This is a genomic window from Roseovarius pelagicus, assembly GCF_025639885.1.
GTDB lineage: Bacteria > Pseudomonadota > Alphaproteobacteria > Rhodobacterales > Rhodobacteraceae > Roseovarius > Roseovarius pelagicus.
The window spans coordinates 1994172-2051842 of record NZ_CP106738.1; the positions used below are offsets into that span (position 1 = coordinate 1994172).

Sequence of the window (57671 nt, forward strand, 5' to 3'; positions counted from 1 at the left end):
CCTTTGAATGACCTGACCCATTCCTCTGCTGCGGATGCCCGCCGGTCGGGTGGCCGTGTTGTGATCATTGGCGTGATCGCCATCGTGGTGATTCTGACGCTGGCCGCCGTGCTGCTGTTTCTATCGCTGCCGGACGCCAATGCGTTCAACGCACGCGTCGAACGCATTTTTGTCGAGAACGACGCGCTGACCAGCGACGCCGAGATCAAGCTGCTGGAAATCCTCGCCCTGTCTGGTACCGCATTTTCCGAGACATTGGTTAGTTACCGCATGGTGATATTCGTATTGCTGATCTTTGCCACGTCATTGCTGGTGGCAGCACTGGTATTTCTGGTCATGCTGATCGCCATGAACCGTCGTATGGCCCAGATCGAACGCTCTGGCATTCAGGTAAGTTCGTTGCTGATCAGCCGGGCCGAGAAGTCTGTTTACCTGAACAACATGGGATTCAAACTGACCGATGCGGCGATGGAAACGTTATCGATACTGGCCGAGGCCCGGATGGATGGCGACGTCCTGACAGGAGCCGAGATCGAGGGCATGATTTCGGGCCGCAACGCCAGCGATTGCGAAGAGGCAGCGGGCGCCACACGGATCAAACGCCTGCGCGATACGTTGGGCAATCAGATGGTCAGTGAACTGCTGGTCAAGAACATCGCGCGCAAGGGGTATGTGCTGGCGATCGACAAGGATGTGATCCGGGTGATCTGAGCAGACGTTGCCCGAAATTTTCATACCCCCGGCAGGGATATTTTCGGCCGGAGGATATATGGGGTGCTATAGGACATGAAAATCTGCCTCAGTCCGGCGTCAGCATGTAGCCCTCGCCACGTACTGTTTGCAGATAGCGGGGCTGCTTCGGGTCGGCCTCTATCTTGCGCCGCAGGCGGGTGATCTGGACATCCACCGCGCGTTCCTGTGCTTGTCCCTTGTCGCGCCCCAGATCTTCGACCAGTTTGGTGCGGCTGACCGGCTTGCGAAGATGTTCGGAAAAGATGCGCATCAGCTGCGTCTCGGTCGCAGTCAGACGAATCGTCTCTTCGCCACTCATCAGTTCGGACCGCTCGATGTCATACCGTACGGGACCAAGCTGGAGGATCTTTGGCACTGTGGTTTCCGGCTCAGGCTCGGGCATACGACGCAGGATCGCATTGATCCGCAGTAACAGTTCCTTTGGCTCGAATGGTTTGGGCAGATAATCGTCGGCCCCAGCTTCTAGTCCGGCGATGCGGTCTTCGGTTTCGCCCTTGGCCGTCAGCAACAGGATCGGTGTTGACAGGTCGGCGCGCAACGCGCGGGTAAGCTCCACGCCGTCCTCTCCGGGCATCATCACGTCGAGCACGATCAGGTCGAATTCCAACCCTGCCAGTACCCGCCGGGCATGGGCCGCGTCCCGCGCGACCGAAACCAGAAATCCGTTGCGCGCCAGAAATTTGCGGAGAAGGCCGCGTATTCGTTCGTCATCATCGACAATCAGGAGGTGGGGTGCCGGGTCGCTCACGATGCAACCTCTCTCAGCGCGTGGTAACGATGGCGCATATCTGGATCCATCATCGCCTCTAGCACCTGACGAAAGCCGCTGACCGCCTCTGGTCCCGCGGAACGGAACGCCGCGCGCATCCGCGCACGTTGTGCATCGCTGAGTTTACGTTCCAACGCCGCCCCTTTATCGGTCAGGTACAAGTTGCGCTCGCGCTTGTCTGAGGTGCCAACCTGACTGTCTACCAGACCGTCCTCGACCAATGTTCGCAACACACGATTGAGTGATTGTTTGGTTACGCCAAGAATGCTGAGCAGATTGTTTACCGTCGTGCCCGGACTGCGCGCGATGAAATGGACCGCCCGGTGATGGGCGCGGCCATAGGCCATTGTCGCCAGAATACGGTCCGGATCAGAGGTAAAGCCCCGATAGGCAAAGAACATCGCCTCGATCCCTTGGCGAAGTTGTTCGTCGGTGAGAAAGAGCAGCGTCTCGCCGCCTTGGGCGTCTCGCATGGGTTTCTCCAATCCTTGACTATGTCATTCCGCATTTTAAGTCAGCTTTGTTGACATTCCAAGATCAAACTGTTAGCGAATCGCAGTTTCCGCGCAACTTTATGTCCGCTTCGGACCAAGTTGGCGCAATAAATGCAAAGGCCCATTGAGGAGATGAATGATATGGCTGGCTATGATGACCGCGACGGCAAGATCTGGATGGACGGGAAGCTCATCGATTGGCGCGAGGCGAACGTTCATATTCTGACGCATGCCATGCATTACGCCAGTTCAGTGTTTGAAGGCGAGCGCGCGTATAACGGCAAGATTTTCAAGAGCCGCGAACATTCGGAACGTCTGCACTTCTCTGCCGGTGAGTTGGACTTCCAGATCCCATGGACCGTGGACGAGATCGAAGCGGCCAAGCAGGAAGTGCTTGCGGCAAATGGCCTGACAGACAGCTATGTGCGCGCTGTCGCGTGGCGTGGCGCGGGTGAGGACATGGGCGTGGCCTCTGCGCGTAATCCTGTCCATCTGTGCATCGCGGCGTGGGAATGGGGTGCCTACTATGGTGACGCCAAGATGAAGGGGGCCAAGCTGGACATCTCCAAGTGGAAACGCCCCAGCCCCGAAACGATCCCGGTCCATGCCAAGGCAGCCGGTCTCTATATGATCTGCACCACATCCAAGCACGCAGCAGAAGCGAAAGGATGCTCTGACGCGCTGTTCATGGATTACCGCGGCTATGTGGCCGAGGCGACAGGTGCAAATATCTTCTTTGTCAAGGATGGCGAGGTGCATACGCCTGATCCTGATTGTTTTCTCAATGGTCTGACTCGGCAAACCGTGATCGGGATGCTGAAGGACCGCCAGATCAAGGTGCATGAGCGCCACATCATGCCCGAAGAGATGGAAGGGTTCGAGCAATGCTGGCTGACCGGGACCGCCGCCGAGGTGACGCCGGTGGGGCAGATCGGTGACTACCGTTTCGAGGTTGGTGCGATGGCCCGCGAGATTGCGGAAGGGTACGAGAAGCTGGTGCGGAGCTAGGTTGTAGCGCGCAAAAGCGAACAGCGCGGTGCAACCCACCGCGCTGTTTGAAAGACTTCTGATTTCTGTAGAGTTCGGACGTTAGCCGGGGCTAAGCCCACGCAGCCGCTCTGACCGACGGCGCAGTAACTCAACTGTTGCCAGCAGCAAGATCGACAGCGCCACAAGGATCGTCGCCACGGCGAGGATTGTCGGGCTGATCTGTTCGCGCAGGCCGGTGAACATCTGCCACGGCAGTGTCTTTTGTCCGGCGGAGCCGACAAAGAGTACCACCACAACTTCGTCAAACGAGGTGATAAAGGCAAACAGCCCGCCCGAGATTACCCCCGGCAGGATCAGTGGCATCTGCACGCGAAAGAATGTCGTGACCGGGTTCGCGCCCATATTGGCCGCCGCGCGGGTCAGGGACCGATCAAAGCCCACCAGTGTCGCGGTGACGGTGATGATCACGAACGGAATGCCCAGAACCGCGTGGGCCAGCACAACACCCCAATAGGTGCCTTGCAGACCCAGCCGCGAGTAAAAGAAGTACATCCCTGCCGCCGAGATGATCAGCGGCACGATCATCGGTGAAATCAGGATCGCCATGATCGCACGGCGGAACGGCACATGCGGCTGGCTGAGCCCAATGGCGGCGAGCGTGCCGAAACTGACCGACAGAAGCGTTGCCACCGGCGCGATACGCACCGAATTCCACAGGGCCTGCTGCCAGTCGGCATTGGTAAAGAAGTCGCGATAGTGTTTCAGGCTGTAGCCCTCAGGATCAAACCGCAGCATTTCGGGCGTGAAGGTAAAGAAATCCTCGGCGTTGAAACTGAGCGGCATCACCACCACAATCGGCGTGATCAGAAAGAAGAAGATCAGCCCGCAGATCACCCGGAATGTGTAGTGCCACAGCACTTGTCCGGGTGTCAGATACGGCACCAGCTTGGCCCGGTAGCGATTGAACCCGATCCAATAGGCGAACCACCCAAAAAACCAGCCAAAGAGGGCCCCGACAACTGCCCCCGGCAACCCGCCAACGGCAAATCCGCCCGCTGCAAACAGGACAACAATGGCCCAACGGACCATCTTTTCCTGTGCTCGTCCCAACACTTCGACTGCCAGAAAACCTATGACAGCCAAAAGCGCCGCGCCGACGACAACGCCGAGCAGGGTAGACCCCTGCGCGGTCCCGATGAACACCCCGGCAAAGGCCCCGGCTGCGGCAATGACCGGGACATAAAAGCTGACTGGTTTCTTGCCGGTCTCGGTGATGACGATATCGCTTGTTGTCATGTGCCTTACCCCAACTTCACGTTGTCGATGCCGACGATCTTGTCATATGCCCAGTAAAGGATCAGCACGACAGCCAGCAGAATGGTGCCCAGAGCAGCCGCGAGGCCCCAGTTGAGCGAGGATGAGATGTGATAGGCGATCCGGTTCGAGATGAACGTCCCGGTGGTGCCGCCGACAATCTCTGGGGTGATGTAGTAACCGATGGATAGGATGAACACGAGGATGGACCCCGCGCCGATCCCCGGCACTGATTGCGGAAAATAGACCCGCCAGAATGCTGTCCAGTTGGTCGCGCCCAGCGATTTGGCAGCGCGCAGATAACTGGGCGGGATGGTCTGCATCACCGAGTACATTGGCAGGATCATAAACGGCAGCAGGATATGCGTCATCGCCACGATCGTGCCGAACTGGTTGTTGATCATAATCAGCCGATCTGCATCGCCGACGATACCCAGCCAGACCAGAACATCGTTGATGACGCCCTGCTGTTGCAGCATCACCTTCCACGCCGACGTTCGCACCAGCAGGGATGTCCAGAACGGCAGCAACACGAGGATCATCAGCAGGTTTGCCGTGCGCATTGGCAGGTTTGCCAGAATCCATGCCACCGGATAGGCCAGCAGGATACAGCTGGCGGTGATCATCAGACTCATAAACAGCGTGCGTTTGAATAGCAGGCCATAGATGCGTTCGTTATCGTCGCGGAATTCTGCACCGTCGGGTGATTTCTGCATATCGACGGCATTTAAGAAATAGCCGTTAGTATAGGATGGGCTATAGGTCTGGATCGTTTGCCAGTTGTCCAAATCCCCCCAATCCTTGTCGATATCGACAAAGGTATCGCGGAAATTTAAGGGTTCCATGTCGGCAACAGCAGCTTGCGCCGCGCTCAGCTCTGCCGCGCCGGGGCCAGAATATCCCGCAAGCGCACTGATGGTGTCGGCACTGCGAAGATCCTCTGTCAGTGCAACCTTGACGGATTCCCATGGCTCTTCTTCAGCCACCACATCGCCATCCTCGACGGCGGTAAAGAATGCAAAGGCGGTGTATTCTGCGGCGGTGCGCGGTAACAGCGCACTGATTTCGGCCGACGGGACAAAGCCAATATCGCCGCCGTGGCCATTATCCGTCAGATCGGTCAGCCGTTTGCGCTGTGCGTTGAGCAGATCGGTGTCCTTGGCGGCACCACTCGGGCCGCTCATCAGAGCGTACCAGAACGCTTCGCTCTCCCACGCTTCGTTAAGATCCTCGAGCGCGTCGATACGATCCTCTCCGATGTCATCCAGTTTGCGGCCCGAAGAGCGGAACAGCGACGAAATGCCGGTTTCCTCGTAGTTCAGGCGCGTGCCCAACTTGGTATGTTCCTTGGCCTCGGCGGCGAGAAACATGTCATAATAGAGCGCCTCGAAGACCGGCTCGGCCGGTGGCTCGCCCGCACTGGCATCCCACGTGTCCAAGCTTTGCGTGGTGCGCGGCAGTGTCGTCGAAACGATCTGGTTCTCGACTGAACGGAACAACATGTCCGCGATCGGCGCGATAAAGGTCAGGAGAACAAAGAGCAGCAGAGGCGCGATCAACATCAGCGCCCGCATCTTTTGTAGTCGCAGGGCGCGGTTCAGGCTGCGCTTCAGCGGTGTGCCGTCAGCTGCAAGAACCTTGGCCGGCTTGCCGGCGGAATTGGTGCTATCGCTCATGTCAGACGCCCTCGACCAGAATGATTGTGCTTGTCGCCGTGCGCCGCCTGATATCAGCTACCTTTTGGTAGTCGGGATCGTTGTAGGCGGCCTTTGCGGCCTCGAAAGTAGGAAATTCTATAACCACATGGCGGCTTTCCGCGGCACCTTCGGCAACCTCGGCCTGTCCACCGCGGACGATGAACGTCCCGCCGAGGCCCAACAGGATCGGCGTATCCTTTTCGACATATTCGCGATACGCGTCGGCATCGTTCACCGTGATATGGCCGATGATATAGCCCTTGGGCATATGGTCGTGTCCCCCCGTTTGGGTCGTGCGGCCCGTTCATGCGGGCCGCACTTTAATTAGTGGCAGAGGCGCGGTGTCCGCGCCCCTGCGGGTTCGTTTACTTCGCGAGCCACGCTTGGAATTTGGCGTCGATGTCATCGCGATAGTCGGCCCAGAACTCGTAGTTGTAGAGGAACGTGTTCTTGGCGTTGTTAGGATCGGTCGGCATGTGTGGTGCCATGTCGATACCCAGATCGGCGTGCTGACCCACCAGCGGTGCGGACGACGCGCGCGCCGGACCGTAGCTGATGTATTTGGCCTGATCTGCCAGACGCTGGGTGTCGGTCGCGAACATGATGTAGTCCAGTGCGCGTGCTTTGCGCTCGTCGCTCAGACCGGCGGGGATGATCCAGCCGTCAAGGTCGAACACCTGCGCGTCCCACATCATCGCAACAGGCTGATCCTGCTCTTCGATCACGCTGAACAAACGGCCATTGTAGGTCGAGCCCATGAAGACTTCGCCATCCGCCAGCAACTGGGGCGTATCCGCGCCAGCCGACCACCAGATCACGTCATCCTTGATGGTGCCGAGCTTGGCCAGGGCTTGCTCTTGACCTTCTTCGGTGCCCAGAACGTCATAGACTTCGTCCTTGGCAACGCCATCGCAGAGCAGCGCCCATTCCATGTTGTTGATCGGGCGCTTTTCCAGCGAACGCTTGCCGGGGTATGTTTCCGTGTCGAACACGTCACAGATGTCGTCAGGCGCGTCTGCACCTTCTGGCACCATATCCGTGCGATAACCGAACGTGGTCGAATAAACGATCTGCGGGATGAAGCAGTCGGAAACCAGCAGGTCACCGAAATCGTCCGACGCCTTGCTGCCGTCGTCGCCATCGGCAAGCTGTTCGTCCGCGTCGATTTCCATCGCCAGACCTTCGTCGCACAGGCGAATCGCATCAGCGGCAACCACGTCGACCACGTCCCAAGTGACGTTGCCCGCTTCGTTCATCGCGCGCAGCTTGGCCACGGCCTCGGCCGAGCTTTCGTCGTTCACAATCGTGACGCCGGTCTTTTCCATGTAGGGCTCGTGATAAGCAAGCTGCTGCGACTTAGAATAGGCGCCGCCCCAGCTGACGATGGTCATTTCGTTCGCCATATGCGCTTCGGCCGAGACCATACCCGCAGCAACAGTCAGTGCCGTGGTGGTCATCAGTGTCTTAGTGAGTTTCATGTATATTTCTCCCTAGTGATACCCGTTGTTTACGAGGGAAGGCCATGCCACGGGTGAGGCAACGCGGCCCTCTGATCATCGAACCCCGGAGGGCCACGATATTTTCTAACCTATTACGCATCCAGCGCGCGGCAATCCTCTGGAAGCCAGCCGATCTCGATCTGCTCGCCGGGCTGCATGCGCCGCTGGTCGGGTGCGTTACGGGTCTTGACGATAAACTCATCATTGCCGGCGACGCGCAGGCGCGTGCGGAAAATGTCACCCATATAGATGAATTCCAGCACTTCCGCTTTTAGGGTGTGTGCGCCAGGCTTTAGCCGTTTCTTGTCTATTTCAACACGTTCCGGCCGGATGGATACGCGGGTGCGCGCACCGACTTCGCTGACATTCACCGGTTTGGCATCGATCAGTGCGCCGCCGTCCAGTTCAACCAACGCCGTGCCGTCTTTGATCTCTTTGAGCGTGCCCAGCATCGTGTTGTTTTCGCCGATGAATTGCGCGACGAAACTGTTGTCCGGCTCTTCATAAAGCTTGTCCGGCGGGTCGATCTGCTGAATCCGGCCATCGTCGAACACTGCGACACGATCGGACATGGTCAACGCCTCTGTCTGGTCGTGGGTCACATAGACCGTGGTAATTCCCAGATTGTGTGCCAGATCGGTAATCTCGAACTGCATCTTTTCGCGCAGTTGTTTGTCCAGCGCGCCGAGCGGCTCGTCCATCAGGACCAGTTCAGGTTCAAACACAAGCGCGCGCGCCAAGGCGACCCGTTGTTGCTGACCACCCGAGAGCTGTGCCGGGCGGCGACCGCCAAAGGCGCCCATCTCGACCATTTCCAGCGCACGTTTGACTTTGGCCTCGCGGTCCGACTTACCCATTTTGCGTACCTCAAGCGGGAAGCTGAGGTTCTCTGCAATCGTCATGTGCGGGAACAGAGCGTAGTTCTGGAACACCATGCCGATGCCGCGCTTGTGTGGCGGGATGTTGTTGATCGACGTGCCGCCGAGACGAATATCGCCATGTGTTGCGGTTTCGAACCCGGCGAGCATCATCAGGCATGTGGTCTTGCCCGATCCCGAGGGGCCCAACATCGTCAGGAATTCGCCGCGCGGTACCGTCAGGTTCAGATCTTTGACAACGAGAATTTCGCCATCATAACTCTTTTGCACGCGTTCAAATTCGACGAACGCATCATCGTTGTTTTTATCCGCCAAGTCCGGCTCCCTGATATTTTTATTCGCAGTTTTCCCTGCGTGCGTCGTGTACTAAATCCAGATCACTGTCGCGATGCAAGCACTAAGCGGTCGTTTTTGGGCAGTTTGCGACTATCATTGACAAATTTTCGACCTCTTGCCTCGAAATTAGCCGAGGCAGTGTCAGTCCAAAATGCGCGAAACAGCTTGAACTGTTTTTGTCACGACCTCGTCGGCCTCGGCACGATTGAGGCAGAAGGGCGGCGCGAAACCCAGAATATCGCCCTGAGGCATGGCGCGCCCGATGACACCCAGATCCGCCAGCGCACCCGCAATTTGCGGACCGACCTTGTCCGCCGCATCAAAGTATACGCGGTCGCTGCGATCCTTGACAAATTCGACGGCGCACAGCATCCCCTCGCCCCGAATATCGCCGACATTGGGGTGATCGCCCAGCGCGTCGTGCATCGCGGAATTGAGGTAGCCGCCGGTTTCGCGGTTGTTGGTGATCAGGTCCAGATCGTCCAACAGCTTGAGGTTAGCTACGCCCGCCGCGGCACCGATGGGATGCGCCGAATAGGTCCAGCCGTGGCCGATCGGACCGTTCTCGTCGGTGCCTTGCTCCAGCACTTTCCACATCTTGTCAGACACGATGGACCCCGACAGCGGCGCATAGGCCGACGTCAGACCTTTGGCGATGGTGATCAGGTCAGGTTTGATCCCGTAGTGATCGGACCCCATCATGGTGCCCAGACGGCCAAATCCGGTCACAACCTCGTCGGCGACCAGCAGGATGTCATGTTTGTCCAGCACGGCCTGAATCGCGGGCCAGTAGCCAGCGGGGGGCGGCACGATGCCACCGGTACCCAGCACCGGTTCGCCGATAAAGGCAGCGATGGTGTCTGCCCCTTCGCGCGCGATCAGCTCTTCCAGCTTGGTCACGCAATGAGCGACGAACTGTTCTTCGGTCTGATCCAGATCGTCGCGACGGTAGTAATAGGGCGCTTCGGTATGCACGACCTGCGCCAGCGGCAGGTCGAATTTCTTGTGGAACAACTCCAGCCCCGTCAGCGAGCCTGTCATCAGGCCAGAGCCGTGATAGCCGCGCCATCGGCTGATGATCTTCTTCTTCTCCGGCCGGCCGAGGATGTTGTTGTAGTACCAGATCAGCTTGATGTTGGTCTCGTTCGCATCAGAGCCGGACAGACCGAAATAGACCTTGCTCATGTGATCAGGCGCGCGGTCCAGCACCATCTTGGCCAGTGTGATGCTGGCCTCAGTGCCGTGACCGACATAGGCGTGATAATAGGCCAGTTCATGCGCTTGTTTGGAAATCGCCTCGGCAATCTCGGGACGGCCATAGCCCACGTTGACGCAGTATAGCCCGGCAAAGGCATCCAGATGTTTGTTGCCGTTGCGGTCCTCGATATGGCAGCCTGACGCGCCGCTGATGATACGGCTCTGCACTTCGCCACGGGCAAATTGTGCCAGATGGGTCGAAGGGTGGAAAAATGTCTCGCGGTCCCATTCGGCCAGTTGATCATTGCGCAGCATCGTCAGACTCCTAAATCAGCCACCCTGGGCACACCCCAGGATTCTAGTGCGAAACATGCCCCAAACACGTCAGCCTGTGTTTCTGAAAAAACAGCCCTCCGCAGAAGAATCTTCTGTCACTCACCGCCCAGCACAGCAGCAAACGGCGGCACCGGGCTGTCCTTGACCGTCTTGGTCACGATATAGGTGAAATAACGTGCCAGCCCTATGCGGGCCTCCAGCATCGCGTCGATGAGGCGCTGATAACTGTCGATATCGCGCGTCACCACATGCAACAGGTAGTCATAGCCACCACCCAGCGCCCAGCAGCCGGTGACTTCGGCATAACGTTCCATCGCGGCCTCGAACACACGGAACGCGGCGGCGGTATGATCGCTCAGCTCTGCGGTCACGAATACCTCGACATGCGGCCCCAGCTTGCGCAGGCTGATATGCGCATGGATGCCATCGATCACGCCCGCTTCTTGCAATTTGCGCACCCGTTCCCAGCAGGGGCTGGCAGAAAGGCCAACCGCGTCAGCCAGTGCCGCGTTGGTCATTCGGCCGTCCCGCGCCAATGCGCGCAGGATGTCGATATCGCGGGGATCAAGCCGGATCATGTCAGGTTCGGACCACGGTGCCGACATCACCGCCACTCAGGAGATCCATTACATGCGTTGCGATGGCCGTGTCGTGCGCGCCGGTACCAGTCAGGTCGCAGATCGTGATTTCGTCATCTTCGGTGCGCCCTTCCCGTTCACCGATGATCACCTGCCCCAGTTCAGGGGGATCGGGTCGGTCCCACAGACCCGCCTCGATTGCGCCGCGCAACTCGCCCAAGCTGCGGCATTGGCTGACCCGGTCACAATAATAGGTGTCGGCCGCGATCAACGCCTTTGGCGCGACTTCAGTCTTGCCCTCTGCGTCCGATCCCATCGCCGTGATGTGCAGACAAGGGTGCAGCATGTCGGCAGTGATCAACGGTGTGCGCGACGGAGTGGTGGTGATTACCAGCTGGCTCTGCGCAACCAGATCGGCGGGATCGGTGACGGCGCGCACCGGAACGCCCAGCGTCTCGGCCATCTCGCGGGCACAGGCCTCGGCCTTGGCCGGATCACGACCCCAGACCAGCGCATCCTCGAACGGGCGCACCAGTTGCGCGGCACGCAGTTGCAGGCGCGCCTGTAGGCCGGTGCCCAGCACGCCCGCAGTGCGCACACCAACCGGGGCCAGATGCATCGCGGCCACGGCACCCGCCGCCGCCGTGCGGATGTCTGTCAGATAGCCGTTATCCAGCAGCACCGCCTCGACCTGTCCGGTTTTGGCCGAAAAGACCATCATCAGCCCGCCAAGACTGGGCAAGCCCAGTGCGGCATTGCCGAAGAACCCGGTGCTGGCCTTTAGTGCGAAACGCTCCAGCCCGTCGATATATGCGGTTTTCACGTCAAACTCGCCGCCGATCTTTTCCAAATCCATCGACAAGATGGGCGGCATGATCACCTCGCCCCGTGCGAGCGCGGCAAAGGCGCGTTCGATCACCTGCACCGTTGCCATATCAAGGCCGACAGCACCGCGCAGTTGCGTTTCGGTCAGCACACGGATGTCGTGGGGCATGGGGCAGATATTCCTTTAGCTGGGGTTGGTCTGTGCAGTGTGACGGGCAGCGTGGATGAGCGAGCGGCTAGTCATTCGAATCATGGCGCGCCCTCGTAAGGTGCGCCAGGCAAATGCAGATCGCCCAATGTCACGTCCTGACCGGCCATGATCCGGGCGTGCAGCTGCATGTCCAGATTGCGCCCTGTAATGATGGTCGCGGCGGGGCCATCCAGTGCGACCTTGCCATTCAGCAGTGCCGCGATCCCAACAACGCAAGCGCCCTCTGCCACGATGCGATCCTCATAATATAGCACCTGCATCGCGTGATAAATCTCTGCCTCGGAAATCAGAATGACGTCATCCAGCAGATCGCGGCACATCGCAAAGCTGAGCTTGTTATCCATACCGATCCCACCACCGAGGCTGTCGGCAAGCGATGCGCGTTCGATCACTTCGACCGGATGGCCCGCCTTCAGGCTGTCATGCATCGCGGCGCCGGTCTCCATCGTCAGGCCGATGATGCGGATATCGGGGTGAATCTGGCGCGCCGCCAGCGCAATGCCCGCCGCCAGCCCGCCACCGGACAGCGGGATCAGCAGTGTGCGCAAGTCGGGCCGTGCTGCCAGCAATTCCAATCCGATGGTTCCCTGCCCTGCGATCACATGCGGATCGTCAAAGGGCGATATGTCTGTCAGTCCCTCATCCGCGACCATCCGCTGCGCTTCGGCCAATGCCTCGTCCTGACTGGTGCCGCAGATGCGAACCTCTGCGCCCAGTGCCTTGATACCGTTCACCTTTGCTTCGGGTACCAGATTGGACATGCAGATCACGGCGCGCAGCCCGCGTTCCCGTGCGGCATAGGCCACGCCGCGCCCGTGATTGCCGGTCGAACAACAGGTCACGCCCTTGGCCATGTCACCCAGTGCCGCCACAGCATTAAGCGCGCCGCGCAGCTTGAACGCGCCGATGGGCTGCATGTTTTCCAGCTTTAGCAAAACCTCGTGCCCGGTCTTTGCCGTCAGAAAGGGCGAGGGCACCAGTGGCGTGTGATCGGCCACACCCGCGATCACCCGCGCGGCAGCGTGAATATCGGCTAGGGTGAGTTGCATGATCTGGGCGCTCCGCTTGGGTCGGTTCAGTCTTTGGCGCGCAGCGACCAAAGGTCAAGCACAGGGCAGTGCAAAAAAGAGACGTGCAAGCGCGCGCGTCCTGATGCAGGCTGCGCACATCAGACGAAGGGAGAGAGCCATGATCCACAAAGACCTGCCATTTTCGAGCGCCGAGTTTCAGCGTCGCCTGACCAAGACCCGCACCGCAATGGAGGCCGCCGGGATCGACGTCCTCTTTGTCACGGACCCCAGCAACCAGAACTGGCTGACCGGCTATGACGGCTGGTCGTTCTATGTGCATCAGGGGGTTTTGGTTTTTCTGGACGAAGACCCAATCTGGTGGGGTCGCAGGCAGGATGCCAATGGCGGGGTGCGCACGGTCTGGATGAGTGATGACCGGGTTCTGGGATACCTCGATCATTTCGTGCAATCAACGGTGCGTCACCCGATGCAGGATCTGGCGACACGGCTAAAAGACATGGGCCGGGGCAGTGCGCGTATCGGCGTCGAGATGGACAACTACTATTTCTCGGCCAAGGCCTATGCCGTTCTGACTGCCGAGATGGGCGATGCCAAGTTCAGCGACGCCACGGCGCTGGTGAACTGGCAGCGCGGAGTGAAATCAGCGGAAGAGGTCGCGTATATCCGCAAGGCGGCCGCGATCACCGAAAAGATTGTCGATGGGCTGCTGGAGCGCGTCGAACCGGGCGTGCCAAAGAACGAAGTGGTCGCCGAGATTTACCGCGACGCGCTACGCGGTGTCGACGGGGCGTGGGGCGACTATCCGGCCATCGTGCCGCTGCTGCCCTCTGGCAGTGATGCCGCAGCACCGCACCTGACGTGGGACGGTCGGCCCTTCGCCAATGGCGAGGCGACATTCTTTGAGGTTTCAGGATGTTACCGGCGCTATCACGCGCCGCTCTGCCGGACTTTGTTTTTGGGCAAGCCCGATGATTTCCTGCTGCGCGCAGAGGCGGCGCTGACCGAGGGGCTGGAGGCAGGGCTGGAAGTGGCACGGGCCGGCAACCGGGCGTGCGACATCGCCAATGCGCTGGCCGCCCCGCTGGAACGGGCCGGGATCGAGCGCGGCGCGCGCTGCGGGTATCCCATCGGCCTCAGCTATCCGCCCGACTGGGGCGAACGCACAATCAGCCTGCGCGCCGATGATGAGAGCGTGCTGGAACCGGGGATGACCTTCCACTTTATGCCGGGATTATGGATGGATGATTGGGGGCTGGAGATCACCGAAAGCATCCTGATCACCGAGGATGGCCCGTGCGAGACATTCTGCAACCGGCCCCGCAAGATGTTCGTTAAGGACTAGTCGGGGTGCGGCGCGCGATCACCAGACCGGGGGGCGGTCTGGTGATCGCGCGGCGGCCTTACGGCCTTTATTCCGCACGTGGTTACACCTCTTCCACGCCGCACCATTCGGCAATAAAGAGCGCCATTGCGCCGGTGATCCGCTTGAGCGAACTCAGGCTGACGCTTTCATCATAGCCGTGGATATTGCGTGAAATCGGACCGTAGCAAAGCGCCGGGATCTGATTGTAGAGCGCATAAACCCGCGTATCGAGATAAGCGGTCGCGGTGAACGATTGCAGCGGCGCACCGATAGCCGCCTCATGCGCCCGGCCCAATACGGCCTCTGCCTCGCTGCCCGGTTCCAGCACGTAGCCCTCGGCGGTAAAGCCGTTGAAGGTGACCGTCGGCGGCGAGTTCGACATGTACGGGTCGCTATGGGCATAGGCCGCGACATGATCGGAAATGATCTGCATCGCCTCGGCTGCATTCTGACCGGGATAGAGCGATACACGGCAATCAATCGTGGCCCATGCGGGCACGGACGAGGCCCAGTCACCGCCTGCGATCTTGCCAATGTTGAGGTTGATCGGATGGTCGTAGTCGGCAAAGTGAGGATGCGCATCCTTTTGCGCGTTCCACGCCGTCTCAAGCTCCCTTAACGATCCAACCACGCGGTAGACCGCGTCAATGGCATTGGCACCTTCGCCCATATGGGCCACATGGACGGGCGTGCCCTGCACAGTGACCTGAAACCAGACCACGCCGACATTGGCGCGCACCAGCATCTCGGCCTCTGGCTCGGGGATCAGGACCGCGTCGGCGGTATAACCGCGCAGATATGTCATCAGCGCGCCGTTGCCGGTCGATTCCTCCTCGACCACGGATTGGACATAAACCGTTGCGGCAGGTCGCAGACCCACGCGGCGCAACGCATCAAGTGCGGCGAGGTTCGCGCCCGAACCGGCCTTCATGTCGCCTGCGCCGCGCCCGTACATCCAATCGCCCTCGATATGGGCCGAATACGGATCGGCCTGCCACATCTCACGTGGACCTTCGGGCACCACGTCGAGATGCGCGTTCAGGATCAGTGAACGACCCACCTCATCGCGCGGATGGTGGATGCCGACGACAATCGGCGCGTCCGAATGGGTATCCGAGAAGGGCGAGCCGCCGGGATGAGCCGCAATCGCGTCACGATCCATGTCAAAGCGATCCACCTTGAGGCCGCGCGTCTGAAACTCGCGAAACACTACATCCTGAATGGCGTGTTCCTGCCCCCGCACCGATGGCAGGCGGACAAGTTTCTGCAGGTAGGCAACCTGATCGTCAAAGCCGTCTTCGACAGCTTGCAGTATGCGGGATTTCAGGTCTGGGGTGAGGGACATGATCGGGGTGCTTTCTGTGGGGGTGCGTGATGCAGACTATTACGCGACCCGGTGCATCGCAATGACGGGCGCGGTAATGCGAGCGGTAGGGGCCGGGCTGAAGCCCGGCCTACAGGGTCTCTATTCTATGGTCTCGTCAAACGCCTCGGGTGGTAGTTGCCCGCGTTTACGCTCCAGCACCAAACGGCGCTCTTCCCAGCCATAGCGGCTGTCCTCGCGCACCGGCATCCATGTCAGGATGCCGCCCTTGCGCCATGGATCGACAACAATACCGTCGTCGAATCTATCCCCTCTGGCAGAAATGATCGCCGTGCTGTGTTCGATCCGCCAGTTGCGCGAATTCGCGATGGCGCGGTGCAGATCAAGCGTAACAAAGCGTTCTTGCTTTAGCCGTTTTTCCAGATCATGCGCCCAGTGCCAGCATAGGCCACGGGGTTTTGACCCCATGTTGACCTTGGTGTTGTGGATGAGTGGCGGATCGGTAATCTGATACTGCACGGCAAGCGTATGGGTGTAGTCGTAGGACACTTGCGCCGCGCGTTGCGCCTCCTCCGGGTCGACCTCGGGGCCAAGCGCAAGGATGGCGGTGGCTAATGCCGCTATGTCGGAAGGTTTGCCGCGCGGCGGGGCACGATCGACGGATGGCGGCGCGCCGCAGGCGGTCACGAGTGTCAGGGCCAGAAGCGCCAGAAAGGTTTTGGCGAGGTGCATCATGGTCACATCCAGAAGGGTCGGTTGTCCTCACCGCTATCGCGGACCACGCAATTTTGTCGAGCGGAGCGCAATCAATAGAGTGTGAGTGTGGCAGCGATCTCACATTGCCGGTTGCCAAGCATCGCGGTTCAGCCTGTAACAGCGCCAGGGAACCGTGCCGCCGCCCATATCCAGCGTGGCGTCATAGACATGCCGCGCGCCCAGCTTCATCGTCGCCTTTTGCGAGCGGATGTTGTCCGGGCCGATATGAAACCAGACCGCATCGAAATCAGCAAAGGCATGGGCCAGCATCAGCCCCTTTACCGCGCGATTGGCCGCCCCGCCCCAATAGGCCCGCGCGAGGAAGGTGAACCCAATCGAGATCGTGCCGGGCATGTCGGGCGCAGTATAGTACCGCGAACAGCCGATGATGCGATCCTGCGCCACGTCCCGCATGGCCAAAGTCGCGCGACTGGCCAGCAAGCTATCGAAATAGGGGCGATAGACCTCGGGCTTCCATCGATCGGGCGATGGGTGCTGGGCCCAGATTTCCGGATCACTGGCCGCCGCGTGGAGGCCGCCATAATCAGCTGCCACCAACGGGCGCAGCGCATAGTCCGCGCCCGTCAGGGTCGGTTGTGCATCAAAGCTCACTTTGCCGCTTTCAACAGGCCGTCTTGCTTTAGCTGGGCGTGCGTCAGGTCCAGCGCTGTCCATGCGCGCTCTACAAGTGTATCGATCTCAGCGTCGGTGATAACCAGAGGCGGCGAGATGATCATGCGGTCGCCAACATGGCGCATCACCAGCCCGTTCTGGAAGCAGTGCTCGCGGCAGATCAGTCCGACATCCCCCTCGTTCCCGGCAAACTTGGCGCGGGTGGCGGCGTCAGGTGTCAACGCGATGGACCCCATCATGCCGACAATCGGTGCCTCGCCCACCAATGGGTGTTCGACCAGCCCATGCCATTTTTGTTGCAGGTAAGGCCCGCTGTGCTGGGCAACACGGTCGACGATACCTTCTTCGTCGAGGATGCGCAGATTCTCCAGTGCAACCGCACAAGCCATCGGGTGACCCGAGTAGGTGTAGCCATGGGCAAATTCGCAATTGTTAATCACCTCGGCCACCTCATCACAGACGATGGACCCGCCGATGGGCGCGTAGCCAGAGCTAAGACCCTTTGCCACGGTCATGATATGCGGGCGAATGTCCAGCGTGGTAGAGCCGAACCAGCTGCCGGTACGGCCAAAGCCGCAGATCACCTCGTCCGCGATCAGCAGGATGCCATGTTCGTCACAAATGCGCTGAATCTCGGGCCAGTATGTCGCGGGCGGGACGACCACACCGCCCGCACCTTGAATCGGCTCGGCGATAAACGCCGCGACGCGGTCGGCACCCAGATCTTCGATGGCCTGCTCCAGCTGACGTGCGCGTTCCAGTCCGAAATCTTCGGGGCTGGTGTCACCGCCTTCGCTCCACCAATGCGGTTGGTCGATATGGTGAATATTCGGGATCGGCAAACCGCCCTGTTCATGCATGAAAGTCATGCCCCCAAGGCTGCCGCTACCCATGGAAGAGCCATGATAAGCGTTCTTGCGGCTGATGATGATGTTCTTTTCCGGCTGGCCTTTTTGCGCCCAATAGGTGCGCACCATGCGAATGTTGGTGTCGTTCGCCTCGGACCCGGACCCGGCAAAGAATACATGGTTCAGATCACCCGGGGCCAGTTCGGCCAGCCTTGCGGCCAAGGCTATGGCCGGGACGTGCGTGGTTTGAAAGAAGGTGTTGTAAAAGGGCAATTCACGCATCTGGCGCGCGGCCGCCTCGGCGGGTTCGTCGCGACCATAACCGATGTTGACGCACCACAAACCCGCCATCGCATCAAGATAGTTATTGCCATCGCTGTCCGTCAGGGTGACGCCCTTCGCACGCGTGATGACGCGCGCGCCCTTTGTTTCCAGCTCTGCCCCATTGGTGAAAGGATGCAGGTGATGCGCGGCGTCGAGTGCCTGCAATTCAGCAGTGGGCAGGTGGTTGGTGATGAGCGTCATGGCAGGGGCCTTTCTGAGGTCAGTGTGGCACAGCGCGCCCCGATTTCTGGCGCGGATGTTCTGATCTGGAACAATATGATCAAATTATTGAAGGGTCAATCGAATCAGACGGACCTAGAGTCGGCACTGAGAGACAGGCGAAGTTGTTCCATTCCCTGCGCAACGTCGCCTTCGATTGCGGCGGCAGCGGCAGCTACATCGCCTGCACGGATCGCCTCGAGGGTTTCCTTGTGCATGTCAGGCAGGTTCTGCGTTCCGATCCGCCCGCACACGACCCGCATTGATGGACCAAAGCGCAACCAGAGCCCTTCGGCAATTTCCGCAAGGATCGGTGAAGCCGCCATATCATACATGCGACTGTGAAACCGGTGATTGAGTTCCAGATAAGCGCGCAGATCACCGCGTTGGATCGCGGCGTCCAGCGCGGTATCAATCGCCGTCAAGTGAGAGAGGTCTGCCGCACCGGCACGTTCCGCCGCCCGCAAGGTAAGATGAGGTTCAAACCATTGACGAGCTTTGATAATTTCATCCATATTTGCTGCGTTTAACTGTGGCACACTGACCCGGCGATTGCCCTGAAATTCCAGCGCGCCCTGCGAAATCAGTCGGCGGATCGCCTCGCGCACAGGCGTCATGCCTGCCCCCAGCTGCGCCGTCAGGCCCTGAATAGTCACGGCCTGCCCCGGCGCCAGATCGCCGTAAAGGATCATATCGCGCAACTGCCGATAAATCACCTCATGCGCCGGTAGACGCATCTCTGCGGTGCCATCAAGGCTAAAATTTCCAGTAGCGCGCTGCATCAGATCACTCGTTCCAGTCACTATTGTCGTCTCCGGTCTTGCGAGTTTAGCGGCTGCATGTGAGCATTACCATATTGCACTAAGCGAAAAACTTGATCAAATTCGCATGCAGGGCAGCGACGCTGCCAATCAACGGGAGAAAATGATGAAAACAACGATTCTGACCACAACCGCCGCTTTGGCCCTGACAGCTGCTGCGGGCGCTCAGGAAGTGCGCGTTTACAACTGGTCCGACTATATCGACGAAGCGTTGCTAGAGAAATTCGAGGCCGAAACCGGTCTGGAACTGACCTATGACGTCTTTGACAGCAACGAAGTGCTGGAAACCAAGATGCTGGCCGGTGGGTCCGGTTATGATGTGGTGGTGCCTTCGGGCACATTTCTGCAACGTCAGATCAGCGCCGGCGCGTTTCAAAAACTGGACATGAGCCAACTGCCCAACCACAAGAACATGTGGGACGTGGTTGAAAAGCGGACAGTCCAGTATGACCCCGAAAACGCCTATTCGATCAACTATATGTGGGGCACGACGGGCATCGGCGCCAATGTCGGCAAAGTCACCGAGGCACTGGGTGAAGACGCACCCATCGGCTCGCTTGCGTTGATCTTCGAGCCGGGGAATATGGAAAAACTGGCCGAGTGCGGCGTGCATTTCCTCGATGCTCCGGTCGAAATGATCCCGGCGGCGCTGAAGTACATTGGCGAGGACCCCGATAGCAAGGATCCGGACGTGATTGCCAAAGCCGAGCCAATCCTGTCGGCAGTGCGTCCTTACGTGACCAAGTTCCACTCCAGTGAATACATCAACGCACTGGCGAACGGTGACATCTGCGTGGCCTTTGGCTGGTCCGGTGACATCCTGCAAGCGCGCGACCGTGCGGCCGAGGCCGATAACGGCGTCGAAATCGTCTATAACGCGCCCAGCGAAGGGGCGCTGATGTGGTTCGACCAGATGGCGATTCCGGCGGACGCACCTAATCCGGAAGGCGCGCATGTTTTCCTGAACTTTATCATGGATGCGCAGAACATGGCCGATGCGTCGAACTATGTTTATTACGCCAACGGCAACGAGGCATCCCAGCCAATGCTGGAAGAGGACGTGATCGGCGACCCGGCGATCTACCCCGACGCGGCAACGCTGGATAACCTCTATACCACCACGCCCTACCCGGCCAAGGTGCAGCGGGTCGTGACCCGCCTATGGACACGGATCAAGTCGGGCACGTAAGACCCGAATATCCCAGCCCGCGCAGCACCCGTTGCGCGGGCTTTTTTCGATCTTTCAGGGGGACATGTATTGGGCCAGACTGTTTTTGAGCCGTGGAACGACCCGAATGTAAAACCGCTCATTCAATTCAAGAACGTGACCAAGCGATTCGGTGATTTCGTCGCGATCGACAATCAATCCTTTGACATTTACGCGCAGGAGTTCTTTGCCCTGCTGGGGCCATCGGGCTGTGGCAAGACGACGATGATGCGCATGTTGGCAGGGTTCGAAACGCCGACCGAAGGCACCATCCTGCTGGCCGGGCAGGATATTGCGCCCATACCGCCGAACAAGAGGGCGGTGAACATGATGTTCCAGTCCTACGCCTTGTTTCCGCATCTCAGTGTGTGGGAAAATATTGCCTTTGGTCTGAAACGCGACCGGATGGAGAAATCCGCCATCGACGCGCGCGTGGCAGAGATGCTGAAGCTGACCCGGCTGGAACAATTCGCCAAGCGCAAGCCACATCAGATATCTGGCGGACAGCGACAGCGGGTGGCGCTGGCGCGCAGTCTGGCCAAAGCGCCGAAGCTGTTACTGCTGGACGAACCGCTGGGGGCGCTGGACGCGAAGTTGCGGCAGGATACGCAGTTCGAGCTGATGGATATTCAGGAAAAGACCGGCACGACCTTCGTGATCGTCACGCACGATCAGGAAGAGGCGATGACCGTCGCCTCTCGTGTCGCGGTGATGGACCATGGACGGATCATTCAGGCCGATACGCCCGCGCGCATCTATGAGATGCCAAAATCCGTCTATGTGGCGGATTTCATCGGGGACGTGACCATCATAGAGGGCCGTGCGACCAAATCCGGTGACGGATATGACGTCGCGTTTGCCGAAGGGCAGCCATCGCTGCACGCCAAGTCGGACAAGGTGTTCCAGAACGGGCAGACATGCCATCTGGCGATCCGCCCCGAGAAGGTGGCGATTACCGCCGAGAAACCCGAAGGCGCCGTGAACGCAATACAGGGCAAGATCCTCGATATCGCCTATCTGGGCAATCTCAGCACCTATCACGTCGAACTGCCAACCGGGCAGATCATCAAATCGCAGACCGCGAACACGCGGCGCCTGTCGCGGCGCGGCTTTACTTGGGAGGACACCGTCTGGCTTAGCTGGACCGAGACGGCCGGCGTCCTGTTGGAGGGTTAGGGATGCGCCGTTTTGCCCTGATTGCCGTTCCGTATTTCTGGCTGCTGGCACTGTTTCTGGTCCCGTTCCTGATCGTGCTGAAGATCAGCCTGAGCGATATCGCCCTAGCCATCCCACCCTACACCCCGACGCTGGATTTCACCGCCGGATGGGAGGGAATCAAATCATTCTTTGGCGCGCTCGATCTGGAAAATTTCAAATTTCTGACCACAGATGACCTCTATTGGAAGGCCTATCTTTCGTCAGTGCAAATCGCCTGTATCGCGACACTGGCAACGCTGATCGTCGCCTATCCCATTGCCTATGGCATGGCCAACGCACCCGATCACTGGCGCCCGACACTGATGATGTTGGTGATCCTGCCGTTCTGGACCAGTTTCCTGATCCGGGTCTATGCGTGGGTCGGTATCCTGAGTAACGAAGGATACCTGAATCAGCTGTTGCTGAGCATGGGTGTAATCAACGAGCCATTGACCATCCTGAACACCAATATCGCAGTCTATATCGGCATCGTTTACACCTATCTGCCATTTATGATCCTGCCGATCTACTCCGCGTTGGAGCGGCTGGACGGGTCACTGCTTGAGGCGGCCGAGGATCTGGGGTGCAGTCGCATCACCGCCTTCTGGCTGGTGACGGTTCCCCTGTCAAAGAACGGCATCATCGCCGGGTGCTTTCTGGTCTTCATCCCCACTATTGGCGAGTTCGTGATCCCATCGCTGCTGGGAGGATCGAAAACCCTGATGATCGGCAAGGTGCTGTGGGAGGAATTCTTTAACAACCGTGATTGGCCGGTCGCCAGCGCGGTGGCCGTGATCCTGCTGCTGATCCTGATCATCCCGATCATTCTGTTCCAGCGCAACGAGCAAAAACAGCGGGAGGCAGACGGATGAAGAACCGAAATAAATTCGCGGCCTTTTTCTGCCTTGAGAGTTCTCGCGGAAATTCTCGCCCGACGGGAGGTGATGTATGAGACGCATGACATGGTTCAACGCGACATCACTGACGCTGGGCTTTGCCTTTCTCTATCTGCCGATGATTATTCTGATCATCTACAGCTTTAATGAGAGCAAGCTGGTGACGGTCTGGGCGGGCTTTTCAACCAAATGGTATGGCGAGCTGTTCCGCAACGAGGCGTTCCTGGACGCCGCGTGGGTGACGATCAAGGTTGCGGTCGTATCCTCGACCTTTGCGACAGTGCTGGGCACGATGGCGGCATTGGTACTGGTGCGGGCCGGGCGCTTTGCCGGGCGAACGCTGTTTTCCGGCATGATTTATGCGCCGTTGGTCATGCCCGAGGTGATCACAGGTTTGTCGCTGCTGCTGCTCTTTATCGGGATTGGGCTGGATCGGGGAATATTCACCATCATTCTGGCGCATACGACGTTTTCGATGTGCTACGTGTCTGTCGTCGTTTCCTCGCGGTTGGTCAGCTTTGATCGGTCACTGGAAGAGGCAGCACTCGATCTGGGCTGTTCGGCGGCGCAGGCCTTTCGGCTGGTCACGCTGCCGATCATTGCGCCCGCAGTCATCTCTGGCTGGCTGTTGGCATTTACCCTCAGCCTCGATGATCTGGTGATTGCCAGTTTCGCCGCCGGCCCGTCGGCCACGACGCTGCCGATCAAGATCTGGAGCTCTATCCGGCTTGGTCTTAGCCCCGAGATCAACGCATTGTCGACGATCCTCATCGCCTTTGTGACGGTGGGTGTCATTAGCGCGTCATTGGCCAGCAAACGTGCTAGTCTACGCCGACAAGCTGAAGAAAGGGCCGCAGTCCACGCATGAAGCGCATCTATCCTGCCCACGCCTATGGCGAAGTGCCGCGCGAAAAGTGCTATTGGCCCACCACGATGGCTGTGCCGCGCTCGGCACCCGCGCGCGGCACCCTGACCGCCGATGTAGCGATCATCGGTGCAGGTTTCACCGGCCTCAGTGCGGCATTGCATCTGGCGCAGGACGGAGCGGATGTGATCGTGCTAGAGGCGCAAGACGTCGGCTGGGGTGCATCGGGGCGCAACGGTGGGTTTTGCTGCCTCGGCGGGTCAGCGGCATCAGATGGCGCGCTAAAGCGCATGTTCGGCGAAGAGGCGCGACGCGACTATCGCGCAACCGAACGCGCGGCGGTTGATCTGGCTGCGGGCCTGATCGACGCGCACGGGCTGGATGTGGACCGCCATTCGCAGGGCGAAACACTCATGGCCCATACAGAAGCGGCAGCGCAGAGTTTTGAAACGCGGGCGCGCGATATCGAGCGCGACTGGGGCGCGACACCAACAATCCTGACGCGGGACGAACTGGCCGAAAACGGCATGAATGGCCCCTTTTTCGGCGCAATGACCACGCCCATTGGCTTTGGCCTCAATCCGATGAAATATGTGCAAGGACTGGCCGAGGCCGCGCGTAGCGCGGGCGTCCGCATTTATGGTCAAAGCCCGGTGCAACGCATTGACCACGGCAGCAGCTTTACCCTGCAAACGCCGCAGGGGCGCGTGAATGCACGCCGTCTGATCGTGGCCACGAACGGATATTCATCGGACGACCTGCCCGATTGGATGGCGGGACGGTATCTGCCGACGCAATCCAATGTGCTGGTCACTCGCGAACTGACCGACGAAGAGATTGCGGCACAAGGATGGTCCACCCATCAGGCCTGCTATGATGATCGGTTTTTCGTGCATTATTTCCGCCTGATGCCGAACCGCCGGATGTTGTTCGGTATGCGCGGCGGACTGTTTTCCGGGCCGTGGGCGGACCGGCGGATGCATAGCAATATCCGCAGCCATTTCGAGACGATGTTCCCCGCATGGGCGCATGTGGAAACCCCACATAGCTGGCACGGCCTGCTGAGCATCGCACGCGATCTGACACCTTACGCAGGGCCCATAGATACGATGCCGGGTGCCTATACGGCCGTTTCATATCACGGCAACGGGGTGGCGATGGGCAGCTATGCCGGTGCGCTGTTGGCCGATCTGGCACAGGACCGAAAGCCGACCCGACCCTATCCCGCGATCATGCAAAGCCCGCCAAAGAAGTGGCCGCTGGGACGGTTTCGCCGAGCATGGTTCTGGCCCGTCTACGGCGCGGCCTGGGCCACGGGGCAATAAACCACGCCGCGCGAAGCCATCTGCAAATTTCAACTTAGCCTTGCGGCGTTTTGACCGCGCGTGACCTGCCATGTTTCAGGCCCAGACGATGCTCTCGGATGATGATGACGATTCCGGCCGCGACGATCAGCGCAGCGCCGGTCAGCATCGGCTGGGTCGGCACCTCATCAAAGATGACATAGCCGATCACGAGGGCAAAGAGGATCGACGCATAGTCGAACGGGGCCACGACACTGGCATCGGCATAGCGAAAGGCAGAGGTCAGAAATATCTGCGCGGTCCCGCCCAACAGCCCGGCGAGGATCAGCAGCGTCGCCTCATATAGCCCCGGCATCACCCAGCCAAACGGCAGTGTCAGCAACGACAGACACGACGCCGTGACCGAAAAGTAAAAGACGATAGCCGATGTCTGTTCGGTCCTCACAAGCTTTCGGATATAGATCTGGGCCAGCGCAGCAAAAACCGCCCCCATCAGAACAAGCACCGCCCCCACCGCCTGTACGGTATCGACCGTCGGACCATCCAGCACGCTCAGCCGCGGGGTCAAGACGATCAGAACCCCTACGAGGCCCAACATTACGGCGCCGATGCGAAAAACGCCGACCCGTTCATTCAGGAACATCGCCGCAAAGATCACCACCAGCAGTGGCGAGGCATATCCCAGTGCGGTCACCTCGGGCAGAGGCAACATTCCCAACCCGGCAAAGCTGAGCCCCATCGCGCTGGTGCCTGCGACCCCGCGCCAGACATGACCCATTGGCGACTTGGCCTTTAGCCCGGTGCCCAAATCGCCGCGCGCCGCCAGCCAAACCAGTATCACCGGGATGGCAAAGAATGACCGAAAGAACACCGCCTGCCCCGGCGGCACGGTCTCGGAGACGGCCTTGATCAGCGCGGACATGATGATGAAGAGCACCACGGCGCAGAGTTTTAATATGATGCCTTTGACAGGCTGCATGCTGGGGGCACTCCTTTGCCCCAACTGCTTGCGCCTCCGGGCCGCTCAGGTCAAGCGACCAGAGGCGTGCCATGCGCTCTGGTTGCAGCGGCTATGCAGGCGCTGTGGTGCGTGGAAGCACCCAGTCCTCGCGCGGAAAATGGCAGGTGTAACCATTCGGTACACGCTGCAGATAATCCTGATGTTCTGGCTCGGCCTCCCAGAAGTCACCGACGGGCTCCACCTCGGTCACAACTTTACCCGGCCACAGGCCGCTGGCCTCGACGTCATGGATGGTGCGGCGCGCCATCAATTTCTGCGCGTCATCGACATAGTAGATCGCCGACCGATAACTCATTCCGATATCGTTGCCCTGCCGGTTCGCGGTGGTTGGATCGTGGATCTGAAAGAACAACTCCAGAATCTCACGATAGCTGATCTTTGCCGGATCAAATATGATCTCAATGCCCTCGGCATGGGTGCCGTGATCACGATAAGTGGCATTCGGCACGTCACCCCCGGTGTAACCCACACGCGTCGAAACCACCCCCGGTTTGCGGCGAATGAGGTCCTGCATTCCCCAGAAACATCCCCCCGCCAGAACAGCACGCTCGGTCATGTCAAATCCTCCACTTGATCTAGATACTCACCATAGCCTTCGGCCTGCATATCGTCACGGTGGATAAACCGCAGGCTGGCAGAATTTATGCAGTAGCGCAGACCGCCCCGATCACGCGGCCCGTCAGGAAAGACATGGCCAAGATGGCTGTCGCCATGGGTGCTGCGCACTTCGGTCCGAACCATGCCGAGGCTCTCATCGCGCAATTCGCTCACATAAGCCGGTACGATCGGCTTGGTGAAGCTGGGCCAGCCACAACCGCTCTCGAACTTGTCAGAGGACGCAAAAAGCGGCTCGCCCGAAACGATATCCACATAGATCCCCGGGGCAGTGTTGTCCAAAAGTGCCCCGGTGCCGGGGCGCTCGGTGCCGCTTTGCTGGGTCACACGAAACGCCTCGGGCGACAGGCGGGCGATTGCGTCGGGGTCTTTGGTGTAGCTGGTCACGACTTGCGTTCCTTTCCTCACTTGATGTGTATTAGATGGGACAAACGCGCCAAATTCAAAACGATATTTCATGTCACTCACTGCCGGGTGATCCAAAGGTGACAGGATTGCCTGCCGCCCCCATATAAAAAGGAAGAGCAACATGCGTGCCGTCCTCGCAATATTGATGATGCTTTGGGCGCTGCCTGCGTCCGCGCTGGACCTCAATGCGCCGTTCGATAATATCGATGGTGACACGCTGCGCCTGTCGGATTGGGCCGGGCAACCGATACTGGTCGTGAATACCGCTTCGCGCTGCGGCTTTACCGATCAATACGAGGGATTGCAGACCCTCTACAACCGGTACCGCGCCCGCGGATTGGTCGTTCTGGCCGTTCCTTCGGGCGATTTTCGGCAAGAACTGGCCAGCAACGCAGAGGTCAAGGAGTTCTGCACCCTGACATACGGCATCGACATGCCGATGACGGGTATAACATCGGTTCGCGGCGCGACGGCGCATCCGTTTTACGAATCCGTTGCCGAAGAGATCGGGTTCACACCTTCATGGAACTTCAACAAGATCCTGATCGCGCCGGACGGCACCGTGGCGGCGACTTTCGGCAGTACAGTCCAACCGCTGTCGGAACTGTTGACGAACGAGATCGAAACGCTGCTGAACTGACGCCGGATTTCGGTATTTTTTGAATAATGAAACAAATGTTTTTCATCTTTTCCCAAATACCTAAATCGCACGGTATCTACTTGCGCGACACCAAAAGGGTCGCCCCGCCGGTGTCCCGGCTGGGCGGCACGCCATAGGCTTTGCGGTAGGCTTTGGAGAAATGCGACGGTGCCTTGAACCCGCAAAGCAGGCTGATTTCGGTCAGCGGCAGGTCGGTTTGCGCCAGCAAGCTGCGGGCCTTTTCCAACCGCAATTGCAAATAGTAGCGGTTCGGCGAGGTGCCAAGATAGCGGGAAAAATGCCGTTCCAATTGCCGGGTGGAGGTGCCCGCAGCACGGGCGATCTCGGCGGGCGGCAAGGGGTCTTCGGTGTTTGATTGCATGATGTCGATGGCCAGAACCAGATTTCGATGACGAATACCCAGTTGATTGGCCAGAAATCCACGTTGCGCCTGACTATTGGGGCGCGGTGCAGGATAGATCATCTGATCTGCCACCCATGTGGCCAATTCTGCGCCGTAGTCGGTGCCGATCCGCTCAAGTATCAGGTCCATCGACGCGGCGCTTCCGGCGCAGCTGAACACGCGCCCATCGACCGTATAGATCACGTCCTGCAGGTCGATATTGGGGAAGTTTTCAGCCATGGCGCTGGCATATTCCCAGTGTGTCGTGGCTCTTCGCCCGGCCAGCAACCCGGCCAGTGCCAGCGTATAGCTGCCACTGCTGATCGAACCATAGTCCATGCCTTTGCGCGTTTCGCGGCGCAGCCAGCCCAACACTTTGCGCGTGCTGCCCGCACCTGCATCGACCCCGGCGCAGACAATCAGCGTGTCGCGGCGATCAAGATCGATCAGACCGGCCTGAACGCTGACCTGAAGCCCGTTCCACGCGGTAACAGGCCCTCCATCCTCGCTGAGCAACAGCCAATCGTAGAACTGGCGCCCCTCGGCAAAGCGGTTTGCCAGCGCCAGCGCCTCTTGGGCGCAGGTCATGCCGAGCGGGGAGAAGCCCGGCAGGAGCAGGAACACATATCGTTTGGGTTTGTGGTCTGCGTCCACTTGGTGCCTCTTTGCGTTCAGGCGCGCATATTTGCGCCATTGGCATCATAGAGCGGTGCGGCGTGTACGGTGGCCGGGTACATCTGGCCAAGGATTTCAACCTCAAGCGCGGTGCCTCCTGCGGCCTGCGCCGCCTCTACATAGCCCATCGCGACGGATTTGCGCGCGTGATGCGCGTAGCCGCCGGAACTGACATAGCCCACCGGGCGGCCCTGCGTCAGGATCGCTTCGTCGCCGGAGACATCAATACCGTCCACGTCGATCACCAGTGTCACCAGCTTGCGCGCTGGCCCGGCACTCTGCTGGGCTAGGGTGGCTTGTTTACCAATGAAATCCTTTTTCCAGTTGATGAAAGCATCCATCCCGGATTCTACCGCGTCAAAATCGGGACGAAAATCGAGCGTCCAGACGCCCCATCCCTTTTCCAGACGCATCGACATGAGCGCACGCGCCCCGTACCAGCGCAGGCCCAGATCGGTGCCGGCCTCTTCTACCGCCTCGTAGAGACGCAGAAGGTATTGCGGGCGGCAATAGATCTCGTATCCCAATTCTCCGGAAAAGCTGATCCGGTTCAGGATAACCGGCACACCACCCACATAGGTCTGTGCCAGATCCCGAAATTTGAACGCCTCGGCGCTGACATCCTGCCGGGTGATCGCCTGGAGCAACGCACGCGATTTTGGCCCACTTAGCGCGATCCCGTGCCAGTCATCCGAGACGTTGCGATAGGTCACGTCATCGGGCACCCGCGCCTCGAACCAGCGGCGATGCGCCTCTTGCATGGCCCCAGAACCGAAGAGCATGAAGTGATCCTCGGCCAGACAGGCCACCGTCAGATCACCGTATAGTTTGCCCTTTTCGGTCAGCATCGGAGTCAGGGTCAGACGGCCCGGTTTCGGGACGTATCCGGCAAGAACTGTGTCTAGAAATGCCCGTGCCCCAATGCCTTTTACCTCGTGCTTGGCAAAATTGGCGATTTCGATCGCGCCGACGGCCTCGCGTACGGCCTTGACCTCGCGCGCGACATAGTCGAACGAGCGGTTGCGCTCGAATGTCGGTTCTTCATGGGCATCCTCTGGTCCGTCCGCGAACCATAGCGCGTTTTCCAACCCAAAGCCCTGATCCATCACCGCGCCCTTGGCCACCAGCCGATCATAAAGCGAAGTGGTTTTCTGCAATCGGCCTTTTGGCAGCGTTTCATTCGGGAAGGTCATTACAAAGCGGCGCTCGTAATTCTCTGTCGATTTCACGGTGCCCCAATCGGGGCTGGCCCAGTCGCCAAAGCGCGCCACGTCCATCGCCCAGACATCAATGCTGGGTTCGCCGTCGATCATCCATTCGGCCATGGTCAGCCCAACGCCACCGCCCTGACAGAACCCGGCCATGACGCCCACGGCGCACCAGTAGTTGCGCATACCCGGCACCGGGCCGATCATCGGGTTGCCATCGGGGCCGAAGGTGAACGGACCGTTGATCGCATCCTTTATCCCGGTATTGGCGAGCGCCGGGATACGCTCAAACCCTAGTTCCAGACGGTCGGCAATGCGTTCCAGATCGGGTTGAAGCAGTTCATGGCCGAAATCCCATGGCGTACCTTCAACCTTCCATGGCGTGCCGCGCGGTTCATACGTACCCAGCAGCATGCCTTGGCGTTCCTGCCGAAAGTAGATGTTCGCCTCGTAATCGATACCACAAGGCAGGCGATCAGAACGGCTGGCGATTTCGGGGATTGCCTCGGTGATCAGGTAATGATGCTCCATCGGTTGCACAGGAATATTGATGCCCTGCATATGGCCCACCTCGCGCGCCCAGAGGCCGCCGCAATTGACGATGTGTTCTGCGTTGATCACCCCCTGCGGGGTGGTCACATCCCAGCTGCCGTCGGCGCGCTGTTTCGTCTCTGTTGCGGGGCAATGGGTGAAAAATTGCGCGCCGTGAACCTTGGCCGCCTTGGCAAAGGCGTAGGTGGCGCCGGATGGGTCCAGATCGCCGTCCTGATCATCCCAGAGCGCCGCGAGATAGTGTTTTGGGTCGATCAGCGGATGCCGTTCCGACACCTCGGAGGGGCTGATGAATTCCTGATGCAGGCCCATGTAGCGCGCTTTTGAGCGTTCGCGTTTGAGATAGTCATACCATGTCTTGTTCGAGGCAAGGTAGAAGCCGCCGGTGATGTGCAGGCCGACGCTGTGCCCACTAAGTTCCTCGATCTCCTTGTATAGGTCGATGGTATAGCTTTGCAGGCGGCTGATATTGGGATCGCTGCTAATGGTATGGATTTGCCCCGCCGCGTGCCAGCTGCTGCCGCTGGTCAGTTCGTTGCGCTCCAGCAGGACAACATCCTTCCAGCCAAACTTGGCCAGATGGAACAGAATAGAGCATCCGACGACACCGCCGCCGATGATCACGGCCTTGGCGTGAGAGGGAAGTTTCTTGCCGCCGGCTTCGACGTTTTGCTGGATCTCGGGCATATCGGGGTTCCTGTCTTAGAGATCGTCGTAAATGAGAAAGTGAAAGGACCAGAAGCCGGTCAGCTCTGTATCCTCGCAACGCAGTTTCGCGACCGTCACACGGTCTGTCGCACGATGTATCGCGTAGCGGTCGCGCAGCAGCCGACACTCCCAATCACCGGGCGCATAGAGATCGTAGAAATCAATCCGATCCAGCGCGGGAAAGCCCGTTTCCGTCTCATTCGGCGGGTAGGCGTCGCGGAGGATGGCAAGCTGCGCGCGCGCCGCCTTGCGCAAACCAAATGGCGTCGCCAGTTGTACGTCGCCCCGCATCAGCGCGCCGTTATGCAGCGACAGCGGCACGTCCTCCCAGATGTTGTCCCAAATCGGCTCTGCGCCGATCTCGCGCAGTATGTCCATCATGGCATGCGTCACGCCTGCGCGCTCGGTTACCACGCCGGGCACCAGCAGGTCATTCTCGGGCAGGTGGTTCAGCGTCATTCGGCGCAGCGGCCAGTAGCGTGTGGCCTCGCCCGTATCCAGTGCGACTTCGATCAGGTGCTGGTCGTGCAGCCCGGCAAAGTGCGACCCGAGGTTATCGACGATGTCGCGCAGCACATAGATATGCGTCTGCGTCGCGGCCATAACGCGGTCCTCGGATTGTGTCAGTCGCGGCGGGGTCGCGGTCGCCGGGGTGGCGATGAACAGCGCGCAGATCAGGCAGATGAGGCGTGTCATTTTCCGGGCGTCACGCATGTCACGACCTCTGGTGTTTGGTCAGAAGCGTGTTGATCTCAGCCTCGTCCGCGGCCCGCGCCAGCCCCGAAAAATCGCCATTCAACATCCCCTGCGCCGCGTTGATCGCAGCGCCATATGCCACCCGCGCCAGTGATCCGCCCACCGACAGGCGTGCGGCCCCGAGTGCGGCGAAATCGGCATGCGTCAGCGATGCATAGCGGCCCGACGTCAGCACGTTCACCGGCACCGAAACGCTGTCGATGATCCGGCGCAGCGCGTCCGTATCAGGGGGGCAGGAACATAAACACAATCAGCACCGACAGCCTCATAGGCCTGAATGCGGCGGATCGCCTCGTCCACGTCGTACTGGTTCGTCATCACCCCATCGGCGCGGGCAACCAGTACAAAATCGCGTGGCAAGGTGCGCGCGGCACTGGCCGCGGCGCGGATGCGTTCGACGGCCAGATCGAAATCGTAAGCGGCGCATCCGGGTAGCGCGGTATCCTCGATCGAACAACCCGCCAGCCCCACCTCAGCCGCCATGCGAATGGTGTCAGCCACGGTTTCAGGAGCCTCGCCAAAGCCATTTTCGAAATCGCCCGAAACAGGCACTGTTACGGCTGAAATCAGTTCTTGTGCATGCGTCAGCGCCTCGTCGCGCGTCAGCGTTCCGCCATCAACACGCCCTTGGGTAAAGGCATGACCCGCGGACGTGGTCGCAATCGCCTCGACGCCCAGCGCCTGCATCATCCGCGCCGATCCCTTGTCCCATGCGTTGACCAGCAAAAACGGATCACCCGTGCGGTGCAGCGCGCGAAATGTTGCTCCGATATCTGGCATCACGTGTCCCAATCCATCACGACCTTGCCGGAATTGCCGGATATCATTGCGGCAAAGCCTTCTTCGAAATCGTCGATCCCGATGCGGTGGGTGATCAGGCCGGACACGTCGAGGCCGGATTGCACCAATGCGATCATCTTGTACCAGGTCTCGAACATCTCGCGGCCATAGATGCCTTTGACATGCAGCATCTTGAAGATGATCTTGTTCCAGTCGACGGCGAATTCGGTCGGCGCGATGCCCAGCAGCGCGATTTTGCCACCGTTATTCATGCGCGAAATCATCTGTTGCATCGCCGCCGCCGCGCCGGACATTTCCAGCCCCACGTCGAAGCCTTCGGTCATGCCGATACGGTCCATGACATCCTCCAGATTTTCCTCCGAAACGTCGACCACATGCTGCACGCCCATCTCGCGGGCCAGGCTCAACCGATATGGGTTGATATCGGTGATCACCGTCTTGCGCGCGCCGACCTTTTGCGCGACCAGTGCGCCCATGATCCCAATGGGGCCAGCCCCCGTCACCAGCACATCCTCGCCCACCAGATCAAAACTGAGCGCGGTGTGAACGGCATTGCCGAAAGGGTCAAAGATCGCTGCGATTTCGTCAGTGATATCCTCCGGAATCGGCACCACGTTGGCCTCTGGAATGCACAGATATTCAGCAAAACTACCGGGACGGTTAACGCCGACGCCCTTGGTGTTGCGGCAGAGCTGTCCGCGCCCGGCACGGCAATTTCGGCAGGTACCACAGACGATATGGCCCTCGCCACTGACCCGTTGGCCAATCTTGTATTTCACGGCCGCCGCGCCGGTATCAACGATCTCGCCCACGAATTCGTGGCCAACCACCATGGGAACGGGCACCACCTTGGCGCTGAATTCGTCCCATTTCCAGATATGCACATCGGTACCACAGATTGCGGATTTCTTGACTTTGATCAGCACGTCACTTGGACCCGGTTCGGGGACCGGAACATATTCCATCCACAGCCCCGGTTCGGGTTTGGCTTTCACAAGTGCTTTCATTTCGTTTTTCATGTCGTCCCCCAAAGGTCTGTCGAGAGGTATTTCAATCCGCTGTCGCAGATCACGATGGCAATGGTGCCGCCCTGCTCGCGGGTCTGCAGCAGGTGGATCGCGGCGGCCAGATTGGCCCCGGCGGAATAGCCACCGAAAACGCCCTCACGGCGTGCCAGCAGCCTTGCCGCTTTGCGGGCCTCATTGCCGGAAACAGTCTCTGTTCCGGCCAAATCAACGTCTTTCAGATGCGTCAACTCCGACATCGAATAACCGCCGCCCTGTATCGGGTGTTGCGCCTGATCCGGCTCTACCGCGTAGCAATGCACGCCCTTGGGTGCGAAATACCGCGCGCAGCCGCCCAACGTCCCACCCGATCCGACAAAGTCGCAAAACGCGGTAATGCTGCCACCCGACTGCTGCCATATCTCAGGTGCCGTACCGGTCTGATGCGCCGCCGTGTTTGCAGGCATCCGAAACTGATCGGCACGGAATGCGCCGCGCTCGCGTGTCAGAGTCTGCGCCGCCTCTTCGACCAGTGCCAGATCGGCACCGGACACTTCGCCCGCACGCGCACCACTTGCTTGGCGCACCAGCACCACTTCTGCGCCCAAGGCCCGCATCATCCTAGCGCGCTCGGGCGAGTTGCCTTCACTCATCACTGCGACGAATGGATGGCCCAACACGCCACAAACAATTGCCAGCCCGGTGCCCATGTTGCCCGAAGTCAGCTCGACCACCGTCTGCCCGGCTGCCAATACGCCACTGGCGCGCGCCGCCTCAATCGTATAACGCGCCGCACGGTCTTTCTTGGAAAAGCCGGGCAACAGATAATCAAGTTTGGCCAATATACGTCCGTCATAGCCGATTTCGTCTCTGATCCGGCTTAATTCGACCAGAGGCGTCGCTTCCATTGCATCTATGACAGATGTCAGGATCACTTGATGACCCCCAGATTCCGACCGACCAAAGCAAAGGCGTCGATTGCCGTATCCAGCTGATCCCGTGTCAGTCCCGCACTCATCTGCGTGCGGATACGGTCTTGGGATTTCGGCACCACTGGAAAGCTGAACGCCGTGACATAGACCCCATGTTCGCCCAGCTTGGCAGCCATTTGCTGTGCCAGTTTCGGATCGCGTAACATCACCGGGATGATCGCATGGCTGCCCGGCAACAGCTCGAACCCCAGTTCCGTCATGCGCGCCCGGAAATGCGCGGCGTTGTCCCAAAGTTGCGCGCGCAGACCATCGCCCGCCTCGACCAGATCGAACATCTTGAGCGAGGCCGCCGCTATGACCGGCGCGACGGCGTTGGAGAAAAGATATGGGCGGGAACGTTGTCGCAGCCAATCCACCACTTTTGCAGAAGCGACCGTATACCCACCCGACGCGCCGCCCAGCGCCTTACCCAGCGTGCCGGTCATGATATCGACCCGGCCCATGACACCGCAATGCTCTGCCGTGCCACGACCCGTGGCCCCAACAAAGCCGGTCGAGTGGCAATCGTCGACCATGACCATCGCATCGTATTTTTCCGCCAGATCGCAGATCTCGTCCAGCTTGGCGTAATAGCCATCCATTGAGAACACGCCATCGGTGGCAATCAGGCGGTGCCGCGCGCCCTGCGATTCCTTAAGGCAACGTTCCAGATCAACCATGTCAGAGTTGGCATAGCGATGCCTCTGCGCCTTGCACAGACGCACACCGTCGATGATACTGGCATGGTTCAGAGCGTCCGAAATGATCGCATCCTCCGGACCGAGGATGGTTTCAAACAACCCCGCATTGGCGTCAAAGCACGACGGGTAGAGGATGCAGTCCTCCATCCCCAAAAATGCCGCGATGCGCGCCTCCAGCGCCTTGTGGTCCTCCTGCGTGCCGCAAATGAATCGCACCGACGCCATGCCGAATCCATAGCGATCCAGCGCAGCTTTGGCCGCGTCTATGATCTCTGCATTGTCCGCCAGTCCCAGATAATTATTGGCGCATAGGTTGATCACCTGCGCCCCACCTGCCAGCGTCACCCGCCCCGATTGCGGCGAGGTGATCACGCGCTCGGTCTTGTACAACCCCTCTTCGCGCAGACCATCCAACCGTCCGCCGATATCCTCGTCAAACTTATCTGATGCTCGCATGTCCTGCCCTTCCCTTGACATGGCCCTGTTCATTTACTGGCCAACAATATCCCGAGGGTTTGGGGGCTGGCCCCAATTCCCACATTTTAGACTAGTACCATGCCTCAGGAATTTCTGTTTTACGACGGGCAATATAATCGCGCAGTTCTTCGTCCTTAGCTTCGTCCAGATCAGGCTGCTCATAGTGTGCCAGCATCCCCGTCCAACGGGCGTGCGCGCGCATTCGCATATCCTGCGACCCACCATCCTCCCAGCTTTCGACGTTTTCCGAGTCGCTTAGGGCCGGTTCATAGAATGCCGTCTGGTAGTTACGCATCGTGTGTGCGCAGCCCAGAAAGTGCCCAGCTGGTTCCACCTCGGTATAGGCGTCGCGCGCCAATCCCTCGTCGCTGATGTCCAATCCCGCCAGCACCTTTTGATAGCTGCCCAGCCGATCGGCATCCATCACCAGCTTTTCAAACCCGGTGCACAGCCCGCCCTCTAGCCATCCCGCCGCATGCAGGACAAAATTTGCCCCGGCCAGCATCGTGGAATGCATCGAATCCGCACTCTCATATGCGGCTTGCGCGTCTTCGACCTTTGAGGCGGTCAGCGACCCGCCACAACGCAGGGGCAGGCCCACACGGCGGGCCATTTGGCCGATGGCATAATTGCTCAGCACCGGCTCGGGCATGCCGAATGTCGGCGCGCCGGATTTCAGGCTCATCGAGCTGAGGAAGTTTCCCAATACAAACGGCGCGCCGGGGCGGATCAATTGCGAAAACGCGCAGCACATCATTGCCTCGGCCATTGCCTGCGTGACAGAGGCGGCCGTGCTGACCGGCCCCATCGCGCCACTGAGGATGAAGGGAACCACGATGATACCCTGACCGCGACCACAATAGGTCTGGATCGCCTGCGTCACCACCTTGTCCACCAGCAGGGGCGAGTTGGTGTTGACGTTGCCCATGATGACGCAGTTTTCCTGCATGAAATCAGCGCCATGCAGGATTTCGGCCATATCGACGCTGTCTTGTGCGCGGCTCTGCTCGGTAATCGCGCCCAAGTGCGGTTTGTCGCTGCGCGTCATATGGGTGTAGACCATATCGAGATGGCGATGGCTGACCGGCACATCGCAAGGCTCGCAGATCACCAGACCCGTGTGATGCAGGTTCGGGTGCATATACGCGAGCTTCACTAGTTTCTCGAAGCTTTCCATATCGCCGTAGCGTCGCCCACTGGCCAGATCGCGAACAAAAGGCGCGCCATAGATCGGGGCAAAGACCTGATGATTGCCGCCGATGCGCACATTGCGCGCCGGGTTGCGGGCCACTTGGGTAAATTCGCGCGGTGCCTTGGCACAAAGGGCACGAATCCAGTCGGCAGGGGCGCGCACACGGGTGCCATCCACCTTGGCGCCAGCCTCCGTCCAGATGCGCAACGCCTCTGGATCATCGCGAAATTCCAGCCCGAGGTCCTGCATGATCCAGTCAACCTGGGCTTCGAGCCGTTCAATGCCGTCGTCGTTGATCGGATCGAAGAACGGCAGTCGCCGCTCGACATGCGGTGAGGCAAGGTCAGGCGCCCAGCCTGCATCCACATCACGTCTGGTCCGTGCACGTCTGGCCATGGGCCGATCCTCCCTGATCATCCCGGCAGGCTACATTGTATAGTTGGTCACGTGATCCTTGAAAAATCTGAGGCAATGGATAACGTCAAATTATGCAAGAACTATGGAAACTGGTCGCCTCGCCGCGGCACCTTCTGGTCTTTGAGGCGGCGGCGCGCCTTGGGTCCTTTACCCGCGCTGCGCGCGAGATGAATGTTCAACAACCTGCCGTGAGCGCCGCGATCAAGCAGTTAGAAGGGGCGTTGGGCACAGCCCTGTTTCGCCGTGCGCATCGGTCGGTAGTGCTGACTCTGGCGGGTGAGCGGCTGTATACGGATGTATCAGGGGCTTTTTCGCGTATTCTGGACAGCGCACGCAGTCTGGCGGTGCGCAGCGCGGGGGACCGGGTCACGCTGTCGGCCTCGACCGCATTTGCCCATTACTGGATGGTCCCGCGGCTGGCAGAGTTTCACGCCGCCCATCCCGACGTTGACCTGCGTCTGCAAACGTCGGACCGAGAGCCGGATATTGATGCCGAGGGGATTAGCCTTGCCATAAGGCGTGGCAATGGCAACTGGCCCAATTGCGAGAGCCACCTGATCGCTGCCGAAGTGATCGCACCGATTGCTGCACCACGGGTGATGGCAGCGGCGGTCAATCTGCGCTCGATCGGCAATCTGGGCAGTCAGCCACTGATCCATTTGGAAGAGCCGGTGCGCGACCGTCCGACATGGTCGGATTTCTTTCGCCACTGGCGTGTGCCCTATGCCGAACCGCGCGCAGGGTTGCGTCTGAACGATTATGCGCTGGTTTTGCAGGCTACGATGGCCGGAGAAGGCTTTGCCTTGGGCTGGCGGCACACCACAACGGCGCTGGTACAACAGGGGTTATTGACGGAACGGGCGGACTGGGCGTGGGAAACCGGACCGGGGTTCTATCTGGTGTGGTCAACCAGTACGCCGCTCTCGCAACAGGCCAAGGCGACCCGCGACTGGCTGATCTCCTTCGCAGCTACGTAGGGTGAGTTTTCAACCCACCGCCGCTGGATCACACCGCAATGCGCGGCCGTCCCGATGCTTCGACCGTGATCTCACCCTCTAGAAACACCTCTCGGGCTTCCGCTTTGGCCGTGCGCAAATCACGCGTGGCGCTCACTTGGATATCTTCGGCACCGGCAGCTTCGGCCTCTTGGCGTGCGGATGCCTCAAGCATGGTTTGCAATGTACTCAGCGCCTCTTCGGCAGTTCCAAAGTCTGCTGGGCCGCTGTCCAGATGCACGCGGTACAATCCCTCAGAGGGGCTGGTGACTGTGCCGCTGCGCCGGATCGTAACCCGGCCCACGACGGCGCCGATGGCGTTAGCGACACCGGCATGTTCCGGCAGGATCATCTCGCACCCCAGACGCTGACCCACAGCCGGGTAATAGCTGGCCGCAGAGGCACCAAGACCCACAACAGGCACGTTCAGACCCGCATCCAGCCGGATCAGGCCGCGATAGCCATCCATTCCGTGCGCGATCAGCACGTGGCGCGCCAGCTGTTCGGGCGGCGGACCAAAGGGGCGTTCCTCTTCGGCGAACGCTGTTTCCAGCAGAACCATAACCGTCTGATAGGTCAACCTATTGACGATCATATCCGCCAGGCTCTGCGCATCGTCAGCCAGCGTATTGCCCGATCCGGTGCGCTTGCGGCTCATCAGTGTCAGCGCCTTTTCCGCGGCCTCTGCATCCCACGCATCCACGCGCCCCAAAACATGGCTGGCATCCGATGGGGTCACGCCCGACACCTGCACCAATCCGCGCGTAACAAGGCGGCGCAACGCCTGTTGTTCCATTCTTGTGTGCAGAACCGCGCCGACGGGATGCACGGCATCGCCAATCCGGGTCAGAAAACCCGCGTCGCGTTCTGACAGCCCACCTGCATCTATCCCCGGCACGGCCCGGACAAAAATCCCGTCATATTCCCCCGGCACGGCACTGCGCAGCTGTGCATCCAGTGTCCGGTGGACGATATCCGGCGATTCATGCGCGATCAGGCTGACAGGCAGCACCCGGCGCGGGCCAAGCGTGACGCCACCCGTCAAGCCTTCGTCCACCACGTGCACCTCGCTGTCTCCACCCAGACCCGTGGTGCGCATCGCCACTGCCTCGACCATGGTGCGCCACGGGCCGACCTGTGCGCCGCCCGGATCAATCATCGGCCGACCATCGCGCAGCACCGCCACGTCGGTGGTCGTTCCACCAATATCCGACACCAGCGCATGGGTGGCGCCGGTCATCCAGCTGGCCCCGACGATCGACGCCGCCGGGCCACTGAGGATTGTCTCGATCGGACGCGCGCGTGCCTGTGTCGCACTGATCAGCGCGCCATCGCCGCGCACCACCATCAATGGCGCTGTCACGCCGAGTTCGGCCAGCTTGCCCTCTGCCTTGTCGATGAGGCGCGCAATCATGCCGATCAGCCGTGCGTTGAGCAGCGCGGTCAGTGCCCGTTTCGGACCGTTCAGCTTGGCCGACAGGTGATGCGAGCAAGAGACGGGTCGCCCGGTGATCTGGGTGATCATCTCGGCGGCCGCCAGCTCGTGCGCGGGGTTGCGCGTGCCAAACTGCGCAGCGACCGCATAGGCCGAAATGCCGTGATCCTCTTGCAACCACGCCAGCAGCGCCTCGCGATCCAGCGCACGCGCCTCACCACCCGCGTGGTTGTGACCGCCACTGAGGATGATCGCCGGATCCCCGCCCAGCGCGGCGCGCAGACCGTGACCATCAAGATCCTGTTCGCGAAAGCCGATGTAAACGAGGCCGACGCGCCCACCCTGCCCCTCGACCAGCGCATTGGTCGCCAGCGTGGTGGACAGCGACGCCAGCGCAATATCCCCCGGGTCGGTCCCGCTGGCCGCCAGCACGTTCGCCACGGCACCACCAATGCCGATGGCCAGATCGTGGCGCGTGGTCAGCGCCTTGGCGCTGGCGATCACCTCGACCTCATCGCGCAACAAAACCGCATCAGTATAGGTCCCGCCCGTATCCACACCCAACAAGATCGCCATCGTCATCTCCATTTGCCCGTCAGTCGGGGTGTAGCTGCTTTGGCACCCTATGCCAGTCCATTTGCGTCAGATTTCAGCCGCATAAGCGCCCAGCGCGCCGCATCGGCCACCTCCGGCGCGGTGGCGTTCACATGCGCCTCTGCCGCCGGGATCAGATCGGCGCGCCCCGAATTACCGATGGCATAGAGTACATTGCGCAGGAACCGGTCCACGCCGATCCGCTTGATCGGGCTGCCGGAAAACTTCGCGCGAAACGTCGTATCATCCAGCTGAGCAAGTTCGGCCAGTGGCGGCGCGATCAGGTCATCGCGCGCATGATACCGCGTCTCGCGTGCGGTCTGGGCAAACTTGTTCCATGGGCAAACCGCCAGACAATCGTCGCAGCCATAGATGTGATTACCCATCAGTGATCGCAGCGCCGGGTCGACGGGGCCTTTATGCTCGATCGTCAGATAGGAAATACAGCGCCGCGCATCCAGTCTGTAGGGGGCCGGAAACGCTTCTGTCGGGCAGACATCAAGACACGCCCGGCAGGAGCCGCAATGGTCGATTTCCGCTGGATCAGTGTCTAAATCCAACGTCGTGAAAATCGACCCGATAAAAAACCAACTGCCCAAATCACGGCTGACCAGATTGGTGTGTTTGCCTTGCCAGCCTAGGCCCGCCGCCTGCCCCAGCGGTTTTTCCGGCACGGGCGCAGTGTCCACAAAGACCTTGACCCCTGCGGGTTCGGCATCGGCCCCTTGCGGGCCAGCCTCGGCGATCAACCACCGAGCAAGACGTTTAAGCCGCTTCTTGACCAGATCGTGATAATCGCGGTTTCGGGCATAAACAGACACTGTTCCAACATCTGGCCGGGTCAGAGTCTCCATCGGGTCGGTGTCGGGGGTATAGCTCTCGCCAAGCATGATCACCGAACGCGCCTCGGGCCATAACGCCGCCGGATCACCCCGCCAGTGACTGCGCTCTTCCAGCCAGTTCATCTGCCCATGCTGGCCCGCCTCCAGAAACGCAGAGAGCCGCTCGGGCACTTGCGGTACGTCCCACGGTCGACAAATGCGCGTCAGATCAAATCCCTCTTCCAGCGCGCGCGCAAGCAGGGCGTCTTTCAGACCGGCCATGCTTCTGCTTTGCAAAAATACTCAGTGAGGCGGCGCAACACGCCCATGTCAAAAATCCAGATCAGCGTAATGCGCAGGCGGTGTGAAGCCCGGCACCTGATCGGTCAGAATGTTGCGGAAGGCCGGGCGCGACTTGATCTTGGCGTACCAGTCCTTAACCACCTCCGAGCGGTTCCAGTCCACGTCTGAAATATAGTCGAGCGCACTGAGATGCGCCGCAGCCGCGAAATCTGCCAGCGTCATCACATCGCCTGCCAGCCAGCGCCGATGGTCCAGCAGCCACGTCATGTAATCGAGGTGATACTTTATCGCACGCGCCCCGGACTTCACGTTGCCGCTGTCAGGATAGCCAGAGCCCATGACTTTCTTGTTGACCCGTTCATAGAGCAGTTTCGAGGTAACCTCATGGTGAAACTTGTCATCGAACCATGCCACCAGCCGGCGTACTTCATAGCGTGCCTCGGTACCGCGCGGCATTAGGGCTGGTTCTGGATATTTCTCTTCCAGATACTCGCAGATTGGCGCGCTTTCGGACAATGTCTTTCCATCAATGCGCAGCACCGGCACCTTACCGGCAGGATTGCGGCGCAGGAATTCTGTGCTTTGCTCCCAATAGCGTTCCTCGATCAGTTCGCACTCGATCCGCTTTTCGGCAAGACTGAGCCGCACCTTGCGGCAGAAGGGGGACAACGGGACATGATAGAGTTTGGCCATGAGCGGCGGGTACCTTTGACAGAGCGTATATCTTCCATGCCTGCTCTGGCAGTGATTTTCAATCCTCGAAACAGGCGGCGCGACCGTCACGGCGGATGGTGGCCGCCCCGTCCATGATCGCGGCCGTTCGTTTGCGTATCCAGTCGGTGGGCTTGCTGGCTGAGCGCCCCTTTGGGTCGGGCAGCACAGCGGCCAGCCGCGCCGCCTGTCGGGCTGTCAGCGCCTCTGGGCCAACGCCAAAGTAGTGGCGCGCTGCTGCCTCGACACCAAAGATGCCTTCGTCAAACTCAGCGATGTTCAGATAGACTTCGACGATCCGCCGTTTGGGCCAGATGGCCTCGACCAGCGGCGTCATCAACGCTTCCAGTGCCTTTCGCGACCAGCTGCGCCCATGCCAGAGATAGACATTCTTGACTGTTTGCTGGCTCAGGGTCGATGCCCCGCGCGCACCGCCCTCTTCGATCACGGCGCGAATCGCGCCCATGTCAAAACCCCAGTGAGAGCAGAAATTGGCGTCTTCCGCCGCCACCACGGCGCGCGCCATGACCGGTGCAACCTTATCCAGCGCGACCCATTCACGGTCCACGCCCCCAAGGCGCTGTGCCTCTTGGCGCATGTAAAATGTCGGGCCGGGCGCGACATAGCGGTGCACCAGTGCCGCCAGCCCGACAGAAACAACTGAAACCAGCACGCACCACAGCACAAAACGCCGCAATCCACCAAGGATGCCACGGCCCGGCGACGGGGCGGTTTTGCGAGATTTGGTTTTCTTGGCCATATCTGACTGTTGTTAAAGCCTTTTGCGATCTTCCTGAATCAGGGAATACGCAGAAGGCCCACATACCTTTAATGTTGTGGGTCTTTTGCATCGAATTTGTCAGGCAGATTAAGTGCAAAACGCATTAGCGCGCTGGCGGCGCGGCGGCAACACCGACGAACACCAATGCAGCACTTTGCATGGCTGGTGAAATGAGTATTTTCGGAACGATGAAACGCCAAACCCGTGCCTTTCATCGTTCCCGGATACTCTACCTTCCACGCCTGCCGCGTCAGGACTGTCCGAGATGGTCAACAACGGTAAAGTGTTGGGCCAAGGCGCCAACCTCGCCAAGGTAACGCTCGACAAGTTTCAGATCAGACGGCGCGGCGCTGACGCCCGGCGCGATCTCGCCACGGGCGACTGATTCAATCGCCAGCGAGACCGGGATCGACACCAAACGCGCCATTGCCGTACCGCGTGCGTCGCCCCATGCGTCCATCACAAAGGTTTTGTGCCAGACCACAGCACCGTCCCGCTCTGCCTTGAGTGCTACGCAAAGGACCACGCGATCCGGCTCGCCCTCGGCATAGGCGTTTTCGCCCCAGAACGTGTCGGACATTTCCTTGAGCCGCGCATCGCCGGACGGTCCCTCCAGCGTTTCGATTTCGGCAAAGACGTCTTTCCACGCCTCGGTCCAGCCGTTCAGACGCAAAGTGCCGCGCACGAACTCCTTGACCCGCCAATCGGCACCGAATTCGTACTGCTCGATAAAGGGCACGCTGTCGCGGTTGGGGTAGACTTCGAATGTCTCGGGGGCCGCCAGTGGCGCGGTATAGCTGCTGATCGCGTCCCACGGGCGCGCGACATTGCGTTCGGCATGATCGCGGATCGAACGCGATGGCGAGCGTAATGCCTTAAGCACCCCAAGCGGCGACCAGCTGAACTTGTAGCGGAACGGGTTCGGGTGCTTGGGGATGCCCCCGCAATAAGAAATGAACGACAGATCGTTCTTCGCATCAAACGCAGGGCTGTTGCGGTAATCGGCGATAAGGGCGTGGGCCATAAGGTGGTCAATACCGGGATCGAGCCCGACCTCGTTGACCGCACAGACGCCCGCCGCCTCGGCGCGCGCGTGCAGGCTACGCATTTCCGGCGAGACATATGACGAACTGACAAAATGCGCGCCCTTGCCAATGCACATTTCTGCCAGACGGGCATGCCAGTCGCCGGGAAGCATCGAGACGACAATATCGCCCGGCTGTGTCTCGGCCGTCAGGGCGTCCATGTCAAAGGCCTGAATGCGTTGGGTCAGATCGCCGACCGCCTCTTCGGCGGTTTCGACGGTCCGGTTCCAGACGCTGACCTCGTGGCCTGCCTGAATCAGACGTCTGAGGCCGGGAATCGCAGAGAGGCCAGTGCCGCACCAGTGGATTGTCATATCAGAGGCCTTTCATCGCATCATTGTAAGTATCTTGTGCCCGTTTCCAGACGCCAGCATCCAGATTGCCCAGTGTTTTCAGCGAGGGCAAGAGTTGAGCCGCATAATCTGTCGAGGATTCGACCGGCAAGAGCGAAGGCAGGTTGTCGATTGCCATCACATCCATCGGCGGCGTGTCATGGACGCGCGTGGCCGGCGCGGCCCAATCTGTGGCCGCCGAATAGATCGGCACCGGATTGTAATCACTGTCCGGGTCGCAAGCGACATCGCCAACGACACTAAGGCGGCGGTCGGCACCCAGCGCCGATTGCGGCACAAAAACCGGCGTGCCGGGGCGTGCGAAAATACAGTTGAGAAAGATATCATGCGACAGAATTTCCGGAAATGGTCCGCCGGTCGCTGTTTCAGCCATATCCCAGCGGGTCGGGTCGATTCCCATCGCCGTACACAGATCAGCCGCCCCCGCGCCAACGCGCCCCAATGCGCCGATGATGATGGCTCTGGGCGCATCGCACCCGTCCAGATCGCGCGCCAGATCGGCCAGCAGCGCGTCTTTGTCAGCGTAGGTGCTGACCGCCGGACAGATCCCGCCCGCCTGTTGCGCGGCCCAGCTTTTTAGCGCGACAGCGGCACCCGCGTAGCCCGCCCAGTATCCAAAGGCGGCAACACGGCGGCCATCTTCGTCCACGAGGTATTCCAGATCATAGAGCGTGCCGCCGCCCGCCTTGAACCGCTCCAGCAGGGCGCGGCCGGAATGCTGCCCTTTGAAGGCGTGGCCGAACATGATGTGGCGATGCGGCAGGGGGGTGCCGTCCTCTGGCAACTCCTTCAACCCGAAAATGATCGCGTCACGCGGCGCATCGGGCCAACTGTTTTCCGGCGCGATGGCGCAGCCCGCCGCCACATAGCCCTCCAGCGGGATCGCGCGTACGCTACTCTGCTCGACCGTGACCCGGATGCCAGCGGCGATCAGTTCGGCCGCGCCCTCTGGCGTCAGCGGCGTGCGTTCCTCGAACGGGCGCTGCTCGGCCCGGACCCATAGATGTGTCATTCGTTGTCCCTCTACAGCATACCGGCGGCGCGTACAGATTTCACCGAGGCGCGCTCTTCCATCGCGGCGAGAAAGGCCCGGATTTTAGGGAAGGGCGCGGTATCGACGCCGTCGCCTTCGAGCCAGTGGCACAGCATAAAGAGATATGGATCGGCAACTGTCAGCGCCGCGCCGTTCACCAACGGGCCGCGCAGGCAGTGGTCCTCGACATAACGCGCGCAGGCGGTCATCGTCTCGGGCACTTTGGCCGCCATATCCGCATGGCTGCTGGCCTCGTTCGCCCAGCGTGCGCCGCGCATCTTGTGCGCGTGGTTGGGATGCATCGTGCTGGCCAGATAATACATCACGGCACGCACATGCGCAGCCTCCAGCGGATCGGTGGGCATCAGCCCCGCATCCGGTGCCGTAGCCGCGATATATTCCAGAATCGCCCCAGTTTCGGTCAGCAATGTGCCATCCAGATCGAGCACGGGTACCCGGCCTTTGGGGTTGATCGCGTGGTAGGCCGGTTTGGTCTGTTCGCCTGCTGCGAAATCGACAGGTCGCGGGGTGAACTCTTTCCCCGCCTCGTACAGGGCGATGGCAGAGGCAATCGAGATCGTGCCTTTGGCGTAATACAGCTTCATGGTGCAATCCTTTTGGCGTCGGGGAGCGGGGTTATATGAATGTGCGGGCATGAGCGCGGTCAGGCGCGTCAAGGTGAGGTGTGGCGTTGAACGTGGCCAGCATCAGGCGTTCGTGCACGTAGCTAAGCCGATGCAGCGAGCTGTTCATAGTTTGCAGCATGACATGGGCCATACCGGCATTGTCCAGCGTCAGAACGTGGCGCAGGACCATCCCGATCACGCCGCCCGATGTCACGACCAGAACGCGGCCATGTTGACCGCAGAGTTCCTCGATCAACCCGGTCACACGTCTATGAAATCCGTCGAACGTTTCAGGCACCGCGTCCAGTCGCCCCGCCGCCCAGTGGTCAATCACTTCTGGCAGGTGGCGGGCAAATTCGCGCGCAGTGGTCGGGGCGGGGACGCCGTACTGACGTTCCATCGCCTGGGCCAGATCGAAATAGGTCAGTTCGTTCAGGCGTTCGTCCTGATGATCGGGCGTATAACCCATTGCACGGGCCGTGCCGACCTGCCGGTGCAGCGTGCCGGTCACGACGTGGTCAAAATGCGAGATCAGTCGTGCCCAGATGCGCGCCCAGCCATGCGGCCTGCTGATGGCCCAGATCAGACAGTCGGTCATAGGCTGCCTCGTCGGTGGCGGCGCTGTTGGCCTGCCCGTGCCGCACCAGAATGATCTCCGTCACGTTGCTGTTCTCCGATCCTGTGGGATTGGGCCGCAAGTTAGCGAAGGGGGCAGAGAGGTTAAAGATGACTGCGAAAATATTTCGGCGCATCCACGCGATCAGTGTTCCGCCCACCCCGTCATGCCAACAGCACACGAGTGGGCGGAAAAATGCGTTCAGGTCAGTGCCCGGCGCAGTCGTGGAAGCCGGGTCAGGATCAGCATATCCAGAGCCAGCACGCTGAGCAGTGCGAGGCCCGCCATGGGAAACGCCATCGACACCGCCAGACCGACCAGAGCCGCCCCTTGCCATAGTGGCATTTCGCGTGGAAACGGCGGAGCAGCGAGGCGACCTGATCCGGCCGGGCGACGTTTCCACCACAGCACGACGGAACTGGCACACAAGAACAGGACCGACAGGCAAACTGCGGTGTTGGCCAGCACGCTCCACAAGCCCAGCGTACCCATATGCAGTGCGATGCCGACGGCCATTGCCTTGCCAAACCATGAATAATCAGCATAGCGCACATCGGCCAGAATATTGCCCGTGAACTGATCCACATGCACGGTGCGATCTGACATCGGGTCAGTGCTGTCGGTGTTCATCGAATCGCGGTTGATGGTCCAGACAGCCGTATCCGACGTTGGCACCGCCAGCTGATAGCGCCCGTCAAAGCCGATTTTGCGCGCCAGCGCATCAATGTTGTCGACCGCCGGGGACGTATTCACACCCGGTTGTCCGGCATCGCTACCAGACGCAGGCAGCGGGGTTTGCTCCAGCGCCCAAGGCACTTCGCGCCGATCATGGTTCATGCTGGCATGGATATCGTCGGACAGCGGTACGTTGTCCCATTTCTCAGCCGGGAACTGGCTCCAGGCCTGCACCATCTTTTCTCCCCAGATACCTGCCCATGAAAGGCCGGAAATGAGGAAGAACACCAAAAACAACGATACCCAGATGCCGACGACGCCATGCAGCGATTTCCATAGATTGCGCCCCGCTGACACTGTCGGCACAAACGCGCGCCGCCATGCGCCGCCCCTAGGCCACCACATGTAGAGGCCGGTGGCAATCAGCACGAGCGCAAGCGAGGCAGCGGTTTCCAACAACCGGTCGCCCGTCACCCCAAGCATCAGATCCGAGTGGATGTTATCGAAGAAATCGTACCATCCACTGCGGCGCGGAAACGTTTCAATCACCTGCGCGGTATAGGGATCAACCGCGACCATGATCGCATCCCCGTCCGCATCGACCCGGAACAGAGCGGCGACATCTGCCGAGCGCGGGGCGACGTAGGTTTTCAGTGTTCCATCAGGAACGGCGGCAACCGCTGCCTCGGCCTGCACTGAAACGGCCATTGTGGTTTCTTGCGCGATGACTGGCGTATGCTCACCGTCGCGACCGTCAATCCATGCAATCCACAGCATCGACATGCCGGTAATCGCGAGAATGCTGAGAAACGGGATCGCAAACAGCCCCGCATAGAAATGCCAGCGCCATGCGGCGAAGTAGAGTTTGTTGGCACCTGTTGCTTCAGGTGCATTCGTATCGAGTGTAGTCATGGGAAAATCCAAGCCTTTGATGGCCCGCAAATGCGGGCTGATAAATCTGAATAGTGACGTCAGATCAGGCGTGGGGCGGCGCGCGGCTGCGTTGATTGGAATCAAGCGGTTTGGCGTGATGACGCAACAAGGCCAAATGGCGCATTTGCGAGATTGCCACAGGCAGGTGCCGTGAGGGACCGGGCGCGATAACGGGTGTCATCATCGTATCCACCAGCCGACATGCCTCGCAGTCGGGGCCATTGCCAAATGTGTCGTCCAAAGTGCCACAGATCCCTTCCAGACTACCCGCGATCTGCAGATAGGCCTCAAGATCGGGAGAATTCTGTGTCTGGGCCGTCTTGTGCGCGAACCCTACCGCCGTCAGGGCGACGGTCAGCACAGATACGATCATCAGGCGCATGGATATGGAATACATACGTTTCACAGCGCTACCGATACGTCATGGCAGGCGCCCTCGCCAGAGAAATTTTCGCCTCGTTTTCCTCGACGGCCCATTGGGGTATGGCGCAAAGCTGCGGGCAGGTGTCGGGATTGGCAGCCTTTCTTTTTGGCAGGCATGATCTAATCTGGGGCAACATCTACGAAAGAGGCCCGTGCATGTCCGATACCATCCGATTCACGCTCGACGGTACAGAGGTCGAGGCTGCGGCAGGTCAGACCATCTGGGAGGTCGCCAATGGCCGCGGTCTGGTGATCCCGCATCTGTGCCACAAGCCCGCGCCGGGGTATCGCCCCGATGGCAACTGTCGCGCCTGCATGGTCGAGATCGAAGGCGAGCGTGTACTGGCCGCGTCGTGCATCCGCGAGCCTGCCGATGGCATGGTCGTCACCACGAATTCCGCCCGAGCCGAGGCAGCGCGCAAGATGGTCGTGGAAATGCTGGTCGCGGACCAACCCGCGCAGGATGTGGCCCACGACAAATCCAGCCACCTTTGGGACATGGCCGAAATGCAAGGCGTATCCGAGAGCCGCTTTCCCAAGCTGGAAGAGGGACGCATTCCGCTGCTGGATGACAGCCATGTAGCGATGTCGGTCAATCTGGACGCTTGCATCCAGTGCGGGCTGTGCGTGCGGGCATGCCGCGAGGTGCAAGTCAACGACGTGATCGGCATGGCCGGGCGCGGACATGACAGCTATCCCACGTTCGACTTTGCGGATCCGATGGGGGCCAGCACTTGTGTAGCCTGCGGCGAATGTGTGCAGGCCTGCCCCACCGGTGCGCTGATGCCCGCCACTGTGGTGGACGACAACCAAGTTGGCGACCGCGCTGATTACGACAGCGAAACCAAGAGCATCTGCCCATTCTGCGGCGTTGGTTGCCAGATTTCGCTAAAGGTAAAAGACGGTAAGGTGAAATATGTCGAGGGGATCAACGGCCCTGCAAACGAGGGAAGGCTGTGCGTCAAGGGACGGTTTGGGTTCGATTACATCCACCACCCGCATCGCCTGACCAAACCGATGATCCGACGCGACGACGCGCCCGAAAAGGGATTGAACGTCGAACCGGGCAACTGGCAAGAATTCTTTCGCGAGGTCAGCTGGGACGAGGCGCTGGATTTCGCCGCCAACGGACTAAAGGGCCGCGGACGCGAGGTCGCTGGTTTCGGCAGCGCCAAATGCACCAACGAAGAGGCGTATCTGTTTCAGAAGTTCATCCGCCAAGGCTTTGGCCATAACAACGTCGACCACTGTACGCGGCTGTGCCATGCGTCTTCGGTCTTTGCACTGGTTGAAAACGTCGGCTCGGGCGGTGTCACCGCCACCTTCAATGAGATCGAGAATGCCGATGTGGCCATTATCATCGGTGCCAACCCGGTCGAGAACCACCCCGTCGCGGCCACCTATTTCAAGCAGTTCACCAAGCGCGGTGGCAAGCTGATCGTGATGGATCCGCGCGGCGTAGGCCTGCGCCGGTTCGCGACGCATATGCTGCAATTCCGGCCCGGCGCGGACGTCGCCATGCTGAACGCGATCATGCACACGATCGTCGAAGAAAACCTGTACGACCAGCAATATATCGACGCCTACACCGAGAACTGGGAGGCGGAAAAAGCGCATCTCAAGGACTTCTCACCCGAGAAAATGGCCGATCTCTGCGGCATCCCCGCCGAAACGTTGCGCGCGGTGGCACGTGATTTTGCCACGGCAAAATCCGGCATGATTTTCTGGGGGATGGGCGTCAGTCAGCACATCCACGGCACCGATAACTCGCGCTGTCTGATCTCTTTGGCATTGATGTGTGGCCATGTCGGCCGTCCGGGCACCGGGCTACATCCATTGCGCGGCCAGAACAACGTGCAGGGTGCCAGCGATGCGGGCCTGATGCCGATGTTCCTGCCCGACTACCAGACCGTGACGGATGACAAAGTGCGCGCAGCATTCACCGGTGTCTGGGGATCGGATGATTTCAGCGCCGAGAAGGGACTGACCGTCACCGAAATCATGGATGCGGTCCATGATGGGGATATCAAGGCGATGTATATTCTGGGTGAAAACCCGGCGATGTCTGATCCGGACGTGGAACATGCGCGCGACGCGCTGGCCAAGCTGGATCATCTGGTGGTGCAAGATATCTTTGTCACCGAAACGGCCAACTATGCCGATGTTATCCTGCCTGCCTCGACGCTGTATGAAAAAAACGGGACCGTATCGAACACCAACCGACAGGTGCAGATGGTGCGTCCCGCCGTACCGCCGCCGGGCGATGCGCGCGAGGACTGGACCATCCAGATCGAGCTGGCCAAGCGCTGCGGTCTGGACTGGCGCTATACGCACCCCTCCGAGGTCTATGCGGAAATGACCCTGAACATGGCGTCGCTCGACAACATCACCTGGGAGCGGCTGGAAAAAACCGCCGTCACCTATCCCAGTCTCAGCCCCGAGGACCCCGGTCAGGCCGTGGTGTTTGGCGATGGCTTCCCCCGGCCCGAAGGACGGGCCAAGTTCACGCCCGCCAACGTGATCGCGCCTGACGATACGCCGGATGCGGAATACCCGATGATCCTGACCACGGGGCGGCAACTGGAACACTGGCACACCGGCTCAATGACCCGCCGGGCCAGCGTGCTGGACGCGGTCGAACCGGAAGCGAATTGTTCGATGCATCCCGCCACCTTGCGCCAACTGGGTGTAGAACCGGGTGGCATGGTCCAGCTGACCACCAAGCGCGGCACAATCACGGTCATGGCCCGCGCCGACCGGGCGATTGCACCTGACATGGTCTTCCTGCCCTTTGCTTATGTCGAGGCGGCAGCCAATATCCTGACCAACCCGGCGATTGATCCTTATGGCAAGATCCCCGAATTCAAATTCTCGGCGGTAAAAGTCGAGGCCGCTGATGCGCAGGTGGCTGCAGAGTAACTCTGGGCGCGCGTCGCTTCGTGAAAAACAAAAAGCCCCCCGAAGATTGGCAGCTTCGGGGGGTTGCGTGTTTGTGAGGCGGATAGCGTCAGTCCAGCAACCCGGTGATGTTGCGCACGGCGGCGCGGCGGTTCGCGCGTTCCGCGACCAGTGTGCTGACTTTCAGATCGCTTTCGCCATAGCCTTGGGTAATCAGGTTCTGGGGCGGTACGTCAAAATATTCGGTCAGCGCCAGCGCGACCGTTTCAGCCCGCCGGTCCGACAGGGCTAGGTTATAGCCCGCACCACCGACGGCATCTGTATGCCCTTCGATCAAAAACACCACACGCGGGTTTTCCTCGATCATGCGGCGCATGGTGCCACCGAGGTCAGCCAGCGCCTGTGCTTCGCTGGGCTGGATCGCGGCGGAGCCAGTGGCGAAGGTGACAGCATCAAGTTCGATCTGCGGCGCAAGCGCGCGCACGCGTTTGTAATCGCGCACCTGACGCAGTGAGAAGCGGCGATCCACATCGGCCAGCATCACCTCTTGCAGCGCCCTTTGCAGTTCAGCCTCATCATCCAGCGCAACATTGCCGCTCTGCCGCGAGGCGATGGTTTCAACCGTAGGGAGGCGATCGAAATCAATCGGTTCGGCTGCTTGGGTGTCGTCGAACAAGACCACCTCGGCCCCGTCAGACGCACGGATCAGCGTGCGGCGCAACACAGTACCATCGCTGGCGCGCACAGTGATGATCTGGCTGCCATCATCGTAAGAGAGAGTGGAGCGGGTCGAGCCATCATTGAATGTCTGGGTGCTGACTTCGGCACCGGGGCGACGCAGTAATTCATCGTCGTTCTTGAGAACCCGCAATTCACCGTCGCGCTCGACCACGACACGGTCGCCGGAGTTCGACCTCACCTTGTCACCATTGGCCAGAACAGTGCCGACCACTGCGGCGCCAAGCCCCAGAAGCAGGGCTTTTTCAAAGTTCGACAGGCCACCGTCATCGCCACTCGGCGCAGGAGCGGCGGCAGTGGCCGCTTCCGGCTCACCCGTCACACTGGTGTCAAAATCTTCACTGCTGCGTCGCACATCCGATTCATTAACGGTTTGTGTCTCGACTTCGGCAGCTGCTTCGCTTTCAGCAGTGGCCTCTGCGGCGGCAGCAGATTGCGCCTCGCGCTGCTGGGCACGTTCCTGCCGCTCCGCATCGGTGAGCTGTTCGCCATCTGCCTCGCCTGCCGACTGCGTCTCGGTGGAGGCGTCGTCTGCGGTTGTTTGTTCGGCACCGGTTTCCTCAGCGGCAGCCTGTGCCTCTGCCGCAGCGGTGGCCTCATCAGCGTCGGTTGTCTCGGCAGCGGCCTGTGCTTCTGCCGCAGCGGCAGCCTCATCAGCGGCGGCTTTCTCGGCGGCGGCCTGCGCTTCTGCCGCAGCAGCGGCCTCATCGGCAGCGGCTTTCTCGGCAGCGGCTTGCGCTTCTGCCGCAGCAGCAGCCTCATCGGTAGCGGCTTTCTCGGCAGCGGCTTGTGCTTCTGCCGCAGCAGCGGCCTCATCAGCGGCAGCATTCTCGGCAGCGGCTTGTGCTTCCGCCGCAGCGGCAGCCTCATCAGCGGCGGCATTCTCGGCAGCGGCTTGCGCTTCTGCCGCAGCAGCGGCCTCATCAGCGGCGGCTTTCTCAGCAGCGGCCTGTGCTTCTGCCGCAGCGGCAGCCTCATCGGTGGCGGCTTTCTCGGCAGCGGCTTGCGCTTCTGCCGCAGCGGCAGCCTCATCCGCTGCCTTTTGGGCCTCTTCTGTTAATTCTTCTGCAGCTTGCACCAGTTCGTCGGCCCCCGTCACTTCGGCAACCCCCTCCAAGCTGGTCTGTGCGAGCACCGGTAACGGCTGCATCAGGCTTAGACACAAGACTGCTGCGGTGGAAGATTTTAATCTGGAGATATTCATAGCAACCCCTGTTCATGGCTTTGGTCACGGTGGACCGTTGATACTTCGACGCGCGATGGCGGGCTTTTGTTCCGGCACGGCGGCGACAGATCATCAGGGTGGCAATTCTTTGCCTATGCGTTGCACATATTGCCCGACAGCGACGTTTCCATCATGGTGACACCTGAAAATGCCGAAAGGCGTGACGGGCAAGGAGCGGCAATGGGCAGGATCAGACATCGTGGCACGGCGGCCATCCTCTCTGCTCTGTTGGCGGTGGGCAGTATTGCAGCACTCGTTCTCTCTGTTTCCGATTTTGCATCTGAGGACATGCTGTTTGGTCTTTGGCGGATGCGGCATGTGGCCTTTGCTACGGGATTGATGATCCTCGCTATTGCAAGTGCTTGTTATGCCCGTGGGGCGGGTGCATGGCTGGGTTTCTTGGCAAGCGTCATTCCGGTTTGCCTTCTGCTGATCGTGATGGAACTGGCCGGGCGTATGGGGTTGGTCAACTGGGCCGCCTTACTCAGCCCAATACCTGCACAGGCGGAAACGGTTGGATGGAGCTTGCGCCCGGATATCAGCGTACAAGGCCAGACCGGACAGGACATCGCGGCGCGGCTCGGTCTGCCGCATGACCCAATCCCGTTCGATTTTCGGGCCGACGAATATGGGTTTCGTAATGGGGACGAGTTGGGCGGAAATTTTATCTTCTTGGGCGATTCCATCATTCTGGGTGCGGCTGTCCCAGTGGATGAAACCATCGCCGAAGTGACAGAAGACATCCTGAAAGAACCGGTGATGCAGGCGGCGCTTCTGGGGCTGTCGATCCAAGGCCAGCACGACATGTTACGTGCTTCCGGCCTGCCCTTGGCTGGCCGGACGGTCGTGCAGTTTCTTTTTGAAGGGAATGACCTGCTGGATTCGCATGCCTACCGTCATCAGGAGGACAGATCCGCACACGAGGAGACCGGAGAGCGATCGCTCGGCAAGTTGGTCTGGGAGAAGCTGGTAACGCTCAGCAATCCTGCGGCGCGGTATTATACCTGCATGATTGACGGACAGAACGTGGCGTTCCTTTGGACGCGACGCTCTTTTGATGGGGTCGAGGGCGAAGTTGCGCACATCGCCACAGCTATCCGGGATTTTCGCGCAGAGTTGCGCCGTCAGGATGCCAACTATGCGTTGGTATTCGTGCCGACCAAATACCGCGTGCTAGAAGCGCAATGCAGCTATCCGCACAGCAGTCCTATTGCCAATGCTGACGCCAACCTGTCGTCCCTCCCCGGTGAGCTGAAGCAGTTTACTGATGATGAGAACGTCCGCTTCATTGACTTGACGCCGCCGCTGATGAGCGCAGCGCAGAAGGGTGTGCTGCCGTGGTTCTGGGGCGACACGCATTGGAACAGTACCGGACACGCCACCGCCGGAAAAACGATTGCCGAATGGCTGTCGGATGCGGACGGATAAGACCCAACACCGCCATGCGCAGCACACAAGGGTCGCGCACGAAGGCTGTCACGATTCAAGTGTCAGTGCGGCTCGGCTTGGGCCGTTTCGATCACCGCCCCACGTCGCGTGATCGCACCCGCCAGAGATGGCTCGGGCATTTGATCCGCAACCAACCTGATATGGGGGCCCCACTCGACCATCTGTTGCAGTGATCGGTTTCCGAATTTGGAACTGTCCGCAACGACGACAACCTCATCCACGTTTCGGATGATCGCGGCATAGACTTGGGCAGATGACAGCAACGCCTCGCTAATGCCGGTTTCGTCCAGTGCCGATGCACCGACCACGGCGATCTGGGCGCGGTATCGGGAAATGAACCGAACCGTCTCTGCGCCGTGCACCAACCCCTCTTTTGGCTCTACGATGCCCGGCAGCAACATAACTTCGATTAGCGGATTTACCGATAGCTCCATCGCTGCGCCGATGGACGGCGTAATGACTGTGATCCGCCGTTCGATGGCCCGTAGCGCCCGCGCGAAATGTAGTGTCGTCGCACCGCCGCCGATAAAAATGTTCTGGGTGTCCGCGATCAGTTCCACCGCCCGTTGGGCGATGCGTTCACGTTCGTGAATGTGCTGCTTCAATCGCTCTGCCAGCGCGGGCTCGAACACGGTGGTTCGAACCGCTCCACCATAGGTCCGGCGCAGGCGTCCGGTTTCATCGAGCTCGGCCAGATCGCGCCGGACGGTTTCGGTTGAAACGTCCAGTTCCTGCGCGAGAGCGTTCACCCGAATTGTGGGATTGGTCTCCAATACCCCCAGAATCCGGTCGTGTCGTCTTGATTTCTTTGACTGTTTTCGGGTCAAGGTGCCCTCCTCTGCCCCTAGTATCTGCCCGATTTTTCTACGCGGCAATGTTAAAATTGACTGACATCCCACATTTTTCATTGCAAGGCGGTCATTTTAGGGTAGGTTTTGACCAGCTACACAGGGGAATCACGTGTTCGATTACGGCTACTTTTCCTTCGACTCTAAAGAGGCACTCTTGCAGAAGGCTGCAGAGTACTGGAATCCCGGCAAGGTCAAATTCTGGAGCGATGCCGGCACGCCAATGGTGATCGACCGGCGCGAGGGCTATCAATTGTTTGATATGTCCGGCAAGCGTCTGATTGATCTGCATCTGAATGGCGGGACGTACAATTTCGGCCACCGTCATCCCGAGTTGGTGCAGGTGCTGAAATCAGGCCTCGATTACTTTGACATGGGCAACCACTGGTTCCCGTCCGTCGCACGCGCCGCCTTTGCCGAAAAGCTGGTGGGTACCGCCCCGCACATGAAATATGCGATCTTTGGCGCAGGCGGGGCCGAAGCGGTCGAAATCGCGATCAAGACCGCGCGCTATGCCACCAAACGCAAGAAGATCGTATCGATCATTAAAGGTTATCATGGCCATTCCGGCCTGTCCGTTGCCACTGGTGACGAGCGGTTTACCAAGATGTTCCTTGCTGACCGGCCGGATGAGTTCATACAGGTGCCCTTTAACGACGCCGATGCGCTGGAGGACGTTCTGAAAAAGGGCGACGTTGCCGCATTCATAATCGAGACGATTCCAGCGACATATGGCTTTCCCATGCCAAACGATGGCTATCTGAAAACCTGTCAGGATTTGTGCCATAAATACGGTGCCAAGTTCATCTCTGACGAGGTGCAGACCGGGCTGATGCGAACCGGCGTCATGTGGGGCTGGCAGGGATACGGCCTGCAACCCGACATCTTCGTATGCGGCAAGGGGCTGGGCGGAGGCATCTACCCGATCAGCGCATGCCTTGTGACCGAAGAATGCGGCCAGTGGCAGGTAGAGGATGGCGCAGGCCATATCAGCACCGCCGGAGGATCAGAGCTGGGTTGCCTCGTTGGGCATCACGTCATCGAAATGCTGCAACGACCCGAAGTCGTTTCGAACGTGCATTTCGTGACCGAGTTCTTTGCCCAATCCATGGCCGAGATGATGAAGCGGCACAGCGATATCTTCGTGGGTGTGCGGCAGCGTGGCGTGGTCTTGGGGTTGGAGTTTGACCACCCCGAGGGGGCCGTTGCGGTGTCTCGTGCGCTCTATGAAAACGGGGTTTGGGCGATCTTCTCGTCGCTCGACAAACGGGTGCTGCAATTCAAACCCGGTGTCGTTCTGGACGTCGAGATGTGTCAGGAAATCATGGACCGGTTCGACGCCGCCATGCCCCGCGCGCGACAATTGCTTAAATCCGGGAGACGCGCCGCATGAGCGACCAGACCACAGCCACAGCGCCGCTACTGAAGGTGCCCGATCGCGCTCTTTCGAGCGCCAAGATGAAGGTCGGGCGCGCAGCTTGGGCCGCGCGCTATTATCAGAGCTTTAGCCGCGAAGCGGTGCTACGCATTGCCGAAGCTGTCGCACGCGCTGGGTTCGAGAAGGCCGATCACTATGCCGATTGGGCCGTACGCGAAACAGGGTTCGGCGTGGTCGAACACAAAGCGATCAAAAACAAGCTCTGCACACATGAATTGCTGGATTACTACCGCGAACTCGACCTGATCACTCCGCGCGTTGATGCCGATCGCAAGATCGTCGAGATGCCAAAGCCGGCAGGCGTTATCTTTGCACTCGCCCCGGCCACGAATCCGGTGGCGACCGTTTATTACAAGGCCATGCTGGCCATTCTTAGCCGCAACGCCATTGTCTTTAGTCCGCATCCGGCAGCCAAAGCCTGCTCCGCAGACGCCGCACGCCATCTGGCCGAGGCAGCTGAGGCCGCAGGTGCGCCGT

55 protein-coding genes (1 of these 55 only partly in view) are annotated in these 57671 nt (G+C 60.0%); 14 read left to right on the forward strand and 41 right to left on the reverse strand.

What is annotated here, in order from left to right; translation table 11 throughout:
* The first annotated feature begins 12 nt into the window (after positions 1 to 12).
* A complete protein-coding gene (locus N7U68_RS11015; protein WP_373323002.1) occupies positions 13 to 711 on the forward strand; it encodes a winged helix-turn-helix domain-containing protein in 699 nt (232 codons plus the stop codon).
* 88 nt (positions 712 to 799) lie between these two features.
* Here the strand turns inward: N7U68_RS11015 and N7U68_RS11020 are convergent, their stop codons facing one another.
* A complete protein-coding gene (locus tag N7U68_RS11020) occupies positions 800 to 1501 on the reverse strand; it encodes a response regulator (protein WP_165195553.1) in 702 nt (233 codons plus the stop codon).
* Complete coding sequence (locus tag N7U68_RS11025; RefSeq protein WP_165195551.1) at positions 1498 to 1995, reverse strand: MarR family winged helix-turn-helix transcriptional regulator; 498 nt, start codon at positions 1993 to 1995, stop codon at positions 1498 to 1500. The genes N7U68_RS11020 and N7U68_RS11025 overlap by 4 nt, the downstream gene beginning before the upstream one ends.
* A gap of 162 nt (positions 1996 to 2157) precedes the next feature.
* Between N7U68_RS11025 and N7U68_RS11030 the strand changes: the two genes are divergently transcribed.
* Complete coding sequence (locus N7U68_RS11030) at positions 2158 to 3024, forward strand: branched-chain amino acid aminotransferase (protein WP_165195549.1); 867 nt, start codon at positions 2158 to 2160, stop codon at positions 3022 to 3024.
* An 81-nt stretch (positions 3025 to 3105) separates the two neighbouring features.
* On the opposite strand, the gene N7U68_RS11035 is transcribed toward N7U68_RS11030, so the two are convergent.
* The 9 genes from N7U68_RS11035 to eutB form a co-directional block, all read right to left on the reverse strand.
* The gene (locus tag N7U68_RS11035; protein WP_165195547.1) at positions 3106 to 4302 is read right to left on the reverse strand and encodes an ABC transporter permease; all 1197 of its coding nucleotides are present in this window, start codon (positions 4300 to 4302) and stop codon (positions 3106 to 3108) included.
* Positions 4303 to 4307: 5 nt separating this feature from the next.
* Entirely contained in the window at positions 4308 to 5996 is a 1689-nt protein-coding gene (locus N7U68_RS11040) for an ABC transporter permease (RefSeq protein WP_263046832.1), read from the reverse strand.
* Between the two features lies 1 nt (position 5997).
* Positions 5998 to 6285: a DUF1330 domain-containing protein gene (locus tag N7U68_RS11045; RefSeq protein WP_165195543.1), complete on the reverse strand. Its 288-nt coding sequence runs from the start codon at positions 6283 to 6285 to the stop codon at positions 5998 to 6000.
* 97 nt (positions 6286 to 6382) lie between these two features.
* Complete coding sequence (locus N7U68_RS11050; protein ID WP_165195541.1) at positions 6383 to 7495, reverse strand: extracellular solute-binding protein; 1113 nt, start codon at positions 7493 to 7495, stop codon at positions 6383 to 6385.
* A 113-nt stretch (positions 7496 to 7608) separates the two neighbouring features.
* Complete coding sequence (locus N7U68_RS11055; RefSeq protein WP_165195539.1) at positions 7609 to 8709, reverse strand: ABC transporter ATP-binding protein; 1101 nt, start codon at positions 8707 to 8709, stop codon at positions 7609 to 7611.
* Between the two features lie 162 nt (positions 8710 to 8871).
* Positions 8872 to 10242: an aspartate aminotransferase family protein gene (locus N7U68_RS11060; RefSeq protein WP_263046833.1), complete on the reverse strand. Its 1371-nt coding sequence runs from the start codon at positions 10240 to 10242 to the stop codon at positions 8872 to 8874.
* Positions 10243 to 10358: 116 nt separating this feature from the next.
* A complete protein-coding gene (locus tag N7U68_RS11065) occupies positions 10359 to 10838 on the reverse strand; it encodes an Lrp/AsnC family transcriptional regulator (protein WP_165197890.1) in 480 nt (159 codons plus the stop codon).
* 4 nt (positions 10839 to 10842) lie between these two features.
* On the reverse strand, positions 10843 to 11835 hold the full coding sequence (locus tag N7U68_RS11070; protein ID WP_263046834.1) for a cyclodeaminase: 993 nt from the start codon (positions 11833 to 11835) through the stop codon (positions 10843 to 10845).
* Between the two features lie 80 nt (positions 11836 to 11915).
* A complete protein-coding gene (eutB, locus tag N7U68_RS11075; protein ID WP_263046835.1) occupies positions 11916 to 12926 on the reverse strand; it encodes a hydroxyectoine utilization dehydratase EutB in 1011 nt (336 codons plus the stop codon).
* Between the two features lie 139 nt (positions 12927 to 13065).
* Between eutB and N7U68_RS11080 the strand changes: the two genes are divergently transcribed.
* Complete coding sequence (locus N7U68_RS11080; RefSeq protein WP_165195531.1) at positions 13066 to 14250, forward strand: M24 family metallopeptidase; 1185 nt, start codon at positions 13066 to 13068, stop codon at positions 14248 to 14250.
* Positions 14251 to 14332: 82 nt separating this feature from the next.
* On the opposite strand, the gene N7U68_RS11085 is transcribed toward N7U68_RS11080, so the two are convergent.
* The 5 genes from N7U68_RS11085 to N7U68_RS11105 form a co-directional block, all read right to left on the reverse strand.
* Positions 14333 to 15616: an ArgE/DapE family deacylase gene (locus tag N7U68_RS11085; RefSeq protein WP_263046836.1), complete on the reverse strand. Its 1284-nt coding sequence runs from the start codon at positions 15614 to 15616 to the stop codon at positions 14333 to 14335.
* 120 nt (positions 15617 to 15736) lie between these two features.
* Positions 15737 to 16330, reverse strand: coding sequence for a hypothetical protein (locus N7U68_RS11090; RefSeq protein WP_241188097.1), 594 nt, complete (start codon positions 16328 to 16330; stop codon positions 15737 to 15739).
* Positions 16331 to 16429: 99 nt separating this feature from the next.
* The gene (locus N7U68_RS11095; protein ID WP_206295694.1) at positions 16430 to 16963 is read right to left on the reverse strand and encodes a GNAT family N-acetyltransferase; all 534 of its coding nucleotides are present in this window, start codon (positions 16961 to 16963) and stop codon (positions 16430 to 16432) included.
* Positions 16960 to 18357, reverse strand: a complete 1398-nt coding sequence (locus tag N7U68_RS11100) for an aspartate aminotransferase family protein (RefSeq protein WP_263046837.1) — start codon at positions 18355 to 18357, stop codon at positions 16960 to 16962. Before N7U68_RS11100 ends, N7U68_RS11095 begins: the two co-directional genes overlap by 4 nt.
* Before the next feature lie 104 nt (positions 18358 to 18461).
* Entirely contained in the window at positions 18462 to 19157 is a 696-nt protein-coding gene (locus N7U68_RS11105; protein ID WP_263049146.1) for a GntR family transcriptional regulator, read from the reverse strand.
* A gap of 142 nt (positions 19158 to 19299) precedes the next feature.
* Here N7U68_RS11105 and N7U68_RS11110 point away from each other — a divergent pair, with 142 nt between their 5' ends.
* The 5 genes from N7U68_RS11110 to N7U68_RS11130 all read left to right on the forward strand — a co-directional run bounded on the left by N7U68_RS11110 (position 19300) and on the right by N7U68_RS11130 (position 24686).
* On the forward strand, positions 19300 to 20385 hold the full coding sequence (locus N7U68_RS11110) for a polyamine ABC transporter substrate-binding protein (protein WP_263046838.1): 1086 nt from the start codon (positions 19300 to 19302) through the stop codon (positions 20383 to 20385).
* A gap of 69 nt (positions 20386 to 20454) precedes the next feature.
* Positions 20455 to 21579, forward strand: a complete 1125-nt coding sequence (locus tag N7U68_RS11115; protein ID WP_165195521.1) for an ABC transporter ATP-binding protein — start codon at positions 20455 to 20457, stop codon at positions 21577 to 21579.
* A 2-nt stretch (positions 21580 to 21581) separates the two neighbouring features.
* The gene (locus N7U68_RS11120; RefSeq protein WP_263046839.1) at positions 21582 to 22472 is read left to right on the forward strand and encodes an ABC transporter permease subunit; all 891 of its coding nucleotides are present in this window, start codon (positions 21582 to 21584) and stop codon (positions 22470 to 22472) included.
* Between the two features lie 76 nt (positions 22473 to 22548).
* Positions 22549 to 23364, forward strand: coding sequence for an ABC transporter permease (locus tag N7U68_RS11125; RefSeq protein ID WP_165195517.1), 816 nt, complete (start codon positions 22549 to 22551; stop codon positions 23362 to 23364).
* The gene (locus tag N7U68_RS11130) at positions 23361 to 24686 is read left to right on the forward strand and encodes an NAD(P)/FAD-dependent oxidoreductase (RefSeq protein WP_263046840.1); all 1326 of its coding nucleotides are present in this window, start codon (positions 23361 to 23363) and stop codon (positions 24684 to 24686) included. The genes N7U68_RS11125 and N7U68_RS11130 overlap by 4 nt, the downstream gene beginning before the upstream one ends.
* Positions 24687 to 24720: 34 nt before the next feature.
* Here the strand turns inward: N7U68_RS11130 and N7U68_RS11135 are convergent, their stop codons facing one another.
* The 3 genes from N7U68_RS11135 to msrB form a co-directional block, all read right to left on the reverse strand.
* Positions 24721 to 25644, reverse strand: coding sequence for a DMT family transporter (locus N7U68_RS11135; protein ID WP_263046841.1), 924 nt, complete (start codon positions 25642 to 25644; stop codon positions 24721 to 24723).
* Positions 25645 to 25735: 91 nt separating this feature from the next.
* On the reverse strand, positions 25736 to 26242 hold the full coding sequence (gene msrA, locus N7U68_RS11140; RefSeq protein ID WP_165195511.1) for a peptide-methionine (S)-S-oxide reductase MsrA: 507 nt from the start codon (positions 26240 to 26242) through the stop codon (positions 25736 to 25738).
* Positions 26239 to 26688, reverse strand: coding sequence for a peptide-methionine (R)-S-oxide reductase MsrB (gene msrB / locus N7U68_RS11145; RefSeq protein ID WP_165195509.1), 450 nt, complete (start codon positions 26686 to 26688; stop codon positions 26239 to 26241). The genes msrA and msrB overlap by 4 nt, the downstream gene beginning before the upstream one ends.
* 142 nt (positions 26689 to 26830) lie before the next feature.
* Here msrB and N7U68_RS11150 point away from each other — a divergent pair, with 142 nt between their 5' ends.
* Positions 26831 to 27349 (forward strand): glutathione peroxidase, encoded by a 519-nt coding sequence (locus N7U68_RS11150; RefSeq protein WP_263046842.1) that lies wholly within the window; start codon positions 26831 to 26833, stop codon positions 27347 to 27349.
* A 76-nt stretch (positions 27350 to 27425) separates the two neighbouring features.
* Here N7U68_RS11150 and N7U68_RS11155 read toward each other — a convergent pair whose 3' ends face one another.
* From N7U68_RS11155 to N7U68_RS11190, 9 genes are all read right to left on the reverse strand, one after another.
* Positions 27426 to 28406 (reverse strand): GlxA family transcriptional regulator, encoded by a 981-nt coding sequence (locus N7U68_RS11155; RefSeq protein ID WP_263046843.1) that lies wholly within the window; start codon positions 28404 to 28406, stop codon positions 27426 to 27428.
* A gap of 17 nt (positions 28407 to 28423) precedes the next feature.
* Positions 28424 to 30874, reverse strand: coding sequence for a GcvT family protein (locus N7U68_RS11160; protein ID WP_263046844.1), 2451 nt, complete (start codon positions 30872 to 30874; stop codon positions 28424 to 28426).
* Between the two features lie 15 nt (positions 30875 to 30889).
* Positions 30890 to 31591 (reverse strand): hypothetical protein, encoded by a 702-nt coding sequence (locus N7U68_RS11165; protein ID WP_263046845.1) that lies wholly within the window; start codon positions 31589 to 31591, stop codon positions 30890 to 30892.
* Between the two features lie 19 nt (positions 31592 to 31610).
* Positions 31611 to 31838 (reverse strand): hypothetical protein, encoded by a 228-nt coding sequence (locus N7U68_RS20990; RefSeq protein ID WP_308446132.1) that lies wholly within the window; start codon positions 31836 to 31838, stop codon positions 31611 to 31613.
* The gene (locus N7U68_RS11170; protein ID WP_308446133.1) at positions 31829 to 32431 is read right to left on the reverse strand and encodes an isocitrate lyase/PEP mutase family protein; all 603 of its coding nucleotides are present in this window, start codon (positions 32429 to 32431) and stop codon (positions 31829 to 31831) included. Before N7U68_RS11170 ends, N7U68_RS20990 begins: the two co-directional genes overlap by 10 nt.
* Positions 32431 to 33459 carry an L-threonine 3-dehydrogenase gene (gene tdh, locus N7U68_RS11175; RefSeq protein ID WP_263049147.1) on the reverse strand — a complete coding sequence of 343 codons (1029 nt, stop codon included), beginning with the start codon at positions 33457 to 33459 and terminating at the stop codon, positions 32431 to 32433. The genes N7U68_RS11170 and tdh overlap by 1 nt, the downstream gene beginning before the upstream one ends.
* Before the next feature lie 8 nt (positions 33460 to 33467).
* On the reverse strand, positions 33468 to 34391 hold the full coding sequence (locus tag N7U68_RS11180; protein WP_263046846.1) for a PLP-dependent cysteine synthase family protein: 924 nt from the start codon (positions 34389 to 34391) through the stop codon (positions 33468 to 33470).
* Entirely contained in the window at positions 34388 to 35584 is a 1197-nt protein-coding gene (locus N7U68_RS11185) for a glycine C-acetyltransferase (protein ID WP_263046847.1), read from the reverse strand. The genes N7U68_RS11180 and N7U68_RS11185 overlap by 4 nt, the downstream gene beginning before the upstream one ends.
* A 91-nt stretch (positions 35585 to 35675) precedes the next feature.
* Positions 35676 to 37193 carry a trimethylamine methyltransferase family protein gene (locus tag N7U68_RS11190; protein ID WP_165195495.1) on the reverse strand — a complete coding sequence of 506 codons (1518 nt, stop codon included), beginning with the start codon at positions 37191 to 37193 and terminating at the stop codon, positions 35676 to 35678.
* Between the two features lie 92 nt (positions 37194 to 37285).
* Between N7U68_RS11190 and N7U68_RS11195 the strand changes: the two genes are divergently transcribed.
* The gene (locus N7U68_RS11195; RefSeq protein WP_263046848.1) at positions 37286 to 38191 is read left to right on the forward strand and encodes a LysR substrate-binding domain-containing protein; all 906 of its coding nucleotides are present in this window, start codon (positions 37286 to 37288) and stop codon (positions 38189 to 38191) included.
* Between the two features lie 28 nt (positions 38192 to 38219).
* On the opposite strand, the gene N7U68_RS11200 is transcribed toward N7U68_RS11195, so the two are convergent.
* The 11 genes from N7U68_RS11200 to N7U68_RS11245 form a co-directional block, all read right to left on the reverse strand.
* Positions 38220 to 40220, reverse strand: a complete 2001-nt coding sequence (locus tag N7U68_RS11200) for a hydantoinase/oxoprolinase N-terminal domain-containing protein (RefSeq protein WP_165195491.1) — start codon at positions 40218 to 40220, stop codon at positions 38220 to 38222.
* A gap of 47 nt (positions 40221 to 40267) precedes the next feature.
* A complete protein-coding gene (gene queG, locus N7U68_RS11205) occupies positions 40268 to 41341 on the reverse strand; it encodes a tRNA epoxyqueuosine(34) reductase QueG (protein ID WP_263046849.1) in 1074 nt (357 codons plus the stop codon).
* A 48-nt stretch (positions 41342 to 41389) separates the two neighbouring features.
* On the reverse strand, positions 41390 to 42055 hold the full coding sequence (fzlA, locus tag N7U68_RS11210; RefSeq protein WP_165195487.1) for an FtsZ-binding protein FzlA: 666 nt from the start codon (positions 42053 to 42055) through the stop codon (positions 41390 to 41392).
* Positions 42056 to 42113: 58 nt separating this feature from the next.
* A complete protein-coding gene (mtgA, locus tag N7U68_RS11215) occupies positions 42114 to 42833 on the reverse strand; it encodes a monofunctional biosynthetic peptidoglycan transglycosylase (RefSeq protein ID WP_263046850.1) in 720 nt (239 codons plus the stop codon).
* A 271-nt stretch (positions 42834 to 43104) separates the two neighbouring features.
* The gene (locus N7U68_RS11220) at positions 43105 to 44253 is read right to left on the reverse strand and encodes a saccharopine dehydrogenase family protein (protein ID WP_165195483.1); all 1149 of its coding nucleotides are present in this window, start codon (positions 44251 to 44253) and stop codon (positions 43105 to 43107) included.
* A gap of 1 nt (position 44254) precedes the next feature.
* Positions 44255 to 45304 carry a saccharopine dehydrogenase gene (locus tag N7U68_RS11225; protein ID WP_263046851.1) on the reverse strand — a complete coding sequence of 350 codons (1050 nt, stop codon included), beginning with the start codon at positions 45302 to 45304 and terminating at the stop codon, positions 44255 to 44257.
* Between the two features lie 11 nt (positions 45305 to 45315).
* A complete protein-coding gene (locus N7U68_RS11230) occupies positions 45316 to 45930 on the reverse strand; it encodes a glutathione S-transferase family protein (RefSeq protein WP_263046852.1) in 615 nt (204 codons plus the stop codon).
* Positions 45931 to 45961: 31 nt separating this feature from the next.
* Positions 45962 to 46420, reverse strand: a complete 459-nt coding sequence (locus tag N7U68_RS11235) for a histidine phosphatase family protein (protein ID WP_308446184.1) — start codon at positions 46418 to 46420, stop codon at positions 45962 to 45964.
* Positions 46421 to 46469: 49 nt separating this feature from the next.
* Entirely contained in the window at positions 46470 to 46613 is a 144-nt protein-coding gene (locus N7U68_RS20995; protein WP_308446134.1) for a histidine phosphatase family protein, read from the reverse strand.
* A gap of 155 nt (positions 46614 to 46768) precedes the next feature.
* On the reverse strand, positions 46769 to 48154 hold the full coding sequence (locus N7U68_RS11240) for a PepSY-associated TM helix domain-containing protein (protein ID WP_263046853.1): 1386 nt from the start codon (positions 48152 to 48154) through the stop codon (positions 46769 to 46771).
* Positions 48155 to 48218: 64 nt separating this feature from the next.
* Complete coding sequence (locus tag N7U68_RS11245; RefSeq protein ID WP_165195473.1) at positions 48219 to 48572, reverse strand: hypothetical protein; 354 nt, start codon at positions 48570 to 48572, stop codon at positions 48219 to 48221.
* Positions 48573 to 48754: 182 nt separating this feature from the next.
* Here N7U68_RS11245 and fdhF point away from each other — a divergent pair, with 182 nt between their 5' ends.
* On the forward strand, positions 48755 to 51517 hold the full coding sequence (fdhF, locus tag N7U68_RS11250; RefSeq protein ID WP_263046854.1) for a formate dehydrogenase subunit alpha: 2763 nt from the start codon (positions 48755 to 48757) through the stop codon (positions 51515 to 51517).
* Positions 51518 to 51605: 88 nt separating this feature from the next.
* Here the strand turns inward: fdhF and N7U68_RS11255 are convergent, their stop codons facing one another.
* Positions 51606 to 53438 carry an OmpA family protein gene (locus N7U68_RS11255; RefSeq protein ID WP_263046855.1) on the reverse strand — a complete coding sequence of 611 codons (1833 nt, stop codon included), beginning with the start codon at positions 53436 to 53438 and terminating at the stop codon, positions 51606 to 51608.
* A gap of 201 nt (positions 53439 to 53639) precedes the next feature.
* On the opposite strand from N7U68_RS11255, the gene N7U68_RS11260 reads away from it, so the two are divergent.
* Positions 53640 to 54887 carry an alginate O-acetyltransferase AlgX-related protein gene (locus N7U68_RS11260; RefSeq protein ID WP_263046856.1) on the forward strand — a complete coding sequence of 416 codons (1248 nt, stop codon included), beginning with the start codon at positions 53640 to 53642 and terminating at the stop codon, positions 54885 to 54887.
* 62 nt (positions 54888 to 54949) lie between these two features.
* On the opposite strand, the gene N7U68_RS11265 is transcribed toward N7U68_RS11260, so the two are convergent.
* Positions 54950 to 55735, reverse strand: a complete 786-nt coding sequence (locus N7U68_RS11265; protein WP_263046857.1) for a DeoR/GlpR family DNA-binding transcription regulator — start codon at positions 55733 to 55735, stop codon at positions 54950 to 54952.
* A 133-nt stretch (positions 55736 to 55868) separates the two neighbouring features.
* Between N7U68_RS11265 and N7U68_RS11270 the strand changes: the two genes are divergently transcribed.
* Complete coding sequence (locus tag N7U68_RS11270; protein WP_165195463.1) at positions 55869 to 57149, forward strand: class-III pyridoxal-phosphate-dependent aminotransferase; 1281 nt, start codon at positions 55869 to 55871, stop codon at positions 57147 to 57149.
* Positions 57146 to 57671 carry the 5' end (the start) of an aldehyde dehydrogenase family protein gene (locus N7U68_RS11275; protein ID WP_263046858.1) on the forward strand. 1016 nt of this gene lie beyond the right edge of the window, so only the first 526 of its 1542 coding nucleotides appear in the window; its start codon is at positions 57146 to 57148; its stop codon lies beyond the right edge, outside the window. Before N7U68_RS11270 ends, N7U68_RS11275 begins: the two co-directional genes overlap by 4 nt.

Coding starts and splice junctions, on each gene's coding strand:
- N7U68_RS11165 (WP_263046845.1), bottom strand. CDS start 31,591: ATGACACGCCTCATCTGCCTGATCTGCGCGCTGTTCATCGCCACCCCG.
- eutB (WP_263046835.1), bottom strand. CDS start 12,926: ATGCAACTCACCCTAGCCGATATTCACGCTGCCGCGCGGGTGATCGCG.
- N7U68_RS11170 (WP_308446133.1), bottom strand. CDS start 32,431: ATGCCAGATATCGGAGCAACATTTCGCGCGCTGCACCGCACGGGTGAT.
- N7U68_RS11255 (WP_263046855.1), bottom strand. CDS start 53,438: ATGAATATCTCCAGATTAAAATCTTCCACCGCAGCAGTCTTGTGTCTA.
- N7U68_RS11190 (WP_165195495.1), bottom strand. CDS start 37,193: ATGGCCAGACGTGCACGGACCAGACGTGATGTGGATGCAGGCTGGGCG.
- N7U68_RS11160 (WP_263046844.1), bottom strand. CDS start 30,874: ATGCCCGAGATCCAGCAAAACGTCGAAGCCGGCGGCAAGAAACTTCCC.
- N7U68_RS11230 (WP_263046852.1), bottom strand. CDS start 45,930: ATGAAGCTGTATTACGCCAAAGGCACGATCTCGATTGCCTCTGCCATC.
- N7U68_RS11045 (WP_165195543.1), bottom strand. CDS start 6,285: ATGCCCAAGGGCTATATCATCGGCCATATCACGGTGAACGATGCCGAC.
- fzlA (WP_165195487.1), bottom strand. CDS start 42,055: ATGGCCAAACTCTATCATGTCCCGTTGTCCCCCTTCTGCCGCAAGGTG.
- N7U68_RS11235 (WP_308446184.1), bottom strand. CDS start 46,420: ATGGGTTATACGCCCGATCATCAGGACGAACGCCTGAACGAACTGACC.
- N7U68_RS11245 (WP_165195473.1), bottom strand. CDS start 48,572: ATGTATTCCATATCCATGCGCCTGATGATCGTATCTGTGCTGACCGTC.
- N7U68_RS11040 (WP_263046832.1), bottom strand. CDS start 5,996: ATGAGCGATAGCACCAATTCCGCCGGCAAGCCGGCCAAGGTTCTTGCA.
- N7U68_RS11030 (WP_165195549.1), top strand. CDS start 2,158: ATGGCTGGCTATGATGACCGCGACGGCAAGATCTGGATGGACGGGAAG.
- N7U68_RS11260 (WP_263046856.1), top strand. CDS start 53,640: ATGGGCAGGATCAGACATCGTGGCACGGCGGCCATCCTCTCTGCTCTG.
- N7U68_RS11085 (WP_263046836.1), bottom strand. CDS start 15,616: ATGTCCCTCACCCCAGACCTGAAATCCCGCATACTGCAAGCTGTCGAA.
- N7U68_RS11110 (WP_263046838.1), top strand. CDS start 19,300: ATGATGAAAACAACGATTCTGACCACAACCGCCGCTTTGGCCCTGACA.
- msrA (WP_165195511.1), bottom strand. CDS start 26,242: ATGACCGAGCGTGCTGTTCTGGCGGGGGGATGTTTCTGGGGAATGCAG.
- tdh (WP_263049147.1), bottom strand. CDS start 33,459: ATGAAAGCACTTGTGAAAGCCAAACCCGAACCGGGGCTGTGGATGGAA.
- N7U68_RS11035 (WP_165195547.1), bottom strand. CDS start 4,302: ATGACAACAAGCGATATCGTCATCACCGAGACCGGCAAGAAACCAGTC.
- N7U68_RS11070 (WP_263046834.1), bottom strand. CDS start 11,835: ATGCCCCACGACATCCGTGTGCTGACCGAAACGCAACTGCGCGGTGCT.
- N7U68_RS11195 (WP_263046848.1), top strand. CDS start 37,286: ATGCAAGAACTATGGAAACTGGTCGCCTCGCCGCGGCACCTTCTGGTC.
- mtgA (WP_263046850.1), bottom strand. CDS start 42,833: ATGGCCAAGAAAACCAAATCTCGCAAAACCGCCCCGTCGCCGGGCCGT.
- N7U68_RS11220 (WP_165195483.1), bottom strand. CDS start 44,253: ATGACAATCCACTGGTGCGGCACTGGCCTCTCTGCGATTCCCGGCCTC.
- N7U68_RS11090 (WP_241188097.1), bottom strand. CDS start 16,330: ATGATGCACCTCGCCAAAACCTTTCTGGCGCTTCTGGCCCTGACACTC.
- N7U68_RS11135 (WP_263046841.1), bottom strand. CDS start 25,644: ATGCAGCCTGTCAAAGGCATCATATTAAAACTCTGCGCCGTGGTGCTC.
- N7U68_RS11025 (WP_165195551.1), bottom strand. CDS start 1,995: ATGCGAGACGCCCAAGGCGGCGAGACGCTGCTCTTTCTCACCGACGAA.
- N7U68_RS11240 (WP_263046853.1), bottom strand. CDS start 48,154: ATGACTACACTCGATACGAATGCACCTGAAGCAACAGGTGCCAACAAA.
- N7U68_RS11100 (WP_263046837.1), bottom strand. CDS start 18,357: ATGACGCTCATCACCAACCACCTGCCCACTGCTGAATTGCAGGCACTC.
- queG (WP_263046849.1), bottom strand. CDS start 41,341: ATGGCCGGTCTGAAAGACGCCCTGCTTGCGCGCGCGCTGGAAGAGGGA.
- N7U68_RS11105 (WP_263049146.1), bottom strand. CDS start 19,157: ATGCAGCGCGCTACTGGAAATTTTAGCCTTGATGGCACCGCAGAGATG.
- fdhF (WP_263046854.1), top strand. CDS start 48,755: ATGTCCGATACCATCCGATTCACGCTCGACGGTACAGAGGTCGAGGCT.
- N7U68_RS11050 (WP_165195541.1), bottom strand. CDS start 7,495: ATGAAACTCACTAAGACACTGATGACCACCACGGCACTGACTGTTGCT.
- N7U68_RS11225 (WP_263046851.1), bottom strand. CDS start 45,304: ATGACACATCTATGGGTCCGGGCCGAGCAGCGCCCGTTCGAGGAACGC.
- N7U68_RS11200 (WP_165195491.1), bottom strand. CDS start 40,220: ATGGCGATCTTGTTGGGTGTGGATACGGGCGGGACCTATACTGATGCG.
- N7U68_RS11080 (WP_165195531.1), top strand. CDS start 13,066: ATGATCCACAAAGACCTGCCATTTTCGAGCGCCGAGTTTCAGCGTCGC.
- N7U68_RS11150 (WP_263046842.1), top strand. CDS start 26,831: ATGCGTGCCGTCCTCGCAATATTGATGATGCTTTGGGCGCTGCCTGCG.
- N7U68_RS11130 (WP_263046840.1), top strand. CDS start 23,361: ATGAAGCGCATCTATCCTGCCCACGCCTATGGCGAAGTGCCGCGCGAA.
- N7U68_RS11060 (WP_263046833.1), bottom strand. CDS start 10,242: ATGCTGCGCAATGATCAACTGGCCGAATGGGACCGCGAGACATTTTTC.
- N7U68_RS11120 (WP_263046839.1), top strand. CDS start 21,582: ATGCGCCGTTTTGCCCTGATTGCCGTTCCGTATTTCTGGCTGCTGGCA.
- N7U68_RS11125 (WP_165195517.1), top strand. CDS start 22,549: ATGAGACGCATGACATGGTTCAACGCGACATCACTGACGCTGGGCTTT.
- N7U68_RS11185 (WP_263046847.1), bottom strand. CDS start 35,584: ATGCGAGCATCAGATAAGTTTGACGAGGATATCGGCGGACGGTTGGAT.